Genomic DNA, 57,671 nt, shown 5'->3' with positions numbered 1-57,671 from the left:
AGAATCAAAAAGATTTATCGGTTAGTCTAACCGAAGATTCAGCTAAATTGGACGAAGTGGTTGTTAGGGCTTTTGGTACCCAAAAGAAAGCAAATCTTACAGGTTCTATTTCCACAGTTAAAATGGGGGATGCAGTCAACAGGCCAATCACAAATGCTACACAGGCTTTAGCCGGTAAAGCGGCCGGGGTTGTGGTTACACAAAACTCAGGACAACCAGGAGCTGATCAAGCTGCTATTCGAATCAGGGGGATTGGAACCCTTGGAAACAATAATCCTTTGGTGATTATTGATGGTTTAACAGGGCGCCTTAGCGATGTCAATGCTGCGGATATTGAAACTATGACTGTTTTGAAAGATGCTGCCTCGGCTGCCATATATGGTTCCAGGGCTGCTAATGGCGTGATATTGGTTACTACCAAGGCCGGAAAAAAAGGGGAATTTAAAGTAAGCTATGATGGGTATACCGGTATTCAAGCGGGTACTCGTAAAAAGGATTACGTGACTAATTCGGTTCAATTTATGGAATTGTTTAATTTGGCAAGATTTAATGAATCTCCAACCGCTGCACCGACATATTCAGCGGCCAATATCGATAAATTCAGAAATGGAACGGATCCTTATTTGTATCCCAATACGGACTGGCAAGATGAATTGTATCGTCAGGCTCAAATTTCGAGTCACAATCTAAGTGTGAGAGGTGGAGGAGATAAAACGACCTATTCCTTTTCAGTGGGACATATTAATCAAGAAGGAATCCTATTGGGTACCGACACTAAGAATTACTCAGCCCGATTAAATTTGGATACCAAGGTCTCTGATAAATTCAATTATTCTTTGAAAATTTCCGGAAGGCACGATGATACCAACCAACCTGTTACTGGCTCTGGGACGGTTATAGGTTGGATAGACCGAGCTTCGCCTATGCAAAGCCCGCGTTTGGCAGATGGAAGTTATGGTTCTGCATGGATAGGTTTTCAAGATACTACGCAGCCCCTTGCAGGTGCTTTGGAGGGGAAAAACAGAACCGAATATGATAAACTGATAGCAAATTTGTCCGGAGAATACGAACTTCTTAAAGGCTTGAAATTAAAAAGTACCTTAGGAATAGAAACGGAGCATAATTTAAGAAGCGTTTTTAGGCCTCAAATTAAACTTGTTAGACCTACGAATGGTACTGTTTCTCTTTTAAATGTGGGAGGTCTCCCTTTGTCTGCTTCCAGGAGTTATGGTACAAGACGAGACATTACCTTTTTATCAACATTAAATTATAAAAAGACTTTTGGAGAGCGTCATAATTTTGATCTACTGGGAGGTTTTAGTCAAGAGACGCGCAAGTTTAAAACTGTAGGTGCGACTAAGGATGGACTTCCAAGTAATGCACTCCAAGAAATAGACGCAGCCTCTTTAAATCCTCAGTCTTTTGGATCATCTGTAAATTTCGGACTACAATCTTATTTCGGGAGATTGAATTATGACTTCGATAGCAGGTACCTTTTTGAAGCCAATCTGAGATACGATGGGTCATCTAATTTTGGTGAAGGCCATAAATGGGGAACTTTCCCTTCCGTCTCAGCGGGATGGAATATCTCTAATGAAGCATTTATGAAGAATGTAACTTTTATAGACAACCTAAAATTAAGGGCATCTTGGGGGGAATTAGGAAATCAAGAAATAACACCGAACCAATATAGTTCTATTTATAATCTAGGACAACAATACTCCTACGGTGGTGTTTTGGCTGGTGGTGCTGCCCAAACCAATTTGTCAAATCCTGTTGTCACTTGGGAAACTTCTGCCCAAACTGATTTTGGATTGGATCTAAGCATCTTGGATGGAAAACTGGACTTGGTGGCCGATTATTATAAAAAAACGACTACGGGTATTTTACGTCCAACCGTTATTTCTGGAGTTATTGGCGGTTTGTCAGCTCCTTTGGTAAATTTGGCATCCGTGGAAAACAAGGGGTTTGAATTTTTATTGAACCACAAAAACAACATTGGCGACTTTAAGTACAGTGCCAGTGTGAACTTTACCACCAATGATAATAAAGTTACCAAAATTGCGGCTCCGCAATATGATGAGTATAGCAGGTTAGCTGAAGGCAGCTCCATTAATGAGTTTTATGTGATTAAAATGGCGGGTATTTTTCAAAATGCTGCGGAGGTAACTGCTCATGGAGCTCAACCTACCGCAAAACCGGGAGATATTAAATTTGAAGATTTGAACAAAGATGGTGTAATTGATAATTCAGACAAGCAGGCTATGGGACAATCCATACCAAAATACACCTATGGTTTTGATTTGTCCGCTTCATACAAAGGATTTGATTTTTCCATGCTTTGGATAGGGGTTGAGGGCGAAAAGGCAATCACCGAACACGAACAAAAGCCGTTTTTTAACGGTGCGGGAATATCAAAATTTTGGGTAGAGAATTCTTGGACTCCGGAAAAACCAAATAACAGTTATCCAAGATTGGTTAGATCGAGTAATTATGTTAATAATGCTTGGAGGCCTTCATCATTTCTACTTCAAGATGCTTCTTTTCTTAGAATGAAAAACATCCAATTGGGCTATTCCTTACCCGATGCATTCTTGGAAAAAATACATATTAACAAATTTAGAATCTATATCAATGCAACTAACCCATTAACTTTTACGAAGTATAGAGGATTAGATCCTGAGAAAGACCGTTTTGGAGGCAGGGGAGCTTATTCTAATGTGCAAGTGTATTCTTTGGGTTTTAATATTTCTTTATAAACGGAACAGAAAAAAATAAAAAAATACAATATGAAAACATATGTAAAATTAATCTTGGGGACATTTTTCGTCCTTACCTCTTGTGACAATGAGGTTTTGGAAGTGGCTTCCACTACACAAATTTCTTCGGAAACGTTTTGGAAAACTGAAGCTGATGTTCGTTTAGCTGTAAACGGGGAATATAGCGCATTAGCTAATGTGGAAGAAAATTACATCTATTATGATGTACTTTCGGATAATGCGTATGGGAACTATCCATGGGAAGGGTATAAAGCCATTGCTGATGGAACACATAGTCCAAGAAGTGGCGGCGCTATTGATTGGATGTGGGCTAATTGTTTTAGTGGTATTGGTAGAGCTAACGTGGTTCTTGATAATTATGAAAAAGTTGGAAACCTTAGTGATGCCTTCAAAAAATCGGTTAGAGGGGAATCGTTGTTTTTAAGAGCCTATTTTTATTTCAGATTAACAGAATTCTACGGAGGGGTGCCTATAATTTTAGAAAGCCCGAAATTAGCGCATGCTGAAATACCAAGGGATACTAAGGAAAATGTGGTAAACCAGATACTCAAAGATTTGGATGAGGCAGCAACTTTATTGCCATCAACCCAGCCTGAAACAGGAAAAGCAACCAAGGGAGCTGTCAAAGCTTTAAAAGCCAGAGTATTATTATACAATCAGAAATGGTCCGAAGCTGCGGCTACGGCTCAAGAAGTTATGAGCATGGGGTATTCTTTGTTTCCAAATTATAGGGATTTATTCCGTGAAGCAAATGAAAATAATAATGAGGTTATTTTTGATGTGCAATTCAAATCACCGGAAAAAGGGAATTATTTTGGACTGTACCTCGCAAGTTATACCCTTGGAGGCTGGTCTTCTATTGTGCCACTAAAGAACTTGGTAGATGATTATGAAATGACCGATGGTAAGTCTATAAGTCAATCTCCTTTGTATAATGCAAGTACTCCATACAATAACAGGGATCCAAGGTTAAAACAAACTATTTCTGTTCCGGGGGCCACGATCAATGGAATTGCTAATCATGTGGGGGAATTTGGCGGATTTATGTTCAAAAAATACACAGAATATGATGAAACTGGTGTATTAGGTGCACCATCTGATGCAGTTGCAGCCGGGATTAATGCAATCATATTTAGATATGCTGAAATATTATTGACTTATGCAGAAGCAAAAAATGAAGTATCCGGTCCAGATCAATCCGTTTATGATGCCATTAATCTGGTTAGAACGAGAGCAACTGTAAACATGCCACCAGTTACCCCTGGATTGTCCAAAGATCAAATGCGTCAGGTCATTAGACATGAACGCAGGATTGAGCTTACCCTTGAAGGAACAAGATATTCCGATATAAGACGTTGGAATACTGCTGAGGGAATTTTAAATGGACTTGCTGATCCGGGAGGAATAAGAGTTTTTGTAAGTAAAGATTATCTATGGCCTATTCCGGGGGGAGAATTTGACATTGCAGGGACTAAATTGGTTCAAAACCCAGGATACGGTAATTAAATATTTGAGTTAGTTTGTTAAAATGAAGGTAATAAACTACCCCTGAAAATCTTGGGGTAGTTTATTTAATTTCCATTTGAAGAGACAATAATTGAAACAAAAAATAAATTAAAATAAATAGATATGGAAACTGCATTTTGGAAGAATGATGATGAACTTTTTGAGATTGTCCGTGAGGAGCTTTATACCGCAGTGGTAGGCGATATTATGGATAAGTTGGGATTGTTACACCAATTCTTATCACCAAAAATACAACCTTTAAGAGACGATATGTTTGTAATTGGGCGTGCTATGACTGTCTTGGAAGCCGATGTGGTTTCGGATTCCAGCAGCAATAACCCTGTTTTAAACAGACCCTTTGGGCTAATGCTCGAAGCTTTGGATGATTTGAAAAAAAATGAGGTATATGTTTGTACGGGTTCTTCTCCATCGTATGCTTTATGGGGTGAATTAATGGCTACCAGGGCCCAGATATTGGGTGCGGCAGGTGCTGTTGTTGATGGATATTCGAGAGATACCAAAGGAATATTGGAATTGAATTTCCCTTCCTTTTCTTATGGACGTTACGCCCAAGATCAAGCCCCACGTGGAAAAGTGATTGACTTTCGTGTGCCAATAGAGATGAATGGGGTGCGCATTAATCCAGGAGACATTATTATAGGAGATATTGATGGAGTATGTGTGGTACCAAAAGAATCTGAAGTAGAAGTGTTTCGCCTTGCAATAGAAAAAGCAAGAGGCGAGAAAATGGTGCAGAAAAAAATACAGGAAGGAATGAGCACTGTTGATGCTTTTGCCAAATTTGGTATTATGTAAGATAAAAAAGGTTTAGTTTTATATACTCTCTAATTTGTATGACATGGATTTATACAGGAATTCTTTTGTCTTTCTTGATAATAAAAATTTTAAATCGTAAATAAAGTGAAGAAAATAATAGTAATAACAATTTTCAGTTGGTTCATTTCTTTTTGTCAAGCAAGTGCGCAAACAAAAAACATAATGGGCTTTGATGTGCCTGTAATTACCCCATTTGCATCAACAATTTCAGGAGTTGCTTCTCCAAGGATTTCTTTAAATGGCAGTTGGGGATTCGATATTAAAGAACAATCTCAAAAAGGGAAGAATATTCAGGTACCAGGGGAGTGGGAAATGCAAGGCTATACAGTAAACGAAGGTCAAACAGCTATATATTCCAAACGTCTTGATATTCCCGCCGATTGGAAAGGAAAACAGATTAAAATTCGTTTTGATGGTGTAAGTTCACACGGTTTAGTAAAACTAAACGGAAAAAAATTAGGGGAACACGAAGGCAGTTTTGTTCCTTTTGAAGTGGATCTTACGAGTGCTTTAAATTATAAAAATGATATATTGGAAGTAGAAGTTCAAGCTTTGACTGTAAGCGATCGTTTGGCTTGCACTTCCCAATATGCCTGTCATACGGTAGGTGGATTGTTAAGAAAAGTGACACTATTTGCAGTTGTTCCCGTACATGTTACGGCTGCGACAATTAATACAATTTTTGATGAAGAATATAAAAATGCATCGCTTGTTATTGGAAGTTCTATTTTAAATAATTCGGCTGTTTCGGGAAATGCACAGTTGCAGTTTACCCTTTTTGATGCAAATGGAAAAATTGTGGCAAAAAAATCTTCAGCACTTGCAAAAGGAATCAATATAAACGGTACCAATGATGTTGAAACGACTTTGGCAATCAAAACACCAAAACATTGGAATCCGGAGCATCCTTATTTATACAAGTTACAAACCGATTTGTTGATCGACGGAATCAAACAACAAACAAATGAACAAAGAGTTGGCTTTCGCCAAATCCTTATCAACGGCAACCAGGTTTTTGTAAATGGTAAACCTATAAAATTACATGGAGTAAACCGCCATTCAGTTCATCCTTTAACAGGACGAAGCATTTCTCCTGAATTGGATAGAAAAGATGCGGAATTGTTTAGGGCAGCCAATTGTAATTATATCCGTACCTCACATTATCCTCCGTCCGAAGAGTTTTTGAATGCGGCGGATGAGTTGGGATTGTTTGTGGAAAGCGAAGCTTCATTAACATGGATCCAGCATCATGCATCTCCTATCTGGAAATTGTGGAATTATACCGATGAAAAATTCCTTCCTTTCATGGTTCGTGCCAACATGGATAATGTATTGGCGGGACGTAATCATCCTTCCATAATCATTTGGTCATTGGGGAATGAATCAAGATGGAGCCCGCTGTGGGAAAAAGTAAATGTGGTGGTAAAACAAATGGATAAATCAAGACCAACCAGTTTTCACGATCAGTGTTGGGGAGGTTTCAATAACGCCGGCAGTAAAGCTGATATTGCCAATTACCATTATCCTGGTATCGATGGGCCAAAAGCAACGGACACAATGTCCCGTCCCACATTGTTTGGGGAGTATTCGCATCTAACGACCTATAATCGTAGGGAATTGTTGTCGGATCCAGGGGTTCGCAGTGCCTACAATGCACCGCTTGTACAGTTTTATGATTCTATTTATCATCACAAAGGGAATTTAGGAGGCGCGATATGGAGTGGTATCGATGATACTTTTCACATGCCGGACGGAAGAATTGTAGGGTATGGCCCTTGGGGTCCGCTGGATGCTTGGAGAAGACCAAAACCGGAATATTATGGTGTGAAAAAAGCCTATTCTCCAGTTCGAATTACTAATGTAAACTGGTCAACATTGCATAAAGGATATGTTGAATTGACTATAGAAAACCGTTATGATTTTACGTCTCTTAAAGAGGTAACCATCGAAGTAAAAATAAACGGTGTTTCAAAATCAGTTTCGTCAGATATACCTGCCCGTGGCAAGGGAATTTTAAGAATTCCTGCAGCCAAAAATGTTAAGGAATTGTATGTTTCGTTTACAGATCCGCGTGGTTTTATGGCGGATGAAGAGAAATATGAAAACACGACTATTACAGAAGAGCAAGATAAAAAAGTAGTGGTTTCTTTTTCCGAAAATGAATCGGCTATAACGGTAAAGCAGGGTGATGTGAGTTATTTAATCAATAAAATAACGGGTGTCATTACCAATGTAACAAAGAACAACCAGACCGTATTGACACAAGGTCCTGTATTTTGTCTGGTACCGATGAATAGTGAAGATGGCGGAAAACCCAATGTAGCGGGTGAAACGTATCAGAATAATATTTATCCTGTAAAAAATTATCCGCTGTACACTTTGTTTGCAAAAGATCTCGCAATCAAACAAACTGACGAAGGGGTTCGAGTGGATATGAAAACGACTTATACCAATGCCAAAGGAAAGCAATCTTATTTATTTACAACCGATGGAAAATTGGTGACGGAATATGAGGTAGAATGCGGAGATTATGATGTGAGCCCATATCAGTATGGTTTATTGATGCAGTTGCCAAAACAATTTGAGCAGTTAAGCTGGAAAAGAAAAGGGGAATTCACTATCTATCCTGAAAATGACATCGCAAGAAACGAAGGAACGACTATGCTAAATGCAAAACATGTAAATGGGGTAGAAGAGCCTGGAGTTGTCCCTAATGGCGATTGGAAGGATGATGCCAATGATTTAGGAAGCAATGATTTCCGTTCGACAAAAAGATATATCAAATCGGCAGTATTGCAGGATAAAATGGGGAACAATGTCAAAGTATTGTCTAATGGTTCCCAAGCTTCCAGAAGCTGGTTGCAAGACGAACACATACAATGGCTGATTGCAGATTACAGCAATACAGGTTCTGAACCTTTTTACGGTTCACCGCATACCGATGGCCGAATAAAAACGAAAAACAAAACGTTAAAGGGAAAATTGACACTTACAATTAAATAAACGGATGAAAAAGATTTTTGCAATTTTAATTTTTGCAGTCACGGCTTCTGCCGTAAATGCACAGCAATTTATTGCCGAAGCACAACCTGCTCTTCAGCATGGTCTTCATTTTAAGTCACTCCCAACAACATGGGATGAAGGGATTCCTCTTGGAAATGGAATGGTAGGTGCCTTGGTATGGCAAAAAGGAAATAATTTGCGCATGTCATTAGATCGTGCTGATTTATGGGATATGCGACCGATGAAAGGTATTCATCGTAAGGAGTTTAGTTATAAATGGGTAGAGGAACAGGTAAAAAAGAAAGAGTACGGCATTGTACAAGAATATTTTGATTCCCCCTATGATAATGAATCCGCTCCGAGTAAAATACCGGGAGGTTCTTTGGAATTTGAGATTCAAAATTGGGGAGCAGTGTCCTCTGTAAACCTTTCCCTTAAAGATGCTTTGTGTGAAGTGAAATGGGAAAATGGAACATTTTTGAAAACCTTTGTACATGCTAATCAACCCGTTGGATGGTTTCGTTTTGAGAATCTTAAAAATGAATTTGTCCCTCATTTAATTGCACCTAGGTATCAGGGCGAAGTAAAAGTATCTGGTGATCCGGTAGGAGGTGATGACTTAGCACGCTTGGGTTATAAGCAGGGTAAAGTTACCGAACAAGGAAACACAATTACATATGAACAAGAGGGATGGGGAGGATTTAAGTATCAGATAAGTTTAATCTGGAGAAAAATAGACAATTCTACTATAGAGGGAGTATGGAGTGTTACTTCTCAATACCCGAAGAAAAAAATAAATCCAATTGCGGGCAGTATTGTCAAAAAAACCATATTAAGGGGATATAATACTGATTTAAGCAGTCATATTTCATGGTGGAAAAAGTTCTGGAATCAGTCGGCTATTCAGATACCTGACAGCTTACTGGAAAAACAATGGTATCTGGAGCAATACAAGTTTGGGTCAGCAGCCCGAAGAGGTGCTCCGCCTATTTCTTTACAGGCGGTTTGGACGGCTGATAATGGTCGCTTGCCGCCATGGAAAGGTGACTATCACCATGATCTGAACACGCAATTGAGTTACTGGCCTTCTTACAGCGGCAACCATATGGAAGAGGCGATGGGATATATTGATCATCTGGAGGAAAATAAAGCCAATTATAAACGCTATACCAAAATGTATTTCGGAACAGATGGTCTGGCAGTACCTGGAGTAACTACCTTGGATGGCACTGAAATGGGGGGCTGGATTCAATATTCACTTTCCCCTACAGTATCTGCCTGGTTAGGACATCATTATTATCTGCACTGGCGTTACAGTATGGATCGTAAATTCTTGAAGCAAAAAGCCTATCCATGGATTAAAGATGTAGCTAAGCATTTGGAACAGATCACTGTAAAAGATGAGAAAGGCTTTCGAAAATTGCCGATTAGTTCCAGCCCGGAGATCAATGATAATGACATTTCTGCCTGGTTTAATCAAAATACCAATTATGACTTGGCGCTGATGAATTTTACTTTCAAAGCAGCAACGGAATTGGCTGAGGAGTTGGGGCTAAAACAGGAAGCGATTCACTGGAAACAAATACTAAATGAATTTCCCGATTATGCTCTTACTGCAAATAGCGAAATGATGTTTTCACCAACATTGCCTTATAAGGAATCACACCGACATTTTTCCCATCTGATGGCAATACATCCTTTAAGCCTCGTTAAGTGGGAAGATGGGGAAAAAGCCCAATCCGTTATCAAAAACACGATTAGCTTGTTAGAGAAGGTTGGACCGGATTACTGGTGTGGCTATTCTTATTCATGGCTGGGAAATATAAAAGCAAGGGCTAAAGATGGAGTAGGTGCGGCTAAAGATCTGGAAATTTTTGCCAAAGCTTTTTGTCTTAAGAATAGCTTTCATGTCAATGGAGATCAGACCAAATCAGGGTATTCAAAATTTCAATACCGTCCGTTTACACTTGAAGGTAATTTCGCATTTGCGGCCGGTTTACAGGAAATGTTACTACAAAGTTATGCGGGTTTTATAGAGGTCATGCCTGCCGTTCCTGCAGCTTGGAAGGATATTTCTTTTGATAAACTCCGTGCCGAGGGTGCTTTTCTTGTCAGTGCGAAAAAGAAAGACGGTTTAGTAGATGAAGTGAAAATTATTGCGGAGCAAGGGGGGAAAACCAAACTAAAAATGCCTTTTAAAACGTGGTTTGCCAATTCAAAATATCAGGCCGAAGCTATACAGGTTTCAGATGGCTTTATTGAATTGAATTTTAAAAAGGGCGGGTGGATTGTATTAAAGAATGGGTATGAATAAAAGGTGATAGACCATGAGTGAAGAATCCTATTTTATGGAACCAAAGGACAGCCTTATTTATATACGTTGAAAACAGAATTAATTACAGCCGGAAAAATAGTTCAAAAAATAGTAAAGGAACGACAGTTATAAAATTAATTCAAAAAAAATAAATACATATTATGAAAATTACAGATGTAAAAGTGTGGATGGTAGAAGGTGTCAAATACAACTGGACACTATTGAAAATTTATACCGATACTGGGCATACCGGTGTGGGAGAAGCGACCAACTGGCCAGGAAGTCCAATCGTTTATAACGCAGCAAAGCATGTGGGTGAAAGAATCATTGGACTTGATCCAATGAAGACCGATTTTATCTGGACAAAATTATACCGTGATCTCAATTGGATAGGCCCCTATGGCGCCAGTTTGTGTGCCATTAGCGGAATTGACATGGCTTTACTTGATTTAAAAGGAAAAGTATTAGGCACTCCATGTTATGAATTATTGGGCGGTGCTTTTAGAAAAGATATCTTATTGTATGCCAACTATTGGTTTACCGGAGGTGGACATAATGCCGAAGATTATGCAATGCAAGCCAAAAAGGTTAAAGAGGCAGGATTCACGGGTTTAAAGTTTGACCCTTTTGCGCATACCAATTATTTGTATGGGGAAGATTTGTCTTCAAACCTTACGCTTACCGCGGCGCAACAGGATTTAGCTTTTAATGTTAGTAAAGCGGTTCGTGATGCCGTAGGGCCAGATTTTGATATTATGATCGAAACGCATGCCATGTTGAATTATCGTGTGGCCGTAAAAATGGCACAACGGTTATCGGAATTGGATATTACTTGGTATGAAGAGCCTGCCGGTCCTGAAAGTGCTGATACATTAAGGGCGATGCGTGAACGTATCCCTTCCAATGTTTCTATTTGTGTTGGAGAAAGACACTACACCAGACACGGAATCCGTCCGGTATTGGAAAAAAATATTTGTGATATTATGATGCCGGATATTACCCGTTGCGGAGGTCCATCAGAAATGAAAAGAATGGCTACCATGATGGAGGCATACAATGTTTTATTGGCGCCACATAACCCTAATGGACCCTTGTCAACTTTGGCATCTGCCCATGTATGTGCGTCTGTTCCTAACTTTTTCCGTCAGGAATTTATGTTCAATGATGTGCCTTGGAGAGATACCGTGATTACCCATCCTATAAAAGATATGATTCACAACGGTCATCTGCAATTAAGTGACAGACCCGGTCTTGGAGTAGATTTAGTGGAAGAAGAAATGGAAAAACATCCAGGGATATTAATTCCTAGACCGGGTTTTTATGTGTAAATTTCTTAGGAAGATAATTAATGATTAAATAAAGATAATATTAGATTAATGTGTAAAATGAAGTAATTATATCTTTATGTTTATAAAAGTGTAAAAATTTAGTAAAAAATATAAGAAAATAATTTATCTGTCCAAGACTGAAAAAGTAATTTTAAATAGCATTTTTATTATTGAGGGGGTGTATTTAAAAAGTAGTTATCAACCGACTTAAATCAAACATTTTATGCCAATTAAATCAATACAGCGACGTGATTTTTTAAAACAAACCAGTATTCTTACCGCTGGGTTGCTAGCTTCCCGTATGCAGGTTATCGCAGGTCCTTTTGCACCGGGTGAATCGGGCAATGGAAACATTCCGCTGGATAAAAAATTAGATCCTGAATGGATAAAATCATTATACAAACGAGGAACGGTTACCACTTATCTCAAAAGCAAAAATGAGTTGCAATACATCGGCATGCCTGTGGGTGGTATCAACTGTGGTACTGTTTATTTACGAGGCGATGGCAGGTTATGGCTCTGGGATATCTTCAACAAAAACCAGGAGGGCATTGAACCAAAGGAGGTAGAAATGCAATGGACAGGTAGTGCAAAAATTCGTCCACGTGATGGATCGGCCTATGTGGCACCGGCCAAAGATATTTATCCGTTGGAACAGGGCTTTGCTGTAAAAATAGAATACGCCGGTAAAAGCATTATAAAAAAACTGGCACAAGAAGATTGGGATGAGATCGCTTTTGAAGCCACTTATCCATTAGCCACCATCCGATACATTGATAAGGATCTTCCAGTAGAAATTTCACTGCAGGTATATTCTCCTTTCATTGCGTTGGATGAAGATAATTCCGGTTTACCCGCTACTGTTTTTTCATTTCATATCAACAATAAATCAACAACACCAGTAAAAGTATCGGTGATAGGTTGGCTGGAAAATAAGACGGCTATTTATTCTGCCAAAAAAGAAGAGCAGGAGCGTTTTACTAAAACCCTGTCTGCAAAAGGGTTTCATGCAGTGGAAGGGGGGGTACGTAATAAAAATAATTTTGCAACGGATATTCAACAACAGCCGGATTATGGAACCATGTGCATTGCATCATTGAATAATGCAGCGAAACTGAATACAACTTTATCATGGCCATTATCGGAAAATTCCTTTGATCATTTTGCCAATAATGAAGCGGTAAAAGCAACAGATGAAAAATTGATTGGTGCAGTCATCAATCAGCACCAACTGTTGCCCGGCAAAAATGTTTCTTCCCATTTTGTTATCAGTTGGTACTTCCCGAATCTGAAATTGAAGGGTATCGAAGGTGAAGGACGTTATTATCAAAATAAATTTAAATCGGCTGGTGAGGTATCCAGTTATATTCAACAGAATTTTAAAAAGCTGTCATCACAGAGCAGGTTGTGGAAAGAGACTTGGTATGATTCTACTTTGCCCTGGTGGTTTTTGGAAAGAACATTTTTGAATATTTCCACTCTCGCCACAACTACGTCCCATCGTTTTGATTCTGGTAGATTTTATGGATGGGAAGGAGTAGGCTGTTGCCCAGGAACCTGTACTCACGTGTGGCAATATGCCCAGGCGGTTGGCAGAATTTTTCCTGCATTAGAAAGAGATACGCGTGAAAGAGTTGATCTGGGACTGGGTTTTGTAGAAGAGAATGGGATGATATGGTTTAGGGCTGAAGCAGCAAAAAGCCCTGCTATTGACGGACAAGCCGGAACAATTTTACGCATCTATCGGGAACACCAGATGAGTGGTGACGATACATTCCTTAAAAACAATTGGGAGAAAATTAAAAAAGCAATTCAGTTTGTCATCAACCAGGATAAAAATAAAGACGGAATGGAAGACACACCAATGGAAAATACGTTGGATGCGGTGTGGGATGGAGAGATTGCCTGGATCGTAGGCTTGTGCATTGCCGCTGTAAAAGCTGGTGAAATGATGGCGAATGAAATGAATGATGTTTCTTTTGCTTTGGTATGTAAAGAGTATGTGGAGAAGGGAAGAAAAAACATGGAAGAAAAATTATTTAACGGCGAATATTTTATCCATCGTCCAGATGCAGAGAAAGGAAGGAAAAATAGTGGGTCATACAACACTTGTCATATTGACCAGGTGTATGGACAAAGTTGGGCTTTTCAGGCAGGATTAGGAAGAATATTGGATGGAGAAAAAACAAAAATGGCCTTACAATCTTTGTGGAAATATAATTTCACACCTGATGTAGGTTCTTATATTAAAGAGCATACAGGTGGTCGTCCCTATGCATTGGCGGGAGAAGGTGGTATGATTATGAACACTAATCCAAAAAATGAAGACAAACCTTACGGTGAAGGGGTGACGTGGCAGCTAGGATATTTCCATGAATGCATGAGTGGTTTTGAGCATCAGGTAGCAAGTCACTTGATGGCTGAGGATATGACCGATGAATCATTGGTTTTAACAAGAGTGATTCATGACCGCTATCATGCATACAAACGAAATCCGTTTAATGAAATTGAATGCAGTGATCACTATGCCCGTGCAATGGCAAGCCATGGTACATTTATTACGGCTTGTGGCTTTGAATATCATGGACCAAAGAGTTTTATCCGGTTTGCACCTAAGTGGAATAAGGAAAATTTTAAAGCACCGTTTGTTACGGCAAAAGGCTGGGGATCTTATTCGCAGAAAATTCAAAGTGGTAAACAAGCGCATCGTTTTGAAGTTAAGTATGGCGCACTGCGTTTACAAAAAATAAGTCTGCAAAAAATAGGAGAACTGCCGATAAAAAAAGTTATTGCAGTTATCGGTACACAAAAGATACAATTGAAATACCAGAAAAATGGAAATGATATCCTGCTGGATCTCATTAAACCGTTGACTATTCAAACCAATGAAACACTGATCATCACTATTCAATAATATTATGCTACTTAAAAAAAATATACTTTTATTGATCGCTGTAATGGCTTTGCTGTCTTGTAAGCAATCATTAGATACTGCAAAGCAGACTGATACTGCAAGCAAAGATTGGAAAACAGAATTTGATCAAACACTACCCTTGCTGGGTCATCGTAACTGGATTATTATAGCTGATAAAGCTTATCCACAACAGAATGCCGCAGGCATGGAAGTGATTAACACGAACGAAAATCTTTTGACTGTTTTAAAATATGTGTTGTATCAGGTGAATACGTCTACACATGTAAAACCTATTATTTACCGGGATAAGGAATTGCAATTTATTACTGAAGAGCAAGCAAAAGGTATAGGGGCATTCCGGACTGAATCAGAAAAAATGTTAAATATTGGACAGGCGGCGTTAGGAGTCCAGACCCAAACTATCCTTCATGATTCTGTTTTTACAAAATTAGATGAAGCGTCAAAATTGTTTAAGATATTGGTGTTAAAAACAAATGAAACAATTCCTTATACTTCTGTTTTCCTACAACTTGATTGTTCGTATTGGAATGGAGAGAAGGAAAAACAATTGAGAGAAAAGATGAAGCAGTGAGTAGTAATGTGAAAATGTGAGAAATCCCGAAGTAAGTTCGGGGCAAGTTATGAAAATAAAATGCCTATCAATCCATATTGACCACTAAACAGAACAACATGACCGTAACAAATAATAAAGTAGTAAGCATCCATTATCGTGCAACTGATAATGATGATAACATAGTTGATGACAATGAAGAATTTGCTCCATTGGAATACCTGCATGGATATAACAATATTCTTGCAGGTTTGGAAAAAGCATTGGAAGGCTTGGAGGTTGGACAAGAAACGCAGGTGACACTTGCACCGGCAGACGCTTATGGTGAATATGATGCAGGAAAGTTGACAGAAGTAAACCGTGCTGTTTTTTCTGCTGATGCAGATGAGTTACAGCCCGGTGTTATTGTTGAATCCTCCGACGGAATGGAATTGCTGGTAAAAGATGTAAATGAGACAACCATTACATTGGATGGCAATCATCCTCTGGCAGGGGCAACACTTCATTTTACAATAAAAATAGTTTTCATCCGCGAAGCAACGGCGGATGAATTACAACATAAACATCCAATCTCACAGCAAAATGAAAGTTGTGAGCCTGGCTGTTGTTGTTAATCTAAAATTTGACTTTACACTAAAAAACGAAATATGTTTCAGATTGATCTTACAGGAAAAACAGTGTTGATAACTGGCGTTACAAATGGCATCGGAGCCAGTATCGCAAAAATGTTTGCCAAAGCCGGAGCAAATGTATCTGGTTGCGCTACATCGGCAGATGGTAGTGAATTTATAAAAGCGACTGTTGAAAATTCAGTAAAAGGGATGTACATGCAATGCGATGTAACCAAAGAAGAAAGTTTACGAAAGTTTGTTCAAAATACAATTGAAACATTTGGAAGAATTGATGTGCTTATTTCCAATGCCGGTGCGAATGTATTTGAAGGGGCAGCTAATTGCGATGAAGAACATTGGCAACAAAATATGGAGCTGAATCTTGCTTCGCACTGGCGGTTGTCAAAGTTATGTAAACCATATTTAGAAAAGAACAATGGAGTTATCATCGTCATGACATCCAATCATGCGTATTCGAGCATTCCCGGATGTTTCCCTTATAATGTTACCAAAACTGCATTGACAGGATTGGTTCGCAGTTTGGCCATAGAGTGGGGACCAACAATTAGAACCGTTGGTATTGCTCCTGGTTTTATTGATACGCCTGGCAATCAAAACTGGTTTGATTCCTTTCCGGATGCCGCAAAAGAGCGACAAAGGACCATTGATTTGCATCCTGTAAAAAAGATTGGGTCGCCGGAAGAAGTGGGAGCTTGGTGTGTGTTTTTGGCAAGTGAATATGCCTCGTTTGCCAGTGGTGTAACTTATTTATTGGATGGAGGGCGTAGTGCGTTAATGCAGGATGAATAAGAAAGGATTGATACAAACATGGAAAGCATTGCCTTTATGCAAAACCGAATTACTTCTTGGGGAAGGGGCACATTGGTACTCCGCTTGGAAGAAATTTTTGTATGTGGATATAGAAGGAAAAAAAGTGGGATGCATTGATCCTATTACTAAAATTACAGAAGAAATGAATATTGGCGAAAGAGTAGGAACTGTTGTGCCGGCAGATAATGGTACTCTTGTTCTTGCATTGGAAAGTTCAATAGCGTCATTAAATTTTGACACGGGAGAACTGAAAGAATTGATTCAAATCGAAGTTGATAAACCAAATAATCGTTCTAACGATGGTAAATGTGATTCGCTTGGAAGACTTTGGATAGGAACAATGCACGAAGAGGCAAAAGGTGCTGAAGGGGTCCTGTATTGTTTTGATGGAAAAAGTTTGATAGAAAAAATACCTAACCGAAAAGTGTCGAATGGTATTTGCTGGAGTAAGGATAATAAAACAATGTATTACATAGATTCTTTTGATTATAATATCAAAAGGTATGACTTCGATTTGATTAACGGTACCATCTCAAATGAGAGCGTTGTTGTTGGGGTGACAGAACCTGGTTTCACACCGGATGGAATGGCTATCGATGAAGAAGGAATGTTATGGGTAGCTATGTGGGGGGGCAGCTGTATTAATAGATACAATCCCTTTTCTGGTGAATTAGTGGGAAAAGTGGAAGTTGATGCTCCCCATGTTACCTCTTGCGCTTTTGGAGGAAATAGGATGCAACAATTATTTATCACAACAGCCAGAGTCGGACTGGATCAAGCGCAATTACTGCAATATCCGGATAGTGGCTCTTTATTCCTTGTTGATGTGGGAATCAGGGGAATGGAAGTGCACCAATTTGGACCCCAATAGTAACAAAAAACAATCAATTTAGGATGAAGGAAATGATTTTATTCGGGGAATATTTATTAAGGTTAACTCCACCAGGGAGCAAAAAAATTTTGCAGGCTGAAAATTTGGAGATGCATTGGGCGGGTTCCGAAGCTAATATTGCTGTTTCATTGTCCTTATTTGGAGAAAGAGTACGTTATATAACCGCTTTGCCGCCAAATACAATTGCGCAAGCAGGGATTACACAACTTCACCGTTATGGCGTACCTACTACAGTTATTGAAAAAGAAAATAGCCGTGTCGGGATTTATTATTACGAAAGTGGTGTCGGAGCCAGACCTGGCAGGGTAATTTATGATAGGGATTATTCGGCTTTCAGTATGTTGAAAGAAGGAGAGGTCGACTGGAAAGAAGTTTTTGCTACGGCTGATTGGTTTCATTGGAGCGGTATTAGTCCTGCTTTAAACGAAAATCTGGTAGCAGTTTGTTTAGGTGCTTTGGAAGTTGCAAAACAAAATGGTGTGATGATTTCGGCCGATTTTAATTATCGAAGTACCTTATGGCAATATGGAAAACCCAGCAGTGAAATAATGCCAAAATTGCTCAGCTATTGCGACGTGGTTCTTGCTGACGTTGATTCCGCAAAATTGTATTTCAACATCAATCCTGACGAGAATAATTTGGTAGAAAGTACTTGTGCTTTATTGAAGGAAAAGTTGCCAAATGTTACGTATATAGCCATGACAATGCGTAGTCAAAAGAGTGCATCTTCAAACGGCTATATGGGTTATCTGTGGCATAACAATGAAATAGTTTCCTCCTCGGAATATAGTATAGACAGTATCGCTGAGCGTATTGGAGCAGGCGACGCTTTCATGGCCGGACTGATTTATGGTTTACACCAAAATCAACCCTTGCAACAAGTGATAGAATATGCAACAGCTTGTGGAGTGATGAAGCACAGTATAGTTGGGGATATGAATGTTGCTTCAAAAGAAGAAGTAGAAATGATTATAAAGCAAAAAGGCAGCGGAAGAATTATCCGTTAATCTTTTTGAGAATTAAAATAAAATTAAATATGGCAGTTTTAAAACCATTGGAAATCCAGAAGTACATTTTAAAGGAAAAATTTATTCCCTTGTACACTCATACAGATGTAGAAGTGTGCAAAAATGTAATGCGTATATGTTATGAAAACGGAATAAAAGTGTTTGAGTTTACCAATAGGAACGCAAACTCTTTCGAAATTTTTATTGAATTAAAGGAATATCGTGATGCAGAACTTCCTGAAATGAAGATTGGAATTGGAACCATTAAAAATGCAGACCAAGCGAAACGATTCATAGAAGCTGGAGCCGATTTTCTTATTTCACCGGTTGTTTTGGAAGAAATCCAAGAAGTTTGTAAAAAGGAAAATATATTGTGGATTCCTGGTTGTGCTACACCGTCGGAGGTTTGTTTGGCAGAAAACTGGGGTTTGTCATTGGTCAAAATATTTCCTGCAAAGCAATTGGGAGGGCCTTCTTATATAGAGGCGATAAGAGCGGTATTTCCGGAAATGCAGTTTATGGCAACCGGAGGAGTTGAAGCCAGTAGAGAAGAGGTACAAAAATGGTATAATGCCGGTGTATCATCGGTTGGTTTAGGATCTCAATTATTTCCTAAAGAAATGATACGAGAGAAAGCATATGAAAAAATGAGTGAACATTTATCGGTTCTGGTGAGTGAGTTTGATTTACTAAAAAGAAGTGCTGCAGACGTCTAGTTAAGTGGATTAAAATAGAATACAAAGACAAGTATTCTTTGAGAAAAAATAATAATAAAAAGAACGATTGTTATGAAATTGGAATTAATTGATTACCTCATTATTGGCATATATTTTATTTTTGTAATTGGGATTGGCTTTCTGCTGAAACGGAAAGTAAAAACGGGAAATGATTTTTTAATGAGTAACCGTAATATTCCGTTATGGATTACCAGTCTCGCTTTTATTTCTGCCAATTTGGGTGCGCAGGAAGTATTGGGTATGGCTGCAAATGGTGCAAAGTATGGATTGTATACGGCCCATTTTTATTGGTTGGGAGCTGCATTGGCAATGATTTTTTTAGGTATTTTCATGATGCCGTTTTATTATGGAAGCAAGGCACGCAGTGTGCCGGAATACCTAAAACTTCGTTTCGATGAAAAGACCAGAACCTTCAATGCGCTCACATTTGCGGTAATGACTGTTTTTTCATCAGGTGTTTCTTTGTATGCTTTAGCCATGCTGATGGAAGTGGTGTTAGGATGGAATTTTGATTTGTCAATTTGGGTTGCTGCAACTGTGGTGTTCATTTATATTTTCTTGGGAGGACTGACTAGCGCCGTCTATAATGAGGTATTGCAATTCTTTTTGATTGTATTGGGAATAGCACCTTTGGTTTTTATAGGTTTGGATAAAGTAGGAGGATGGGAAGGAATTGTTCAAAATGTCGACGATGTGAAACTTCATGTTTGGAAAGGATTGGATAGTCCCACCAATAATCCAATGGGGGTGGATGCCTTTAGTATGGTCTTTGGTCTTGGATTTGTCTTGGCTTTTGGATATTGGTGTACCGATTTTTTGGTGGTACAAAGGGCCATGATCAGTAAAAACCTAAGCGATGCTCAAAGAACACCCATCATTGCTGCCATTCCCAAAATATTGATGCCAGCAATTGTTATTCTTCCTGGGATAATAATCCTTGCTTTGCAAAGTAAATTTACTGGTTTTGATCTTCCAACTAATCCAAATGGAGATCCAAATTATAATATGGTATTGCCTATTTTGTTGCAAAAACTGTATCCAAACGGAATATTAGGAGTGGGAATTACCGCTTTAATTGCTTCGTTTATGAGTGGAATGGCAGGAAATGTCACCGCTTTTAATACCGTATGGACATTTGATATTTACCAATCGCATATAAAGAAAAACGGCTCGGAGAAGCATTATTATTATATAGGAAAAGCCGCTACTGTAGCCGGAATATTAATTTCGATCATGACCGCTTATGTTGCCCGTGGTTTTAACAATATAATGGACTTGTTGCAACTGGTATTCAGTTTTGTAAATGCCCCGCTTTTTGCCACTTTCTTTTTAGGGATGTTTTGGAAACGTACTACCGGTCATGGTGCCTTTTGGGGATTACTTGCCGGTACAGGTACTGCAGCACTTACGCATGGTTTGACTGTAGCCGAGGGTAAGGGAGGTTGGATAACCAATATGCATGAATATTATTCCGGTACTGGCCAAGCTTTCAATATTGCATGGATTTCATTTATAGCCTGTTTTGTAGTTACCATATTAATTAGTCTTGTGACTCAACCCAAGCCAGAAGAGGAATTGGTTGGTTTGGTTTATAGTCTTACTCCAAAACAAAAGGATTCCAGTAAAGTTTGGTACAAAAACCCGCTTTGGCTGGGTGTAATAGTGTTAGTGGTTACTCTTGTATTTAATATAATCTTCTTCTAAAAGTATTTACTATGAACAAATTATTTGATTTACGTTTTGTTATCGGGCTTTTCTTCCTGATTATAGGGTTATTATTGTTAGGTTACGCTTTCCTTTCGGATGCTACAGAATACAAAATGAAAGTCAATCTTTATTGTGGATTGTTATTTTCTTCATTTGGATTGGTTATGTTTATGTTGAAGCAGAAAAATAAAGAAGACGCATAGTATAGATTTAAAGAGGCAATTTTTATTTTAAGATTATCTTTTTTATACAAGACATTTTTTAACAAATGATAAAATTAAACTTGTTCTCCCTGAACACGCGTTAAGTCTAATTTAAAATTTGCTGACAGCTTTGATAAAGTAAGGAGAATCATTCCACCTGATCTTGCGATAGGCAAAATTTTGCTGCAGTGGTTCAGGTAAAGAATTCCAAATTGCTTCGTTCATTTTCTCCAAGAGTAATTTTTTTGAAAAGGTATCCGAAACTACTAAACTGATCTCTCTGATTGGTTTAGGATCTTTAAAATGCTTAAATAGCCCAGTTTCAATTTCGTTAATCATTGAAAGTTCTGGTATTATAGCAAATCCCAATTGTGCGCGAACCAGATTCTTTAAGGTTTCGATTGAACTAATGTCGTAGCTAAACTGTTTTTTAATTTTTTTTAGATTCTTTAATTGGCAAATATCCAGCAATTGCGCATTGTAGCAATATTCATTTTGCAATAGTAATAAATTGGACTTATCACATTCCTGTAATTCATAATGAGTGTCTGCTGCCATCGGATGGTCTGGATTCAGGTAGGCTACAAAGGGTTCTTTGAATACAGGATATTCAATCAGATTAGGATTTCCGGTAGGTGTTGACATTATTGCAACATCCAGTGAGCCGGTCTGAATATCCTTCATGAGCTGTCCCGTGTTAGCTTCCTTAATGATATAATGCATCTTTGGAGTTGCTTGTTTCATTGCTTTAATAAATAGCGGAATCAGATATGGTGATAATGTTGAAAGTATTCCAAGTTTCAGTTCGCCTTCGAGCATATTTTTTTCATTTATCACAAAATCCCGGATTTCATCTACTTCACGGAGGATTTTTTTTGCTCGATTTATAATTTCCATGCCGAGAATTGTGGGTGTTAAAGGCACTTTATTTCTGTCAAAAATTTTTATTCCGATTTCTTCTTCAAGATTTTTAAGCTGTATAGTCAATCCCGGCTGTGTCACCATGCATACTTCGGCAGCCCTTGCGAAGTGGCGCTCTTCATCCAATGCTGTGATATATTTTAATTGTTGTATAGTCAAGATTATAATTTTTATTTATAAAGATATAAAATTATTAATTTGATTTATGAATGTTAGCGATATAAATTTGTCCTATCAAATAGGGAATGAAGGTTTGAATTCAGGAATACCGGAAAACATCAAAAGCAAAAAGCTGTCCGATATCATAACTGTTAATGCACCACATTAGTATCAAACAATAATAGCTCTATACAATTACTAACAATTAAAATTTAAAAAATGAAAGCAGTTTCTTTAAAAGATCAAATGAATCGTTTCTTTATGTTTGCAGTACTACTCTTCAGTTTCTTATTTGCATCGACAATTACAAACGCACAAACTGCAAATGCAGCAGTTAAAAACGTAGTTCTTGTGCATGGTGCTTTTGCTGATGGTTCTGGGTGGAAAGCACTTTATGAAATATTAAGCAAGAAAGGGTATCATGTAACGATTGTGCAAAATCCGCTCACCTCTCTTGAGGATGATGTTACCGCAACAAAGGTAGCATTAGACAAACAGGATGGTCCAACAATCCTAGTCGGCCATTCGTATGGTGGTGCTGTTATAACAGAAGCAGGTAATCATCCCAATGTTGTAGCGCTAGTCTATGTTGCAGCTTTTCAGCCTGACAATGGCGAATCAGCACTGCAATGGGTGCAAACTGTACCACCCGCTCCTGAAAACGGTATATTGCCTCCAGATGCTAAAGGCATTGTTTATTATGATCAAGCCAAATACCATGCTGGTGTATGCGCCGATCTCCCTAAAGACGTAGCAGAATTTATGTATGCATCACAAGGAGCTTTTTACGGCAGAGCATTTGCAACACCGATTACAAATGCAGCATGGAGAAATAAGCCTACTTATGCAATCGTAGCAACAGACGATAAATGTATTGCACCAGAAATCCAACGCAATATGTACAAACGTTCTCATACAAAAGTTACTGAAGTAAAAGGCAGCCATGTAATTTATATGTCACAGCCAAATGCAGTCGCTAATGTAATTATTACAGCAGCAAAAGATATGCATTCCAAAAAGTAATATATTTTTAAACAAGAGTGTGATTGTCAGTAAATTGTGAATAATCAACTAAGAGTTTTTTGCGAAAATATGATTGTTTTTTATTAATTTTATTCACAGTTCAAAAAAAAGTTTATAACATTAAAAATAGTATAATTATGAAAAAAGATTTGACTATTATTTTGGTACACGGTGCTTGGGGAGACGGTTCTCATTGGCAACATGTAATCCCTGCTTTAGTAAAAGAAGGTTACAAAGTTCGTAGCGTTCAAAATCCTTTGACCTCGTTGCAAGACGACATTACCAAAACAGAAGATTTGATTGATGCACAAGACGGCAAAGTTTTGTTAGTTGGACACTCGTATGGTGGCGCGGTAATTTCAGGTGCTGGAAATCATGACAAAGTAGTAGGGCTGGTGTACATTGCTGCATTTGCACCTGATGCAGGAGATAGTTTAGGCGCCCTTTTAGGACGAAGAGCTTCTCCAGGAGGAGCCAGTATTTATCCTGACTCTAAAGGTTTTTTATGGATTAAATATGATGAATATCACAAAAATTTCTGTCAAGACTTAAATGAAGAAGATACCTTGGTAATGTCTTTAGCACAAAGACCCATACACGGACAATGCTTTGGCGATGTAGCAGGTGAACCAGCGTGGAAAACAAAACCAAGTTGGTATCAAATTTCTAATCAAGACAATATGATTCCTGCGGAAACAGAGAAAGAAATGGCAGAAAGAATGAACCCTAAAAAAATCATTCGACTCGATGCCGGACACGCTTCTTTGGCCTCTCATCCGAAAGAAGTAACGGCACTTATTTTGGAAGCAGCAGCAACTTTTTTATAAATTGAAAAATTTACTACCGCTAGCGGTTTGTCGTTGGCGGTAGTATAATGCTTTTCAAACTATTTCTACTGATGACAATAAATTTTTAATAGTAGAGCAATTACTCAAATCATTAATTGACCATTCCGAGCCTATCCCCAATAATTGCTCGGAATGGAGTTCAATTGAACAATTAGAAAATGATTTATTATCGGTTTGTAGCAATTAAAATCATTACCATTTCAAATGTATTAGAACCTTTGCATTTCAAAACAATCAGCTAAAAGTTTCAAATCTTCTAGTAAAAGGTTCGAATTTTGTACCATAAGGTTCACTTAAAACGATACTAGAAATAGTATCGTTTTTTTGTTTTTATATTTCCTGAAATCCCTTTAATTATTCTATTTTTATAAAAAATAGTGTTTATGACTTTCTACTTCAAACCATTTGTACTTCTTTGTTCTGTTTTTTGTATTGTTTCCTGTAAATCGCAAACCATCATTTCTGACGCTCAAGAAAAAAAAAGTCCAATTATCAGTGATACTACATTTGTAAATTTAAAAGAGTATAGTCAGGATTTTATCTACGATATGAAGTATGCAACGCCTGATAATTTCCTGAAGGCAAAAGTGTATGATTGTGCCGAATGTTTTTTACGTTTAAAAACTGTTACTGCACTTGTTGAAGCTAATAAGAAGTTTATAAAAAAGGGCTACAAAATCAAAATTTTTGACTGTTACCGCCCTTTGGATATTCAGAAAAAAATGTGGAAAATTGTATCTAACCCGGAATATGTAGCTGATCCTGCCAAAGGTTCTATCCACAATAGAGGAGGAGCAGTAGACATTACTCTGGTTGATAGCAATGGGAAAGAATTGGATATGGGGACTTCTTTTGATTTTTTTGGAATCGAAGCCAGTCACAATTACCCTAATGTTTCGAAAGTAGTAAAAGAAAACAGAATAGTATTGAAAACAATTATGATAAGTAGTGGTTTCAATTCTTTTGATTCAGAATGGTGGCATTACAATTTGAAGACAGGTTTGAATGATAAAGTTTCTAATGTTAAGTGGGATTGTAAATAGCGACTTATTCAATACATTTTAAGTTATCGATAAAGTAGGTTTCCGGATTGTAGATTTCATTCGTTAATTCTGATTTAAACTCTTTTTTGAAGATATAATCTTCCGTATCCGTCAAATATTTAATGCGCATCATAGAAACCGGGGAGTTTTTTAATTCTTCAAAGCTATCTTTCGTAAACATAAAAATCCCTGAATTAATTCTATTGTCAAATCCTTTATCATCGCGTATCAGGGTGCCACAGTTTTCTTGATTGATATGTATCAACGTGATTATTTTTCCATTGTTTAATTGTAAAAACAATTTAGAATTTTCATCAAAACAATTCGCTTTCAAAAAGTCTTTACTTTTTTGAAGGAATTGTACACTTAATGTTGGTAAGCCATCCGTTAATGCCAAAGAATAAAAAATATAACTGGAATTTCCGGCAAAATTTTTCTCACTAATCATGTATTCTTTTGTCGATTTGTAAGTACCTAAAGAATCGGTAACATTTGTGCTGTAATCACATGGTTTTTGAGCAAATATATGCAGACTGAAGAACAATAAAGTTAGGGTAATAACGTATTTCATTTTTATGATATTTTGGTGCAAATTAAAACAATTTTATGATTATTTTCATCAGTTGTAAAAAAACAATATACATTTCCTCCGTCTTTTATTTTCCATTTTTTTCGAATGCTTTCTACGCTATCCGGAAAATTTCGGGTGGTGATATTCGCTTGAGTCTTTTCTAAATAACTTTTCATTTCCGTTTTGTTGTAAGGAAATGTATTTTGAATTTCAAAAACGCGCCCTGGAAAGGATATTAAAGTAGTTGATGTATATAAATGGGAATGTTTGTGTAGTTTATTTAGATTATAAAACGAGCCCACTTTATCAAATCCACCAGATTTCATGATAGCACTATTGGGTTCGTATAAATACTTTTGTGGTAGATTAAAGTTCGAAAATTTAGAATCCTCGCCCAAAATAAATTCAAATGTTTCCATTTTATCCTTTAAAATATTAACGGTTTTAATATTTATATTTCCAGAATACCCTTTGTGTAATTCCCATAATAGTTCTTTTACTTCGTTCTCTAAGGCTACAATATGAATCGTATTCACGTGTCTTAATTCGGATAAACCCGCTGAAATATCAAGAAGAGGTGCTGTTTTTATTAAAACAGCATTTGAATTGGTGAAATAAAAATCAAGATTTTCAGGAACATTTGGCAAACAATCGTTAAGCATAAATACTTTTCCTTTGGCATCATTTCGTCTGGAAGGATCAATGTAAATCCAGTCCCATTTTGAATTTAAAGAGGACAAAGTTGCCAAACTGTCTCCAGCATAACAGGTGATATTGGAAATATTTAATTGTTTGAAATTGTGCTGTACGAGATTTGATAGCTCTGGATTGATTTCACAATGTGCAACCGTTTTTATTTTTTTTGCAAAATAATAATCATCAACTCCAAAACCTCCCGTTAAATCGATTAGAGATTCGCCAGATACAATTGAAGCTTTGTAGGCTGCTGTTTTTTCGGATGAAGTTTGTTCTATTGAAATTTTATTTGGATAAATAATGTTTTTGGTCGAAAACCAATTCGGCAATTTGTCTTTAGCTTTTGTTTTAGCTTCTATTTGGTTCAAAATAGAAATCCAATCCACATCTTGAAAGGGATTTTTTTGAAGTGCTAACTTCGAAATGCTTTTGCCAATATTATCATTGATAAACGCCTGTATTTCGGCATTTAGAATCCTTAAATCCAAAATTAAATATCTTTAGTTAATAGTTGAATAATTTTGTTTTCAGGAAAGAATTCTTTTCCTATCACTTTTATTATGGTGTATAAAGGTACTGCCACAATCATTCCTAATATTCCAAAAAGGAAACCTGCAATTAAGATTACAAGAAATATTTCTAAAGGATGTGAGCTTACACTCTTTGAAAAAATAATAGGTTGAGATAAATTATTATCGATTACTTGAACGATCCAAAAACCGATTAGCACATAAATAGTTGAAGGTAAAATTTCAGATTGAAAATCACTTCCTAAATTACTCAACATAGTTAAAATTGCGGCTAAAAAAGAGGCTATCAGTGGGCCAATGTATGGAATGATGTTTAGTACAGCGCATAAAAAAGCAATAACAAGAGCATTTGGAACACCAAAAATGATTAAAACTATAAGGTATAAAAGGAATACAATAAATAATTGAAGCAGCAGTCCAATGAAATATCTGGATAACAAGTGGTTTATTTTTTCTAATGAATTCAAAATTTGGTCTTCATGGCTGTCTGGAATTAATTTTTTTGCTCCGATGATAAACATTAATCGATCTTTTAAAAAGAAAAAAGTGATAAATAAAACGGAACCTAATCCCATTCCAAAACTACTGATGGTGCCTAGAATTGCATTTAAAAAATTGGGGATACTATTGAAATTTATTTTAGAAGTGATGTTGGCCTCCTTTAGCAATTTTGAGGAATCAATCTGATGACTTTCTAAAAATAAGGTAAGTTGATTTATTAATTGAATTATATTTTTTTCAATCTCTGATGTATTAAGAAGCGATAAATTTTGTCCTTGTGATGAAATTAAAGGGATAAACATCATTATGAATCCAAATATGATCAATATGAAAATAAATAAAGTCGTAATAGTTGCAAAGAGATGATTGAATTTTAATCTTTTTTTGAAAAAGTCTAAAATAGGGTTTCCAATCAATGTAAGTATAAAAGATACAACAAGATAAATCAGTACGGATTGTATTTGGTAGAAAAAGAATAAGATTAAGCTAACAAAAACTAGTGTTAACAATGCTCTAAGAATGCCATTTGAAATGGTTTTGGATGTAATCATGTCTTTACTTTAGATTGTAAATATAAAAAAAACTCGCTAACCAGTAGCGAGTTTTGAATTCTAAAAACTGAAAAATTATATTCCGAAACCTGCTCTTGCTCCGCCGGAAACAAATAAAGCTGACATTCTTGTTTTTTGACCATTAGTGAACATATACATTCCTCTATCATCCGTATAATCCATGTAGTTCATTGTCATTTCTGCATGAGTTGGTAAGCACGTGCTTATATATGGATATGTAGGAGCTCCATAATTTGCAGTTTTGTGGATAGGCGTATCATTGACCAAATCGTTTCCACAAGAAGCATCACCCCAAATGTGTCGAAGGTTCATCCAGTGACCTACTTCGTGAGATGCAGTTCTTCCTAAATTATAAGGGTAACTTCCAGAACTTGATAAACCAAAATAGAAAGAATCAATTACAACTCCATCAGTTGCTAATGAACCACCGGGAAACTGTGCATAACCTAAAATCCCGTTTCCTATTTTACAAGCCCAGATATTTAGGGTTGTGGTTGGTGAAGTTGGATTTATACCTCCTTTTTTTGAATTTTTCATGGCATCTCTAGTTCCCCAAGATGTTTTAGTTGTAGATTTTCTAACAATATTTGTTAACTCAAAAGTGATATCAACATTTGCTGCTACACCAGCAAACTCAGCAGGAATGCTTCCGAAATCAGAGTTTGTAGCAGTGAAATCTTTATTTAAGACATCAATTTGTGATTGTATTTGAGCATCAGAGATATTTTCAGCGGCAGTTCTGTATAATACATTAACGACAACCGGAATTACAACTTTACCATTTACTAAACGGTTTGTTAATATTGCTTTTTGTGTAAAAGCTTCAATTTGATCCATTCGTAGCGCTAAAGTAGGATCAGCTTTTAATTGCGCCTCAAGTACTTCCTGCGATGCGCAACCACGTTGAACAATTGCGTCTGTAGATGGGACGGTTGGGGTCTCTTCATTTTGACATGAAAAAAGCATTAGAAATGCGGCTGCAGATAAAATAATTTTTTTCATAATTGTGGTTTTTTTTAAATTGTAAATGGTTGTTAATCAGACTAATAATCAATAAATTTACAATTAATTTTTTATTAATTTATTAATGTTTAAAAATAAATTTGTATCATCGCAATGGTATGGCAGAAGGAGGGAGTTTTTTGTAAAAGAAAAATTTACTGGCGATTATTCAAAAAAAAACTCGCTAACCAGTAGCGAGTTTTAAATTCTAAAATCTAGAAAATTATATTCCGAAACCTGCTCTTGCTCCACCGGAAACAAAAAGTGCAGTCATTCTTGATTTTTGACCATTAGTGAACATATACATGGCTCTGTTCACGGTGTAATCCATATAGTTCATTGTCATTTCTACCGGAGTTCCAGGGCAGGTACTGTAATGAGGATAAGCAGGAACACCTTGATTTGCGGCATTGTGTGTTGGAGTGTCAGAAACCAAATCATCTCCACAAGTGGCATCACCCCAAATATGGCGTAAATTCATCCAGTGCCCTATTTCATGAGTTGCAATTCGTCCTAAATCATACGGAAAATTTACAGATCCAGATAATCCAACATTTTTTGAATCAAGCACAACTCCATCAGTAGCATCTAATCCTCCCGGAAATTGAGCATAACCTAAGATTCCACCACCAATTGTACATACCCATAAATTAAGTTTTGTAGTTGGTGAAGTAGGATCTAAACCTCCACGTTTTGTTTTTTTCATTGTATCTGTAGTTCCCCAAGTTGTTTTTGTAGTAGATTTTCTGTTGATACCTTCTAATACAAAAGTAATGTCAATATTGGCTGCCACTCCTGCGAATAATTCAGGGATGCTGTTAAAATCAGTGTTGGTTGCAGTGAAATCTTTGTTTAAGATATCAATTTGCGATTGTATTTGAGCATCAGAAATGTTTTCAGCGGCAGTTTTGTATAATACATTTACTATTACTGGAATTACAACTTTACCATTCACTAAGCGGCTTGTCAGCTTCGCTTTTTGTGTAAAAGCTTCAATCTGGTTCATTCTTAAAGCCAATGTAGGATCTGCTTTCATTTGTGCTTCAAGCACATCATGGGAAGCACATATGCGATTTTCAAAATTATTAGACGATAATGCTTTAGTGTCAGATGAATCAATACCATCATTCTGACAGGAGAAAAGCGTTAGAAATACTGTTGCAGTTAAAATAATTTTTTTCATAATAATAGTTTTGGTTATAAAAATTAAGGTTTTGATTATTTATATACTCTCGATTGGATTCGTTTTCTTATTGCTGTACTATTAAATGTCTGTATAGTATAGATTAAAATAAAACACATGGATTAAATAAACATAGATATAAGAAAATGGATTTAGCTTTATTAATGATTGGAGGTCATTTTTTCTAATAGCCTTTTTCGAAGACAATGATAAAAAAAAACTCGCTAACCAGTAGCGAGTTTTAAAATCTAAAAAAAAAATTATATTCCGAAACCTGATCTTGCTCCACCTGTAACAAATAAAGCATCCATTCTTGATTTTTGACCGTTAGAGAACATGTACATTCCTCTATCATCTGTGTAATCCATGTAGTTCATTGTCATTTCTACTGGAGTTCCAGTACAAGTGCTGTAATGAGGGTAAGCTGGAACACCATAGTTAGCAGTATCGTGTGTAGGCGTGTCAGAAACCATATCACTACCACAAGAAGCATCACCCCAAATGTGACGTAAGTTCATCCAGTGACCTACTTCGTGAGTAGCAGTTCTTCCTAAATTGTAAACACCAGAAACTGTTCCAGTACGTCCAAAAGCATTGTTGTCGATTACAACTCCATCAGTTGCAGAAGAACCACCAGGAAATTGTGCGTACCCAAGGATACCACCACCCATATTACAAGACCACATGTTTAATACTGTTGTAGGCGTTGTAGGAGCAATTCCTTTAGTTCCACTTTTCATAGCGTCATTTGTTGACCAAGAAATTGTTTTTGTAGATTTTCTAACTACATTTTCTAATACAAATGTAATTCCAACATTTGCAGCAACTCCGGAGAATAAAGCAGGAGTGCTACTAAAATCAGCGTTAGTTGCATTGAAATCTTCGTTCAACACATCAATTTGTGATTGTATTTGAGCCAGTGAGATATTCTCAGCAGCAGTTCTGTACAATACATTTACTACCACTGGAATTTCAACTTTACCGTTTACTAAACGTCCAGTTAACATTGCTTTTTCAGTAAAAGCTTCAATTTTACTCATTCTTAACGCTAATGTTGGATCAGCTTTCATTTGTGCAGCTAGAACTTCTTGAGAAGCACAACCGCGTTGAGATACAGCACTAGTTTCTGGAGCTGTTTCTGTTACTTCATTTTGACATGAGATAAGCATCAAAAGTGCTGTAGCAGATAAAAGAATTTTTTTCATAATAAATTTGTTATAAATTAATGGTTTTGGTTAATTATAGCGCAATTCTATAACAATTTTTTGAAAAAAAAAAGTTTATTTTAAAAAAATACCCAAAAAAAAATCATTCTGCCAATTTTACTGCTTTTAGCTGATTTCAGGGCTTTTTAATTTGCAGTACTTTCATACAAGTTTTTTTTGTAAAATTTGAACGCTGAAAATGGTAGTTATAATTAAATTATTTATGATATATTTTATCATTAAGTAAAAAAATGTCATAAATGTGTATATAATCAGTATTCTCGATTTTTATTATGAATAATCTTTTTAGAAGTTATTTTCATCAATTCTGAAGGATAGTTGGTGTAGTTTTTTTTAAAATTAAATCATTTAATAAATGATTTGCCCTGAGAATAGCAAAGAATTTATCCTTCCCGATTTTCATCAAATGGAGTTTGTCTGACAAAAGATAATGCTGTTTTCGAGCACCTATTTGGACATATTACTAAATAAAAAAGAGAGCCAATTTTGGCTCTCTCCCTTTCATTTAAATAAAGAAAATTATATTCCGAAACCTGCTCTTGCTCCACCTGAAACAAAAATAGCAGCCATTCTTGATTTTTGACCGTTAGAGAACATGTACATTCCTCTATCATCAGTGTAGTCCATGTAGTTCATAGTCATTTCTACTGGAGTTCCAGTACAAGTGCTGTAATGTGGATACGCTGGAACACCATAGTTAGCAGTGTTGTGTGTAGGTGTATCAGAAACTAAATCACTTCCGCAAGTTGCATCACCCCAAATGTGACGTAAGTTCATCCAGTGACCTACCTCGTGAGTAGCAGTTCTTCCTAAGTTATAAGGATAAGCACCACTTCCGGATAATCCGAAATATTTTGAATCAATTACAACTCCATCAGTCGCTGTTGATCCACCAGGAAATTGTGCGTAACCAAGGATCCCGCCACCTATAGTACAAGCCCACATGTTAAGTGTTGTTGTTGGTGAAGTAGGATCTAAACCTCCTTGTTTTGTTTTTTTCATAGCGTCTCTTGTACCCCAAGATGTTTTAGTAGTAGATTTTCTGTTTACTGTTTCTAAAACGAAAGTGATACCAACATTTGCAGCAACTCCAGAGAATAGAGCAGGAGTACTATTAAAATCAGAGTTAGTTGCATTAAAATCATCGTTCAATACATCAATTTGGGATTGAATTTGAGCATCAGAAATGTTTTCAGCAGCAGTTTTGTACAATACATTTACTACTACAGGAATTTCAATTTTCCCATTCACTAAACGACCAGTTAGCATTGCTTTTTGAGTAAACGCTTCAATTTCGTTCATTCTTAAAGCTAATGTTGGGTCAGCTTTTAGTTGTGCTTCAAGAACTTCTTGAGATGCACAACCGCGTTGTGCTAAAGCACTGGTTTCCGGTGTTGTTTCTGTTGTGTCATTTTGACAAGAGAAAAGCATCAATAATGCTACGGCAGATAAAAGAATTTTTTTCATAATAATTTTGTTAAAGATTAATAGATTTGGTTAATTATTTAACAATTTTATAACATTTTTTTTGCAAAAAAAATTTTATTGAAAAAAAATCCACCAAAAGAAAAACATTCTATCGATTTTACTGCTTTTAGCTGATTTTGAGGTTTTTAATTTGCAGTACTTTCATACAGGTTTTTTTGTGAAATTGGAGTGCTGAAAATTATAATGAAGTTATTTAAGATATATTTTGTCATTAAATAAAACAATATCGTAAATGTGTGTGGAATTAATGTTTTTGATTTTTGTTGAAAATAAACTTTTTCAAGTTATTCTTCCTTATTTTTAATGACTGTAGGTGTACTATCTATTTCTTTGAGTTTTTTTTGTTTGTCAGAGTTCGGATTTTTTTTTAAAATTATTTCGCTTAAAAAATATCTTTAAATGAAAACGGCCTATTCAAATCTAAAATTGAATAGGCCGTTTTAAAATGGAATTTGGAAAAATAGAATTCTTAATTATTAAAAATATAATTAAGAATATTAGCACCCATTTTTAATGCTTTCTCCCGAACGTCAATGGGATCGTTATTGACTTCCGGATCTTCCCAGCCGTCACCTAAATCGCATTCGTACGTGTAAAGCAGTACTAATTTGTTTTCTATAAATATTCCGAAGGCTTGTGGTCGTTTTCCATCATGCTCATGTATTTTTGGCAATCCGTTTGGGAACGAATATGGTTTTTGAAAAATGGCATGATTGGCAGGAATTTCGACCAAGTTATTATTTGGGAATATTTTTTTTATTTCTTTTCTTATATATTGATCCATACCGTAGTTGTCATCAATGTGAAGAAATCCTCCAGCGAGTAAATAATTTTTAATATTGACTGTGTCAGCATCATTAAAGGCAACATTTCCATGCCCTGTCATGTGAACATAAGGATACGAAAACAAATCGGGGCTGCTGGGTTCAACAGTGGATGGTTTTGTTTTTATTTTGGTATTGATATTGGCATTACAATATTTTATCAAGTTGGGTAAAGAAGTAGGATTTGCATACCAATCCCCTCCACCGCTATATTTTACCAAAGCAATTTCTTGTGAAAATGTTGGTATTGAAAATAATAACAGTAGATAAAATAGTTGTTTCATAATGATATAAATCAGTTCTTATTCTCCTTCATTAACGAAAATCACGCTATGACAGGCTACAATTGCTGCAGTTTCAGTTCTTAATCTAGTATTGCCTAATGAAACTGGAATAAAGTTATTTTCAAGAGCTAAAGCAATTTCTTTTTCGGAAAAATCACCTTCTGGTCCTATGAGTAATGTTACATTTTCATTGGGTTTCAAAACTGATTTCAGTGTTCTTTTATCTGTTTCTTCGCAATGTGCAATCAGTTTTAACCCTTCTCTTTCAAGTTTAATAAATTCTTTGAAGGTCACGGCATCATTCAATTTGGGTAAATACAATTCATTAGATTGCTTCATGGCAGCCAACAAAATTTTATCAAATCGTTCAGTATTGATAACTTTTCGCTCAGAATGATCACAGATAATAGGCGTGATTTCGTGTATGCCTATTTCGGTTGCTTTCTCCAGAAACCATTCGTAACGATCATTCATTTTAGTGGGTGCTACCGCCAAATGCAAATGAAATTTTGAAGCCGCTGCTTTTTCAAATGAAAGGATTTTAACGGTGCATTTGCTATCCGAAGCTAATGTAATTTCAGTTTTGAATAGAAAACCTAAGCCATTGGTTACAAATAATATATCGGTATCTTTCTTGCGTAGTACTTTAATAATATGTTTGCTTTCTTCTTTGTCAAAAGAAAAAGTTTCAGTAGATTCAGTAATATTTGGATTGTAAAATAATTGCATAATTTATAATTGTATTCTTGCTTTAGAAACGACAGAAGAAGTCTCAAATTTTTGCGATAAAAACTTTTGATAACCTACAATTCCAATCATTGCAGCATTATCGGTAGTGTATTCAAATTTAGGAATAAAGGTTTTCCAACCGTATTTATTCTCTGTTTCTTTTAATGTATTTCGGATCCCAGAATTTGCAGAAACTCCTCCGCCAATTGCTATTTGTTTTATTCCGGTTTCCTTTACTGCCAATTTTAATTTGTCCATTAAAATTTCAATAATTGTATGTTGAATGGAAGCGCAAATGTCATTGAGGTTTTCGTCAACGAAATTTGGATTTTCTAATTTTTTCTTTTGAATAAAATATAAAATAGCCGTTTTTAAACCCGAAAAACTGAAATCCAATCCTGGAACTTTTGGTTTTGTAAATGCAAAGGCTTTCGGATTTCCTAATTGTGCATATTTGTCAATTAAAGGACCGCCGGGATAGGGAAGTCCCAGTATTTTTGCACTTTTATCAAATGCTTCACCTACTGCATCATCAGTAGTTTCCCCAATAACAGTCATGTCAAAATAGTCGTCTACTTTTATAATTTGAGTATGTCCGCCGCTTATGGTCAAAGCCAAAAAAGGGAAAGTAGGTTTTTCATATCCTTCTTCATCTATAAAATGTGCCAAAACGTGTGCTTGCATATGGTTCACGGCAATCAAAGGAATTTGCAAGGCCAAAGCAATTGATTTTGCAAATGAACTTCCTACTAAAAGTGACCCCATAAGTCCTGGACCTTGTGTAAATGCAATTGCCGATAGCTGTTCTTTTTGTATATTTGCATTACGAAGCGCGGCATCGATTACCGGAACTATGTTTTGTTGGTGTGCACGGGAAGCCAGTTCAGGAACCACGCCACCATACTGATTATGTATAAGCTGATTTGCAACAACATTTGACAACACTTTATCGTTTTGTAAAATGGAAGCAGCGGTATCGTCACAGGAACTTTCGATGGCAAGAATAAAAACCTCGGGATTTTGCATAAAAAGGCACAAATTTTGAATTACATTTGACAAGTCGATTATAAAAATCGTTTTGTAGCAGCCAAAATTAAAGAATTTTTATTTAAGGTGCTTCCGTTTCCAAAGGCAAAATGAAATATTAGAAAATTTAAATAGTATATAGGTATCAAAAAAATAAAAAAAATAGTATTTCGTTCTCTCCTTGGACTAATCCTACTTTTGCTGGTGCTTGGTATTGCTCTTACCATGCCATTTGTTCAAACGAAAATTGCGCAATATTTTACAAATAGCATCAATAAAGATTTTGGAACCAGTATTAACATTGATGAAGTTGCCATTTCAGTTTTTGGAGGGGTAAAATTTAAAAAAGTATTGATTCGGGATCATCATAAAGATACTTTAATTTATTCCAATAGAATTTCAACCACTATTTTAGAAGGTAAAAAAATGCTCGATGGAGATTTAATCTTTGATGATTTAGATTTACATGGGTTACTTTTTAATTTGAGAACGTACAAAAACGAAAAACAATCGAATCTCGATAAATTTATTGCAGCTTTTGAAACAGGAAAACCATCAAGCAAGAAATTTTTATTAAAAGCAAATAAGTTGAAAATTTATGATGGTCATTTTATTTTGACAGATGACAATCGTGACAATCCAAAAGACTTGGATTTTACTAAACTTAACGCCTCAGTAACTGATTTTAAAATATATGGTCCGGATGTAACCACTATGATTAATAAAATGTCATTTTTGGATTTTCGTGGTTTGTATGTTAAAAATTTAAGCTCCAAATTCAGTTATTCAAAAAAGAATATAAAACTGGAAAATCTTGATTTGTTGACCAAAGAATCAACGTTGAAAGGGACCGTTTTATTAAAATATAAAATTGAAGATTTTTCTAATTTTACGGATAAAGTCCAATTTGATATAAAATTAGACGCAGCATCACTTGCTTCTAATGATATTCGCTATTTTTATAAAGAATTAGGCAGGAACCAACATTTTTATACCAAAGCAAGCATAAAAGGAACTCTTAATGATTTAAAATTTAAAAACTTAGAATTAGTTGATGACCGTAAGACACGAATTAATGGTGATATCAATTTCAAGAATTTGTTTGCTAGAAAAGGGCAAAAATTTTCGATGTATGCTAAGTTTGATAAGTTAACTTCAAGCTACGATGATTTAATCGTAATACTTCCCAATATTTTAGGAAATAAATTGCCTACTTCTTTAAAAAAACTAGGAAGATTTACCGCTTCAGGAACGTCTAATGTTTCAACAACTGCAGTTGACGCTGACTTTTCGATGATTACCGCATTAGGAAAAGTAACGTCTAACTTAGCAATACAAAATATTGATGTAATCGATAAGGCTTCCTATTTAGGGAATGTAATTTTAGAAAACTTTGATATTGGGACATTATTTGATCAGAAGGAGTTAGGTAGCATAAGTTTGAATATTGATGTAGATGGAAAAGGTTTTAAACGAGAATATCTTAATACCGCAATCAAAGGTGATATCAGTCAAATGGATTATAAAAACTACAATTACACTAATATTGTTGTCAATGGAACCCTTAAAAGCCCTAATTACAAAGGTCAAATAACCGTAAATGACCCTAACTTGAGTATGACTTTTGATGGTTTATTGGATTTAAGTAAAAAAGACAGCCGATACGATTTTCATATCAATGTTGAAAATGCGGATTTAAATAAATTAAAATTAATAAAAGATTCTGTTTCTGTTTTTAAAGGTGATGTTGTAGTTGAGGCTTCTGGAAACAATATAGAAAATTTTCAGGGTAATGTTTACATCAATAAAACGTCTTATCAAAATACTAAGGGAATCTATAATTTTGATGATTTTACTATAATTTCCAGTTTTGACCAAAATAGAATTAGAACCATAACAGTAAACTCTCCTGATATTGTTGAAGGTGAAATTGTAGGTAAATATGAATTCAATCAATTAGAGAATTTAGTAAAGAATTCTTTAGGAAGTCTTTATACGAATTTCAAACCAAGTAAGGTAAAAAAAGGACAGTTTCTTAATTTTAATTTCTCGATTTATAATAAAATCATCGAAATATTTTATCCTGACATTTCAATCGGTTCTAATACTATAATTAAAGGAAATATAAATTCTGATAATCAAGAGTTTAAGCTTAATTTTAATTCACCGCAAATCATAGCTTCCAACAATACATTTGATAATATCAGAATTTCGGTAGACAATAAAAATCCACTGTATAATGCTTACATTGAATTGGACAGTATCAAAACGAAATATTATAAAATTCGTGATTTTAGTGTGATAAATGTGACCATGAAAGATACTTTGTTCTTTCGTTCTGAATTTAAAGGCGGATCAAAAGGAGAAGATTATTTTAATCTGAATTTATATCATACGATCAATGCAGCCAATAATAACGTAGTTGGAATCAGTAAATCGGAAGTTAAATTCAAGGATTATCTTTGGTTCTTGAATGAAAATGAAACGCCAGATAACCAGATTGTTTTTGATAAATCATTTAAAAACTTCAATATTGACAATATAATATTGTCGCATGAAAATCAGTCGATTTCATTAATGGGCGATTTTAAAGGCGCGACTATTAAGGATTTGAAATTAAGTTTTAAAGATGTTGATTTAAATCAAATTACACCCGCCAATAATAAGTTTGTTGCGCATGGAAATATTAATGGCGAGGTAAATTTCAAGCAAAATAATAATGTTTATCAGCCCACATCTTCTATCGTAATTGATAATTTGAATGTAAATAAAACAGATTTAGGCACTTTGAATTTTGAAATTGAGGGAGATGAAAGTCTTAGAAAGTTTGCGATAAATTCTAATTTAGAAAATAAAAATTTTGAATCATTCAATGCCAATGGAAGCTTTGAAATCGTAAACAAAGAAACCATTCTTGATTTAAAACTAAAATTCGAAAAGTTTAACATTGCAACTCTTAACTCGCTTGGCGGGGAAGTTTTGTCGAATATTAGAGGTTCAATATCCGGTAATTCCACTATTGAGGGAAATCTTAAAAAACCAAATATCAATGGACGTTTATTTTTAGATAATGCCGGTATAACTATTCCGTATTTGAATGTTGATTATGCATTGAGCAACAATACAATTATTGATCTTACCGACGAAAAATTCCTGTTTAGGAATAATACGCTTACGGATACAAAATACGGAACTACAGGAAAATTGAACGGAAGTATTGAGCATAAGAATTTTGCAGACTGGAAATTAGATTTAGCCATTAATTCCAAAAGACTTTTAGCGTTAAACACCCAAGACAGTGAAGATGCCGCTTATTACGGAACTGCTTTTATCGATGGTATTGCCACTATAAAAGGACCAACGAATTCTTTGTTTATAAAAGTTGACGCAAAATCTGAAAAAGGAACGGCTGTTAAAATCCCTATTAATAATGCCGAAAGCGTTAGTGATAATGTTTTTCTCCATTTTGTGACCGCTCAAGAAAAATACAATTTAAAAAAAGGTATTACTGATAACACCAGAAATTACAACGGACTGGAATTAGAGTTTGATTTTGATATTACTCCAGATGCCGAAGTAGAAGTGATTTTAGACCGAAATACAGGTCATGGAATGAAAGGAAAAGGTTTTGGATCTTTATTGTTTAAAATAAATACTTTAGGGAAATTTAATATGTGGGGCGATTTCCAGGCGTATGAAGGAACCTATAATTTTAAATATGGAGGACTTATTGATAAGAAATTTGCAGTTAAAAAAGGCGGATCGATTACTTGGGAAGGAAATCCGATGAGAGCGCAATTAAACCTTGAAGCGGTGTATAAAACGATGGCTAATCCTGCAGTATTGTTGGATAACTCCTCTTTTAACACTAAAGTGCCTGTTGAAGTAATTATTGGTATTCGAGGCGATTTGACCAGCCCGGAGCCTGATTTTAATATTGAATTTCCAACAGTAAGTAATGTTTTGAAATCAGAAATTCAATATAAATTAAATGATAAGGATGTGAGACAAACTCAAGCCTTGTATTTATTATCATCCGGTGGATTTTTAAGTACGGAAGGAGTGAGCCAATCTGATCTTTCGGGAAGTTTATTTGAGACAGCTTCCAGTTTATTAGGTGGAATTATACAATCGGATGATGAAAAATTTAAAGTAGGTCTTAATTTTATTGGGGCTGATAGAAGGATAGGAAAAGAAACGGATGGACGATTTGTAGCAACAATTTCATCAAAAATAAATGAAAGGATTACTATTAATGGAAAACTAGGTGTTCCTTTTGGAGGGATTAATGAATCCGCAATTGTAGGAGATGTTGAAGTGCTGTACAGAGTCAACGAAGACGGAACACTTAATTTGCGACTTTTTAATAAAGAAAATGATATTAATTATATAGGTCAAGGAATTGGTTATACGCAAGGTTTAGGGGTTTCTTACGAGGTAGATTTTGATACTTTTAAAGAGTTAGTCAATAAAATTTTTAAAAATCTAAAAATAGACAGGGAAACTGCACCTGCTGCCGAAGATCAGGATTCTGATATGTCTCCAGATTATATTAATTTTTCTAAACCAAAAAAATCCAGCACAAAAAAGGTCAAGAAAAATCAAGAAGGTTTACTTCCTGAGGAAAACTAATCAGTTGGTCTTTTCAAATACAAATACTACGAATTCGGAATAAGAATGCAGTTCTACAGGAATAGCAATTAATAATTCGGACTACCAAGCGCTGCATAAAATCATAATTAATTTTTTAAAGTACACAGAAGAAAACTCTCTTTTTGTGTCTTAGTAACAAATAGTTAGTATATTGTCTTGGTTTATAATCAAAAAAATAAGATAATTGTTAATTATCAAATAAAAATCGAATATTTTTCAATTTTGTTAAATAAAATTCGTTTTATTTTGTTTTTTTAAAAACTTATCAACGAAAACGTTTGAATTTGAAGCGCTTTACTAATTTATTAAAAACACAGCTTTAAAAGTGCTGAATGTTTGCTAATTTTACACTTTAATACTTAAATAATGCCAAAAACAATAAAAAAAGTAGGTGTTCTGACTTCGGGAGGAGACTCGCCAGGAATGAATGCAGCTATTCGATCAGTTGTTCGAACATGTGCTTATCATAATATAGAATGCATAGGAATTTATAGAGGATATCAGGGAATGATTGAAGGTGACTTCAAAGAAATGGGACCTCGTAGTGTAAACAACATTGTAAATAAAGGAGGGACGATTCTTAAATCGGCTCGATCTTTAGAATTTAAAACTTCGGAAGGAAGAAAAAAAGCACACGAACATCTTACTAAAGCAGGAATTGACGCTTTAGTAGTAATAGGAGGTGACGGTACTTTTACGGGAGGTTTATTATTCAATACTGAATTTAATTTTCCTGTAATGGGAATTCCTGGAACTATTGATAACGATATTTTTGGGACTAGTCATACTTTAGGGTACGATACTGCTTTAAATACTGTAGTAGATGTAATTGATAAAATTAGAGACACTGCAAGTTCTCACAACCGTTTATTCTTTGTAGAGGTAATGGGGAGAGATGCCGGGCATATTGCTTTGAATGCTGGTATCGGTGCGGGAGCTGAAGAAATTTTAATTCCTGAAGAAGATTTAGGTCTAGACCGATTATTAGAGTCACTGCAAAAAAGTAAAGCTTCGGGTAAATCATCCAGTATCGTTGTTATTGCTGAAGGAGATAAAATAGGTAAAAATGTCTTCGAATTAAAAGATTATGTTGAAGCCAATTTACCGGAATACGATGTTAGAGTTTCGGTTTTAGGTCACATGCAGCGTGGCGGTTCCCCATCTTGTTTTGACAGGGTTTTAGCCAGCAGATTAGGTGTAAAAGCCGTTGAATCTTTATTGGAAGGGAAATCAAATTATATGGTTGGATTGCAAAATGATAAAGTAACGTTAACGCCTTTAGAACAAGCAATTAAAGGAAAAACAGAAATAGACAGAGAATTACTGAGGGTTTCGGATATCATGTCAACATAGAAAAAAAATGAAGTTTATTGTGAGGAAATTAGACTTTAAATTAAGTTAATCAATAACAAAAAATTTAAAAAAAATGTCGAAAGTAAAATTAGGAATAAACGGTTTTGGAAGAATTGGAAGAATTGTTTTTAGAGAATCTTTTAACAGAGATAATGTAGAGGTAGTGGCAATTAATGATTTATTAGAAGTTGATCATTTAGCTTACTTATTAAAATATGATTCAGTTCACGGTCGTTTTAATGGAACGGTAGAAGTAAAAGAAGGAAAACTTTACGTAAATGACAAACATATCAGAATTACTGCCGAAAGAGAGCCAGCAAATCTAAAATGGGATGAAGTTGGTGTTGATGTTGTTGCAGAATGTACTGGTTTCTTTACAACTATAGAAACTGCAAAAGCGCACATTGCCGGTGGAGCAAAAAAAGTAATTATTTCTGCGCCATCTGCTGATGCGCCAATGTTTGTAATGGGAGTAAATCATGAAACTGCAAAAGCTTCAGATATTGTAGTTTCTAATGCTTCTTGTACAACAAACTGTTTAGCTCCTTTGGCTAAAGTTATTCACGATAATTTTGAAATCGTTGAAGCGTTGATGACTACAGTTCACGCAACTACTTCAACTCAAATGACAACTGATGGTCCTTCTAGAAAAGATTGGAGAGGTGGACGTGCAGCAAACCTAAATATTATTCCATCATCAACAGGTGCAGCAAAAGCGGTTGGAAAAGTTATTCCATCATTGAACGGAAAATTAACAGGTATGTCTATGCGTGTTCCTACAGCTGACGTTTCTGTAGTAGATTTAACTGTAAAAGTGGCCAAAGAAACTTCTTACGAAGAAATTATGGCAGTTTTGAAAAAAGCTTCCGAAACTACAATGAAAGGTATTTTAGGGTATACTGAAGATTTAGTTGTATCTCAGGATTTTATTTCTGATCCTAGAACTTCTATTGTAGATGTTCACGCTGGAATTGGTTTGAATTCTACTTTTTTCAAAATTGTATCTTGGTATGATAATGAATATGGATATTCTAGCAAATTGATTGACTTATCGGTTCATATTGCAGGTTTAAAATAATTAGATATATTTACAAAAAATCCCGTTATATTTTTTTAGCGGGATTTTATTTTTTAATGTATGTTTTAAAATTATCCAAAGCATACTCCAAAAACCAAAAAACCAAAATAAAATGAGATTAATAGTTGATAGTGGTTCTACCAAAGCGGATTGGATTGCGATAGATGATGATGGAAAAGTATTGTTTACCACACAAACATTAGGATTAAACCCAGAAATTCTAGAAAATGACGAAATTATTGAACGTTTAAATGATCGTTTCGATATTTTGCAAAATAAAAAAGAGGCCACTCATTTATTTTTCTATGGTGCAGGTTGTGGAACCGATAGAATGAAAATTGCGCTTTCACAGGTTTTTCAAATCTACTTCCCAAATGCGATTATCGATGTTAGAGAGGATACTTACGCAGCTGTTTACGCAACAACGCCTAAGGGAGAGAAAGCAATTGTTTCTATTTTAGGTACGGGATCAAACTGCAGTTATTTTGATGGAAAGGAATTATATCAAAAAGTACAATCACTTGGATATATTATTATGGATGATTGTAGTGGTAACGTTTTTGGAAAAGAATTAATAAGAAAGTATTATTTTAATAAAATGCCAAAAGAATTGGCTCTTGAATTTGAAAAAGAGTACGATGTGGACCCGGATTTTATTAAAAATAAATTATATAAAGAGTCTAACCCGAATGCTTATTTGGCAACTTTTGCAAAGTTTCTGATCCAACATAAAGAAACGGAGTTTTGTAGAAAAATTATCTTTAAAGGAATGAAATCTTTTGTGAAGAATCAGATAAAACAATTTGATAATTGCAAAGAAGTGCCGGTTCACTTTGTAGGTTCTATAGCTTTTTATTTGAAAGAAGAATTACAAGAAACCTTTGATAAATATGAACTGAATTTAGGCAACGTACTAAGAAGACCAATTGACGGGCTTATCGCGTATCACATCGCTAATAAATAATTTATGGAAATAGCTATTATTGCTCATGATGGTAAAAAAGCAGATTTAGTTCAATTTTTGAATAAAAATAAAATCATTTTACAAGAGGAAAAAATAAAGCTGATTGCAACCGGAACTACTGGAAGTAAAGCCGAAAATTCAGGTTTCAAAGTAAAGAAAATGCTTTCGGGACCTTTAGGAGGCGATGCTCAAATTGCAGCCAGAGTCGCTGAAGGGAAAACTAAAATGGTTTTCTTTTTTAAAGATCCATTATCGAGTCATCCTCATGAAGCTGACATAAACATGCTCATTCGCGTTTGTGATGTACATAATGTGCCATTGGCAACCAATGAAGCAACGGCACAATTATTATTAGATGCTATTGCACAGCAATCATAGAAATTTCAACATTTACATTTTTTGGCAGACAAGCCACTTGAACCGTTTCACGAGCTGGAGCGGTTTTTTCGTTGAAAAAAGAACCGTAAACGGTATTTATTTTTCCAAAATCATTCATGTCCATGATGAATATTGTAGTCTTTACGACGTTATCAAATGTCATTCCGGCAGCTTCCAGAACTGCTTTCATGTTTTGCATTACCTGCTCTGTTTCTACTTCAATGGTATCAATAATCAATTCTCCAGTGGTGGGATTAATTGCAATTTGACCCGAAGTGTATAGCGTATTTCCTTTAAGAACGGCTTGATTATAAGGCCCGATTGGAGCCGGAGCATTTTCTGTAAAAATTATCTTTTTCATGATACAGTTGTGTTTTTATATGGTAATAAGTTTAAGAATTAATTATCTATTGATAGTACTTCGTTTGTCCCATTTGATATCACTAAGAACACCAGATTTTATTCCAATAAAGAAACCCCAATTTGCATTTGTACCAAATGGTGACCAGTTAAAATCCATTCTCCAACTCAATAAATCCCTCTCAAAACGAAGTTGGGTGAAAGTTACTCCATTTTGAACAAAATCATAACCGGTAGATACTCCAGCTTTCCATTTTGGAGTTATGTCAGCATTCGCTGAAATCATAATGGAATTTCCAATGATTTTATTTTCTCTGTTGTTGTTTCCATAAGTTAAGGAATAGGCAAATGTCATGTCCCAAGGTAACTTTGAATTAAAGAATTCTGAGATCTTATCTTCTCCTTCATCTTCTTCCTCGTCTTCAAATTGACTTCTTCGGCTGTCGCCTAAGTCCGTATTTGTTCCAAATAAATCGTCTTCACGACCACCATTTCTTTGACTTTGGGTGTTTTTCTCCTTATCAGTTTTGTCTTTTCCTTTACTTGAAAGAGAATAATTCAAGGTCATATTAGAACTGGTCATTCTAAAAAGACTTCCGCCATTATCAATATTAAACACATTAATTCGGTTTCCGGAATTGTCAATTGCATAAGGGTCTAATGTTGCTCCAAAATTGACATTCATTTTATTATCGAACAGTTGTGTACCGCCGCTAACTCTTATAGGAGAAAAGGCAAGTGAAGTTACACCATCGGCATCCAGATTGTAACTAGTGGAAAGGTTTAAATTATTAAGAAGCATTATTTTTTTAGGTTCCACTTTAGTGCTGTCTTTATCAGTAACTTTTGCCTCAAAAGTATTACTCAAATCAAAGCCTAAAGTATTGGAATTGCTTAATCCTGGTGCTCCAAAAATTCCGCTTTCAAATCTGGTATATTGTTTCATTGTCCCGCTAGCGTCTGAAGCATACGTATCATAGTATTTTTCAAAACTAGGAGTGTAGCCATACGAAACAGATGGTCTCATGACGTGTCTTATCGATTTGATTTTTTTGTCATTGCCAAAATTGAAAGTTCCATAAATAGTTGTTCCTACGCTGGATGAAAAGGAGTAGGTTCTAAAAGCGTCAAATCCATTTATGGTTTTATCAACAACTTTGCTTTGGTCAACATCATAGCTTCTTTCAATTGTTTTGGTATACCATATTTCCTCGTAATTCATAGAGGTAGAAGCACTGAAATATTTGAATAATTTAAAATTGGTGCTTAATGGAATACTGTGTTGAAAACCAACTTTCGCATCTCGAAACATTTGTGGTTTAAAGAATAAGGAATCAGTTGTAACAATATTATTTCTGCCGTTTAAATTGTATTGTAAATTTATGTTTTTGAAAAAACCTTTTTTCATGCCATCTTTACCTATAAAAGGATAAATCCTGTCAACACTCAATTGAAGTGTCGGTAAAGTCATATTGATTACTTCTGTTTGAGTGTTTTGTGAATGTGTGGCTGTTAACGACATTCTAACTTGAGGAACTGTAGTAAATGTTTTTGAATACGATATCGAAGAGCTCAATGTATTATTAAGATTCGATCCAATATTAACCTGATTGATGGATTGCTTAAAATATTTGCTGCTTCCAAGATTCACAGAAGCTGAAAAACTTGAATTAGGATTTGATTTAGAGTCTTTGGAATGAGACCATTGGATGTTATAAATATTTTGTTTTAAATAATCCGGGTACCCTCTTTCGCTGGTGATTAAGTTTTCGAATCTAACGTTTAAGTTTCCTCTATAATTGTATCTTTTGGCATAGCTGGATTCAAAACGTAACCCATAACTCCCATTGGTGTAATAATCTCCCAAAACGGTTAAGTCATAATTATCGCTCAGCGCAAAATAGTACCCTAAATTTTGAAGAGAAAAACCTCTGTCATTGGAGTCATTATAGCTTGGTAAAATCAATCCTGAAATACTGGTTTCTTTACTCATTGGAAAAAAAGCAAACGGTAACGCTATAGGTGTAGGAACATTTGCAATGACCATATTAGTCAATCCGGTTACTACTTTTTTGCCTGGAATAAATTTCACTTTGTTGGTTTGGAAATAATATTCAGGATTGTCAACGTCTTTTGATGTCGTAAAACGAGCCCCTTTTAAAAAATAAACCGAGTCGTTTTCTTTTTTTGTGACAGCTGCTTTAATTTTAAATTCTCCTTGATCGGATCTTGAGTTCCAGATTAAAGCTTTTTTGGTTTTAAAATTAAAACGGATAGAATCAGGTTCAATTACATTTGCGCCCTGTTTGAAATTTGGATATTGTGTGAATGCACCGGTTGAATCTTTGATGCGTCCTGCATACACTTCATTTTTCTCATAATCCATAACGATTATTCCAGATTTTAATTCGATGTCTTGGTAATACAATTCCGCTTTATCATATAATGTGATCAGCTTTTTCTTTTGGTCAATTTTAGCATATTGCTCCGCTTTATATCTTACCTTTCCGTCAAGAAACGCTTTTTTAGGCTTTACACTGTCTTTTTTTATGGAATCAGTTTCTTTTGTAACCGTTAAAATAGGGGTGCTTTTTTTGTTAGTATCTAAAGTGGTACTATCTTTTTGTTTGTTTGCGGATATTCCCGTCTTTTTTTTTGTTATATCTTGAGAATATAATTTACCAGACCCTAATGATAGGAAAATTGATAATAAAACGATATTAAATAAGTTTGTATACAAAGGTTTAAATGCTATTTTTGTAAAATTATGGCTTGTTTTTTGACATGTCAAACTTACATATAATTTTTTGTCAAAAATAGTCAAATAAAAAATTTTATGACGGTAGTGTTTTAATTAAATTAACTTTTGGATTTATGCATATTACATATAAAATAAAAACAATATTAACTTTTATTTTGACGATAATTTCTTTATCGGGCTTTAGTCAAAGCAATATTTTCAAGGTAACTTTAGACGCGGGTCACGGAGCACATGATTTTGGAGCGGTTTATGAAGGGCGTGTGGAAAAAAATATTGCTTTGGCAGTAGTTTTGAAAGTGGGGAAGCTATTAGAGTCTACAAAACAAATGGATGTCAATTATACCCGAAAAACAGATGTATTCATTGATTTAATTGAAAGAGCCAATATTGCCAATAGGTTTAACGCTAATATTTTTGTTTCGATTCATTGTAATGCCAATAGAAATACTGCTGCCGATGGTACTGAGACTTATGTGATGGGTTTGAGTAAAGTTGCTTCAAATCTTGAGGCTGCAAAAAAAGAGAACTCTGTAATTACTTTGGAAAAAGATTACAAACAAAAGTATGAAGGATTTGATCCAAACTCTCCCGAGACTATGATTGGAATGACCTTGATGCAGGAGGAATATTTAGACAATAGTATTTCGCTGGCAAGTAAGGTAGAAGATGCTTTCGCAGATTTAGGAAAAAAAATACGAGGAGGAGGAGTGAAACAAGCCCCTTTTATGGTGCTTCACAAAGCATACATGCCAAGAGTATTGATCGAAATGGGGTTTATCTCAAATTCTATTGAAGGAAATACATTAAATTCAGAAGACGGTCAAAATGAAATTGCCAAAGCTATCGCAGAGGCAATTATCAGTTATAAAAAAGAATATTTTGGTACTGGTGAAACTGAAGCTTTTGAAGAGTCGCCTTCGCAAAAAATTAATGAAAAACCTATAAGAGATACTGTTGCTCCAGCGAAACCAAAAATGACTTCTCAACCTGCAGGAGAATCAACACAAGTAAAAAAAACGGTTGACGATTCTAAAACTTTATTCAAAGTACAACTTTCAGCCAGTAGTAAAAGATTAGAATTAGTACCGAAAAATTTTAACGGACTTAAAAATATTTCTGTAGCCTTTGAAAACAAAGTTTACAAATATATGTATGGAGAAACTGCGGATTATGATGAAGCAAAAAAGCAATTAAACGAGGCAAAAGAAAAAGGATATGATTCCGCATTTTTGATCGCATTTAAAAACGGAGAAAAAATTAACATTCAAGATGTAATTAAATAATAATAGCTTATCCTTTTTATATTAAATTTGTAAAAAAAATACTCATATTTTGAAAATAACCAGAGGAGACAAAACCACAATTTTAGTTCTATTTCTTTTTTTCTGCTTCAATGCTTTTTCTCAATCCAATCAAAAGTTCACTGTTATTTTAGATGCGGGTCACGGAGGTAAAGATCCGGGGAATTCTTATCATGGTTTTGTTGAAAAAGAAATTGCGCTTAAAACGACTTTAAAGTTAGAAAAACACCTCAAAAAAGACAATGATATTCAAGTTGTTCATACCAGAAAAACTGATGTTTTTATAGAATTAAAGGACAGACCCAAAAAAGCGAATAGTATCGATGCTAATTTATTTGTTTCTGTACATTGCAATTCGGTTAAAAATCCAGTTCCTTTTGGTACAGAAACTTTTGTAATGGGTTTAGCAAGAAGTAAAGGTAATTTAGAAATTGCTAAACAAGAAAATTCGGTAATATTACTGGAGAAAGATTACAAGCAAACCTATAAAGGATTTGACCCCAAGAATCCTGAAACTTTGATTGGATTAAAAATTCTGCAAGAAGATTATTTAGATCGAAGTATAAATCTGGCTTCAAAAATTGAAAATAATTTTAAAAATAAATTACATCGAAAATCAAGAGGTATAAAACAAACTCCTTTATGGGTTTTGGATGCCGCTTATATGCCAAGTGTATTGATTGAATTGGGTTTTTTATCCAATAGCGAGGAAGGACTTTATTTAAATTCAGAGGAAGGACAAAATAATATGGCAGAAGCTATTGCATCGGCTATCATTGCTTATAAAAAAGAATATTTTGGAACGCAATCCAATGAAAATTATGAAGAGCTTCCATCCAAAAAAGTAGTCGAAAATGAAAGAAAAGACACTTCAAAGAGTACTAAATCAAAGCGCATTATAGAGAAACAAGAGTCGAAAACACAAAATTCAGATGTGGTTTTTAAAGTTCAATTTGCAGCCGGAAATAAAAACATTAAATTAAATTCTTCGAATTTTAAAGGATTAAAAAATGTTTCGGTAACAACAAGTAATGGATCTTTATATAAGTACGCATATGGCTTAACATCAGACTATAATACCGCAAAACAGGATTTAAAAGTGGTAAAATCCAAAGGATATGCTTCGGCGTATATAATTGCAATCAAAGATGGAAAGAATATTAGTATTCAAGAAGCGCTTAAATAATTACAACAAGTCAAATATTTTATATTAAATTTGTAAAAAATACTTAAATTTTGAAAATAACACGAGAAATTAAAACTGCTATTTTAGTAATTGCATCTATTTTATTATTTATCTGGGGCTACAGTTTTTTGAAAGGAAGAGACCTTTTTACCAATTACAAAACATTTTATGTTGAATATAAAAGTGTAGAAGGTTTAGCCACATCTGCGCCCGTTACGCTAAACGGTTTAGTTATTGGTAAAGTTAGCAGTATTACAATAGATGAAAATACAGGTGTATTATTAGTTGAATTACAATTAAAAACGGATTTCCCAATTTCTAAATCGAGTACAGCTTCTATTTATGAGCCAGGATTTATTGGAGGAAAACAAATTGCAATTATTCCTAATTTTAATGATAAAATACTAGCTGTTGATGGTCAAAAATTAGAAGGCGGAGTGAAATTAGGACTTACAGATAAAGTAGGAGATCAATTAGCACCACTTCAAGAAAAATTTGAAAAACTACTGGGAACTACTGATAAATTGATTTCAGGATTGAATAATGTTTTGGACCAAAAAGGGCAGCAGGATTTAAAAGTTTCTTTAGCGGAATTAAGCAAGACTATTGAACAATTTCACAAAGTTTCTTTAAGTCTTAACACTTTATTAGATGATAATAAAACTCAAATAAATGGTGTTGTTACCAATTTTAATAAAATATCCGGGAATTTTTCTAAAATATCTGATTCATTGAATAAAGCCGATTTAGGAAAAACGGTAAAAAACCTAAATGCAACTTTAGGCAGAGTCGATGGTATTATGAGCGGTTTGGAATCCGGTAAAGGTTCTATGGGTAAATTATTGAACGATGATGCTTTCTACCAAAATATTAAAAGTACAACAAAAGAATTAGAATTATTATTGCAAGACGTAAGACTTTATCCAACCAGATATGTCAATGTTTCTTTGTTCGGAAAGAAAAACAAGCCTTATGTTGCTCCTGTAAAAGATTCTATATCTAATGTAAAAAATTAGCAATTATGAGCTATTTAGACAATATTTTATTTGCCATCCTTTTGGTAATCGGTTTTGGTTATTTTTATACAAACGTTAAAAAAATAATTAGAAATATAAATCTTGGAACCGATGTAAATCGTTCCGATAATCCCAAAGCACGATGGACTAATATGGCCATGATTGCTCTTGGTCAATCTAAAATGGTGAAAAGACCTATTGCTGGAGCATTGCATATTATAGTCTATGTAGGTTTTGTAATTATAAACATAGAATTATTAGAAATTATTATTGATGGACTTTTTGGGACACATCGTGTTTTTGCTTTTTTAGGAACTACGTACGATGTGCTAATTGCTTCATTCGAAATTTTGGCTCTTTTAGTTTTAGTTGCTGTAATCTCTTTTTGGATAAGAAGAAATATCATCAAACTAAAGCGATTTGCTAATCCTGATTTGACCGGAGCACCTAAAAACGATGCTAATTATATCTTGTATTTTGAGGTAGTTCTAATGACATTGTTTTTATTAATGAATGCTTCTGATTTGCATTTACAGAATGTACCTGGAGGTTTTTCACATTTTATTAAAGCAGGTTCGTTTCCAATCAGTCAATTTATTGAACCATTATTTAATGGAATGTCTAATGAATTAGTGATGCTTCTTTCCGAAATATTCTGGTGGTTGCATATTACTGGGATTTTGATTTTCATGAACTATCTTTATTTTTCTAAACATTTACACATTCTGTTAGCATTTCCAAATACGTATTTTGCGAATTTAAATCCTCAAGGACAATTTGATAATTTAGAATCCGTTACCAAGGAAGTAAAACTGATGATGGATCCTAATGCTGATCCCTTTGCGGCAGCACCAGTGGATGAAAATGCAGTTCCAAGTAAATTTGGAGCAAGTGACGTTCAGGATTTAAATTGGGTTCAGTTATTGAATGCTTATACGTGTACGGAATGTGGTCGTTGTACTTCATCTTGTCCTGCGAATATAACAGGTAAAAAGTTGTCTCCACGTAAAATCATGATGGATACAAGAGATCGAATGGAAGAAGTAGGAAGAAATATTGATGCCAATAAAGGTATTTTTATTCCGGACAACAAAACATTATTAAACGATTATATTACACCGGAAGAACTTTGGGCATGTACATCATGTAATGCTTGTGTTGAGGAATGTCCTGTAAATATTAGTCCGCTTTCAATTATCATGGATATGAGACGTTATTTAGTAATGGAACAAAGTGCTGCACCAATGCCAATTAATGCAATGATGACTAATATAGAAAATAACGGTGCGCCTTGGCAATACAATCAGCAAGATCGATTGAATTGGAAAAACGAATAGTCGTTAAATCGTCTAACTGGTTATTTATTTACTGAATAACCGATTTACAAATTAAGAATTTGTGATTAACCAAATAAGCAAATAACCGAATCAACAAAATAGTATGTCAGAGAATTTAATAGTGCCAACTATGGCCGAAATGTTAGCTCAAGGGAAACAACCAGAAGTTTTATTTTGGGTAGGTTGTGCAGGAAGTTTTGACGATAGAGCAAAGAAAATAACAAAGGCATTTGTTCGAATTTTGAATCGTGCCAATGTTTCTTTTGCTGTTTTAGGTACTGAAGAAAGTTGTACTGGAGATCCTGCAAAAAGAGCCGGTAATGAGTTTTTGTTTCAAATGCAAGCCATGATGAATATTGAGGTTTTGAATGCATACGAAGCAAAAAAAATTGTTACAGCTTGTCCGCATTGTTTCAATACCTTAAAAAACGAATATCCGGAATTAGGCGGAAAATATGAAGTCGTTCACCATACAGAATTTTTGAAATCATTATTAGATGATGGAAGATTGACCATTGAAGGAGGACAATTTAAAGGAAAACGAATTACTTTTCATGACCCTTGCTATTTAGGAAGAGCCAATAATGTGTATGAAGCACCAAGAGATTTAATTCTTAAATTGGATGCCGAGTTAGTAGAAATGAAGCGTTCTAAAGCTAACGGTTTATGTTGTGGTGCCGGTGGTGCCCAAATGTTTAAAGATGCTGAGCCTGGAAATAAGGAAATCAACGTTGAAAGAACCGAAGATGCATTAGAAACAAAACCAGAGATAATTGCTGCGGGTTGTCCTTTTTGTAACACCATGATGACTGATGGTATTAAAAACAAAGAAAAGGAAGGCGAAGTAAAAGTTATGGATATTGCGGAATTGATTGCCAATGCGCAGGATCTTTAGTGTTCAGTGTTCAGTTTTTTAGTAATCAGTAGTGCTTTTTAACTTATTACACCTAAACTTCACAAATCTGCAATCTAAAATCACAAATCTAAAATCTAAAATCGCATGTACGTTCCATTTGAAAATTTACCCGAAGAATCTAAAATCTGGATTTATCAATCAAACAGAAAATTTTCGGATGCCGAATTTTCTGAAATAGAAACTGCCTTGCAATCCTTTCTTGAAGGTTGGGCTGCACATGGTACCAGTTTAGAATCATCGTATCAATTAAAATATAACCGATTTATCATTATTGCTGTAAATCAGGATGTACAAGCAGCTACGGGTTGTTCTATTGATTCTTCTGTAGAATTTATTCAAAGTTTAGAACAAAAGTATACGGTTGATTTATTGGATAAAATGAATGTGACTTTCAAATTAGGAGAGCATATTGCGCATAAGCCTTTGATTGATTTCAAGAAAATGGTAAAAGATAAAGCGGTTACTGAAAATACAATAGTTTTCAATAATTTAGTCAATAATATAGAAGAGTACAATGAATCTTGGGAAGTTCCAGCCATCGATAGTTGGCATAGTCGCTTTTTTTAAACAAAACAGTACCATGAGAAAAATAGGCGTCAAAATTGTTTTATTTTATGTCTTACTTTTCTTTGTAGCTTCAAGTTGTATTGGGACAAAAATTAATAAGAATAAAGTAATTTTAACTAACGGTCCGTCCAAATCAAAAAATTTGGACAGTATAGCTTTAAGTAATACTCCTAGACTTTTTGAATTATCTCCCGAAGGAAATAAATGGGTTGATAGTGTTTACAATGCAATGACTTTAGAGGAAAAATTTGGGCAATTATTTATGGTTGCCGCTTATTCTAATAAAGATACTGTACACTTCAACGTCATTGATAAACTGATACAGGACAACAAAATTGGAGGATTAATTTTCTTTCAAGGAGGTCCGGTTCGTCAAGTTAAATTAACCAATCGTTTTCAATCGAAGTCCAAAATCCCTTTGTTTATTGGTAGTGATGCTGAATGGGGATTGAGTATGCGACTTGATTCTACGTATCGCTATCCTTGGAATATGACACTTGGAGCCATCCAGGACATGAAATTGTTGGAGAAGGTTGGTGCTCAAATGGGGGAACAAAGCAAACGATTGGGGTTGCAATTTAACTTTGCCCCGGTTCTCGATATCAATACAAATCCCAGAAATCCCATTATAGGTTTTCGCTCTTTTGGTGAAGATAAATTTAAAGTTTCAGAGCGGGCCATTGCTTTAATGAAAGGCGTTCAGAGCCAAGGAATCTTTTCTACCGGAAAGCATTTCCCCGGTCATGGTGATACCGAAACGGATTCTCATAAAGGATTACCAACCATTAATTTTTCTAAAGAAAGATTAGAGCTAGTAGAGTTTTATCCCTATAGAAAAATGTTTCATGAAGGACTTTCGTCTGTTATGGTGGCGCATTTAAACGTTCCCAGTTTAGAATCAAGACCTAATTATCCTTCCTCTATTTCCTATAATGTGGTAACCAATATTCTTCAAAAAGAATTGGGATTCAAAGGACTTATTTTTACCGATGCTTTGAATATGAAAGGAGTGAGCAACTTCATGATACCCAGCGAAATCAATTTTGAAGCTTTTATGGCTGGAAACGATGTACTGTTATTTCCTGAAAATGTTTCTACAGCTATTGAGAAATTTAAGCTTGCTTATTCTCTTAATTTATTTACAGACGAAAGATTGGCTTTTTCTGTAAAGAAAATATTGAAATTCAAATATAAAGCGGGTTTAAACTCTTATAAACCTATTGTATCGGATAATTTATATGACGATTTAAATTCATCTAAAAATGATGCTTTACAGTATGAGTTGTATGAAAATGCAGTTACAGTTCTAAAAAATACGGCTGCTGTTTTACCAATAAAAAATTTGGACAAACAAAAAATAGCTTATGTAAAAATAGGAGATGACAGCAATGATGCTTTTGTTTCAACTTTGAAAAAATACACCGAGGTAACTGTAATTGCAGATACAAATCTGGACAGTTTACAAGTAAAATTACAACCGTTTACAACTGTAATCATTGGATATCACAAATCGGATGTTGCTTTCAAAAATGACGATTTAAAATCAAATGAATTATTTAAGATCAATTTTTTAGCCAAAAATAATAATGTAATTCTGAATGTTTTTGCCAAACCCTATTCGTTATTACCCATTACAAATTTTGATGATATCGAAGGATTGGTTGTTTCCTATCAAAACAGCGCTATTGCACAAGTTGTTTCTGCAGAACTAATTTTTGGAGCGATTGAAGCCAAAGGAAAATTACCGGTTTCTATAAATTCAAGTTTTAAAGTAAATGATGGATTACCAACCGAAAAGTTAAATCGCTTGGGATTCACAACTCCTGAAAATGTAGGAATGAATGCTGCAATTTTGTCGAAAATTGATGCTATCGCCAATAAAGCGATTAATGGTAAAATGACACCCGGAATTCAGGTTTTGGTAGCTAGAAAAGGAAAAGTAGTTTATCAAAAATCATTTGGACATCATACCTATGATAAAACTATAAAAGTTGAAAATTCAGATATCTATGACGTTGCCTCGTTGACAAAAATTCTGGCTACGTTGCCCAATGTAATGCTGCAATACAATCAGCAAAAAATAAATTTGGAAACAACGTTAGGAACAATGTCTCCCATTTTTAAAGATTCGAATAAGGCGAATATTAATTTTAAGGATTTATTGTCTCATTATGCAGGACTTGCAGCAGGAATTCCATTTTATAAAGCGACAGTGGACAAATCGAAATTTCCTTCTGAAAAATATTTCAGAAAAATTTCGGAAGAGCAGTTTTCTAAACGATTGACAGACAGCCTTTTTATAAGGAACGATTTTAGCGACACAATTATGAAAATGATTGTTAAGAGTAAAGTTTCATTGAAAAAAGAATACAAGTACAGTGATCTTACTTTTATGATTTTGAAGGATTATTTAGAAAAAACAACGGGTAAAACATTGGATGTTTTAATTCAAGAGAATTTCTATCGCTCACTCGGAATGAATAATTCCAGTTTCAATCCATTGACTAAATTTGATAAAAACAGAATTCCTCCAACAGAAACAGATACGTATTTCCGTCATCAGCTTTTGCAAGGGGATGTCAACGATTTGTCAGCTGCTTTAGAAGGCGGAGTTTCGGGTCATGCCGGTGTTTTTTCGAATGCTATGGATGTGGCTAAAATGATGGAGCTTTATTTGCAAAAAGGAAGTTATGGCAATCAACAGTATTTTTCTGAAAAAACATTTGAAGATTTCAATACGTGTTATTTTTGTGCTGCAGGAAATAGGAGAGGGGTAGGTTTTGATAAACCACAATTGGGTACTGAAGGACCTACATGCGGTTGTGCTTCCATGACAAGTTTTGGCCATACCGGTTATACCGGAACTATGGCTTGGGCCGATCCCGAAACGCAAATTGTCTATGTATTTTTATCCAATAGAACTTTTCCAGTTGCAGGTGAAAATAGATTATCTAAAGAAAACATTCGGGAAGATATCCAGAAGGTAATTTATGAAGCGATTGTACACTAGCCTAATTTTAGTTATATAATTAGTACTTAGCCCAAATGAAATTAGCAAACAATTTCATTTGGGCTATTGCTATTAAAAGCACTTTTGTGAGTTTTATTTGAAGTACTTAGTTTCAAATTTCACCCTGTATTATAGTATATTTGAGCTAAAAATAGCTTGATGAAAAATAAGAATACCGTTTTTACAAAAGTCAATTTAATTGTATTGCTTTTTTGCATGACGTTTGTAAATGCTCAAAATATGGATATAAATATGCTACGCGATATTAATGTAGATAGAAATAAGAACTTAGATCCTACTTTTAAATTAGTGACGAATAGTGCGGTTCCATTTAGTGTTGCAACTCCCATTATAATGTATTCTGTTGGTTTAATAAAGAAAGATAGTGCCATCAAGAAACAGGCAATTTTTATAGGAGAAACATTTTTAGTCAATGCATTTATTACCACTGCATTGAAACATACTATGAAAAGGGACAGACCATTTGAAACCTATCCCGATATTGATCAAGCAACATCGGCAGTGGAGAGTTCATTTCCTTCCGGACATACTTCTTTAGCTTTTGCAACAGCAACATCACTGAGCATAGCATATCCCAAATGGTATGTAATTGCACCATCTTTTGTATGGGCAGGAACAGTAGGATATTCACGAATGCATTTAGGGGTTCATTATTCAAGTGATGTATTTGCAGGAGCAATTATAGGAAGCGGCTCGGCTTATCTCAGCTATAAAGTGAATAAATGGATTAATAAAAAAAGGTCTGGAAAGGACAAATAGCGCATGAAACAATGCAATTATCTTTTATAGTATTTAACTTAAATTTCCATAAAAGACATTCCTATTTTTCTTAAATTCGTTTCACTAAAATACATTCATGAAAATTGCAATAGTTTGTTAACCTACCTTTGGAGGGAAGTGGCG

General features: G+C 35.0%; 44 protein-coding genes and 1 pseudogene (2 of these 45 cut by a window edge). 32 read left to right on the top strand and 13 right to left on the bottom strand.

Annotation, left to right across the window (positions count from 1 at the left end; translation table 11 throughout):
* From ACNQGX_RS08805 to ACNQGX_RS08735, 15 genes are all read left to right on the top strand, one after another.
* Window positions 1-2,759: the 3' portion of a SusC/RagA family TonB-linked outer membrane protein gene (locus tag ACNQGX_RS08805; protein WP_417975529.1), read on the top strand. 262 nt of this gene lie to the left of the window's left edge; the window shows 2,759 of its 3,021 coding nt (coding positions 263-3,021); its start codon lies off the left edge, out of view; it ends in the stop codon at window positions 2,757-2,759.
* A 30-nt stretch (window positions 2,760-2,789) separates the two neighbouring features.
* Complete coding sequence (locus ACNQGX_RS08800) at window positions 2,790-4,286, top strand: RagB/SusD family nutrient uptake outer membrane protein (RefSeq protein WP_417975528.1); 1,497 nt, start codon at window positions 2,790-2,792, stop codon at window positions 4,284-4,286.
* 123 nt (window positions 4,287-4,409) lie between these two features.
* On the top strand, window positions 4,410-5,102 hold the full coding sequence (locus ACNQGX_RS08795; RefSeq protein WP_417975527.1) for an RraA family protein: 693 nt from the start codon (window positions 4,410-4,412) through the stop codon (window positions 5,100-5,102).
* Between the two features lie 105 nt (window positions 5,103-5,207).
* The gene (locus tag ACNQGX_RS08790; RefSeq protein WP_417975526.1) at window positions 5,208-8,126 is read left to right on the top strand and encodes a glycoside hydrolase family 2 TIM barrel-domain containing protein; all 2,919 of its coding nucleotides are present in this window, start codon (window positions 5,208-5,210) and stop codon (window positions 8,124-8,126) included.
* Between the two features lie 4 nt (window positions 8,127-8,130).
* On the top strand, window positions 8,131-10,440 hold the full coding sequence (locus ACNQGX_RS08785) for a glycosyl hydrolase family 95 catalytic domain-containing protein (protein ID WP_417975525.1): 2,310 nt from the start codon (window positions 8,131-8,133) through the stop codon (window positions 10,438-10,440).
* Window positions 10,441-10,601: 161 nt separating this feature from the next.
* A complete protein-coding gene (locus ACNQGX_RS08780; protein WP_417975524.1) occupies window positions 10,602-11,768 on the top strand; it encodes a mandelate racemase/muconate lactonizing enzyme family protein in 1,167 nt (388 codons plus the stop codon).
* Between the two features lie 223 nt (window positions 11,769-11,991).
* Window positions 11,992-14,682 carry a GH116 family glycosyl-hydrolase gene (locus ACNQGX_RS08775; RefSeq protein ID WP_417975523.1) on the top strand — a complete coding sequence of 897 codons (2,691 nt, stop codon included), beginning with the start codon at window positions 11,992-11,994 and terminating at the stop codon, window positions 14,680-14,682.
* A 4-nt stretch (window positions 14,683-14,686) separates the two neighbouring features.
* Window positions 14,687-15,274 carry a hypothetical protein gene (locus ACNQGX_RS08770; RefSeq protein WP_417975522.1) on the top strand — a complete coding sequence of 196 codons (588 nt, stop codon included), beginning with the start codon at window positions 14,687-14,689 and terminating at the stop codon, window positions 15,272-15,274.
* Between the two features lie 98 nt (window positions 15,275-15,372).
* Window positions 15,373-15,867, top strand: a complete 495-nt coding sequence (locus ACNQGX_RS08765) for an FKBP-type peptidyl-prolyl cis-trans isomerase (RefSeq protein ID WP_417975521.1) — start codon at window positions 15,373-15,375, stop codon at window positions 15,865-15,867.
* Between the two features lie 33 nt (window positions 15,868-15,900).
* On the top strand, window positions 15,901-16,674 hold the full coding sequence (locus tag ACNQGX_RS08760; protein WP_417975520.1) for an SDR family NAD(P)-dependent oxidoreductase: 774 nt from the start codon (window positions 15,901-15,903) through the stop codon (window positions 16,672-16,674).
* Window positions 16,667-17,566: an SMP-30/gluconolactonase/LRE family protein gene (locus tag ACNQGX_RS08755; RefSeq protein WP_417975519.1), complete on the top strand. Its 900-nt coding sequence runs from the start codon at window positions 16,667-16,669 to the stop codon at window positions 17,564-17,566. Before ACNQGX_RS08760 ends, ACNQGX_RS08755 begins: the two co-directional genes overlap by 8 nt.
* Before the next feature lie 23 nt (window positions 17,567-17,589).
* Window positions 17,590-18,594: a PfkB family carbohydrate kinase gene (locus tag ACNQGX_RS08750; RefSeq protein ID WP_417975518.1), complete on the top strand. Its 1,005-nt coding sequence runs from the start codon at window positions 17,590-17,592 to the stop codon at window positions 18,592-18,594.
* Window positions 18,595-18,623: 29 nt separating this feature from the next.
* Window positions 18,624-19,310: a beta/alpha barrel domain-containing protein gene (locus tag ACNQGX_RS08745; protein WP_417975517.1), complete on the top strand. Its 687-nt coding sequence runs from the start codon at window positions 18,624-18,626 to the stop codon at window positions 19,308-19,310.
* A gap of 72 nt (window positions 19,311-19,382) precedes the next feature.
* The gene (locus ACNQGX_RS08740) at window positions 19,383-21,035 is read left to right on the top strand and encodes a sodium:solute symporter family protein (RefSeq protein WP_417975516.1); all 1,653 of its coding nucleotides are present in this window, start codon (window positions 19,383-19,385) and stop codon (window positions 21,033-21,035) included.
* 11 nt (window positions 21,036-21,046) lie between these two features.
* Entirely contained in the window at window positions 21,047-21,241 is a 195-nt protein-coding gene (locus tag ACNQGX_RS08735) for a hypothetical protein (RefSeq protein WP_417975515.1), read from the top strand.
* A 111-nt stretch (window positions 21,242-21,352) separates the two neighbouring features.
* Here ACNQGX_RS08735 and ACNQGX_RS08730 read toward each other — a convergent pair whose 3' ends face one another.
* The gene (locus tag ACNQGX_RS08730; RefSeq protein ID WP_417975514.1) at window positions 21,353-22,321 is read right to left on the bottom strand and encodes a hydrogen peroxide-inducible genes activator; all 969 of its coding nucleotides are present in this window, start codon (window positions 22,319-22,321) and stop codon (window positions 21,353-21,355) included.
* 219 nt (window positions 22,322-22,540) lie between these two features.
* On the opposite strand from ACNQGX_RS08730, the gene ACNQGX_RS08725 reads away from it, so the two are divergent.
* The 3 genes from ACNQGX_RS08725 (at window position 22,541) to ACNQGX_RS08715 (ending at window position 25,235) form a co-directional block, all read left to right on the top strand.
* The gene (locus tag ACNQGX_RS08725; RefSeq protein WP_417975513.1) at window positions 22,541-23,344 is read left to right on the top strand and encodes an alpha/beta hydrolase; all 804 of its coding nucleotides are present in this window, start codon (window positions 22,541-22,543) and stop codon (window positions 23,342-23,344) included.
* Window positions 23,345-23,481: 137 nt separating this feature from the next.
* Window positions 23,482-24,171 (top strand): alpha/beta hydrolase, encoded by a 690-nt coding sequence (locus ACNQGX_RS08720; protein WP_417975512.1) that lies wholly within the window; start codon window positions 23,482-23,484, stop codon window positions 24,169-24,171.
* A gap of 404 nt (window positions 24,172-24,575) precedes the next feature.
* Window positions 24,576-25,235: a M15 family metallopeptidase gene (locus ACNQGX_RS08715; RefSeq protein WP_417975511.1), complete on the top strand. Its 660-nt coding sequence runs from the start codon at window positions 24,576-24,578 to the stop codon at window positions 25,233-25,235.
* Between the two features lie 4 nt (window positions 25,236-25,239).
* On the opposite strand, the gene ACNQGX_RS08710 is transcribed toward ACNQGX_RS08715, so the two are convergent.
* The 10 genes from ACNQGX_RS08710 to tsaD form a co-directional block, all read right to left on the bottom strand.
* Window positions 25,240-25,806: a hypothetical protein gene (locus tag ACNQGX_RS08710; RefSeq protein WP_417975510.1), complete on the bottom strand. Its 567-nt coding sequence runs from the start codon at window positions 25,804-25,806 to the stop codon at window positions 25,240-25,242.
* Between the two features lie 2 nt (window positions 25,807-25,808).
* Window positions 25,809-26,990 (bottom strand): class I SAM-dependent methyltransferase, encoded by a 1,182-nt coding sequence (locus ACNQGX_RS08705; protein ID WP_417975509.1) that lies wholly within the window; start codon window positions 26,988-26,990, stop codon window positions 25,809-25,811.
* 2 nt (window positions 26,991-26,992) lie between these two features.
* On the bottom strand, window positions 26,993-28,084 hold the full coding sequence (locus tag ACNQGX_RS08700) for an AI-2E family transporter (protein ID WP_131915893.1): 1,092 nt from the start codon (window positions 28,082-28,084) through the stop codon (window positions 26,993-26,995).
* A gap of 75 nt (window positions 28,085-28,159) precedes the next feature.
* The gene (locus ACNQGX_RS08695) at window positions 28,160-29,107 is read right to left on the bottom strand and encodes a zinc metalloprotease (protein ID WP_417975508.1); all 948 of its coding nucleotides are present in this window, start codon (window positions 29,105-29,107) and stop codon (window positions 28,160-28,162) included.
* Window positions 29,108-29,330: 223 nt separating this feature from the next.
* Window positions 29,331-30,290: a zinc metalloprotease gene (locus tag ACNQGX_RS08690; protein WP_417975507.1), complete on the bottom strand. Its 960-nt coding sequence runs from the start codon at window positions 30,288-30,290 to the stop codon at window positions 29,331-29,333.
* Between the two features lie 260 nt (window positions 30,291-30,550).
* Window positions 30,551-31,495, bottom strand: a complete 945-nt coding sequence (locus ACNQGX_RS08685) for a zinc metalloprotease (protein ID WP_417975506.1) — start codon at window positions 31,493-31,495, stop codon at window positions 30,551-30,553.
* 540 nt (window positions 31,496-32,035) lie between these two features.
* A complete protein-coding gene (locus ACNQGX_RS08680) occupies window positions 32,036-32,983 on the bottom strand; it encodes a zinc metalloprotease (protein ID WP_417975505.1) in 948 nt (315 codons plus the stop codon).
* 490 nt (window positions 32,984-33,473) lie between these two features.
* On the bottom strand, window positions 33,474-34,112 hold the full coding sequence (locus ACNQGX_RS08675) for a DUF4159 domain-containing protein (RefSeq protein ID WP_417975504.1): 639 nt from the start codon (window positions 34,110-34,112) through the stop codon (window positions 33,474-33,476).
* 18 nt (window positions 34,113-34,130) lie between these two features.
* A complete protein-coding gene (locus ACNQGX_RS08670) occupies window positions 34,131-34,841 on the bottom strand; it encodes a 16S rRNA (uracil(1498)-N(3))-methyltransferase (protein ID WP_417975503.1) in 711 nt (236 codons plus the stop codon).
* 3 nt (window positions 34,842-34,844) lie between these two features.
* The gene (gene tsaD, locus ACNQGX_RS08665) at window positions 34,845-35,867 is read right to left on the bottom strand and encodes a tRNA (adenosine(37)-N6)-threonylcarbamoyltransferase complex transferase subunit TsaD (RefSeq protein WP_131915900.1); all 1,023 of its coding nucleotides are present in this window, start codon (window positions 35,865-35,867) and stop codon (window positions 34,845-34,847) included.
* Window positions 35,868-36,092: 225 nt separating this feature from the next.
* Here tsaD and ACNQGX_RS08660 point away from each other — a divergent pair, with 225 nt between their 5' ends.
* The 5 genes from ACNQGX_RS08660 (at window position 36,093) to ACNQGX_RS08640 (ending at window position 44,293) form a co-directional block, all read left to right on the top strand.
* Window positions 36,093-40,499, top strand: a complete 4,407-nt coding sequence (locus ACNQGX_RS08660; RefSeq protein ID WP_417975502.1) for a translocation/assembly module TamB domain-containing protein — start codon at window positions 36,093-36,095, stop codon at window positions 40,497-40,499.
* Between the two features lie 387 nt (window positions 40,500-40,886).
* A complete protein-coding gene (pfkA, locus tag ACNQGX_RS08655) occupies window positions 40,887-41,873 on the top strand; it encodes a 6-phosphofructokinase (protein WP_131915902.1) in 987 nt (328 codons plus the stop codon).
* A gap of 73 nt (window positions 41,874-41,946) precedes the next feature.
* Window positions 41,947-42,951 (top strand): type I glyceraldehyde-3-phosphate dehydrogenase, encoded by a 1,005-nt coding sequence (gene gap, locus ACNQGX_RS08650; RefSeq protein ID WP_417975501.1) that lies wholly within the window; start codon window positions 41,947-41,949, stop codon window positions 42,949-42,951.
* 112 nt (window positions 42,952-43,063) lie between these two features.
* Entirely contained in the window at window positions 43,064-43,915 is an 852-nt protein-coding gene (locus ACNQGX_RS08645; RefSeq protein WP_417975500.1) for an N-acetylglucosamine kinase, read from the top strand.
* 3 nt (window positions 43,916-43,918) lie between these two features.
* On the top strand, window positions 43,919-44,293 hold the full coding sequence (locus tag ACNQGX_RS08640) for a methylglyoxal synthase (protein ID WP_417975499.1): 375 nt from the start codon (window positions 43,919-43,921) through the stop codon (window positions 44,291-44,293).
* Here the strand turns inward: ACNQGX_RS08640 and ACNQGX_RS08635 are convergent.
* Window positions 44,274-44,654, bottom strand: a complete 381-nt coding sequence (locus ACNQGX_RS08635; RefSeq protein WP_417975498.1) for a RidA family protein — start codon at window positions 44,652-44,654, stop codon at window positions 44,274-44,276. The two genes, ACNQGX_RS08640 and ACNQGX_RS08635, sit on opposite strands and share 20 nt — an antisense overlap.
* Window positions 44,655-44,696: 42 nt before the next feature.
* Window positions 44,697-47,444, bottom strand: coding sequence for a putative LPS assembly protein LptD (locus ACNQGX_RS08630; RefSeq protein ID WP_417975581.1), 2,748 nt, complete (start codon window positions 47,442-47,444; stop codon window positions 44,697-44,699).
* 83 nt (window positions 47,445-47,527) lie between these two features.
* Between ACNQGX_RS08630 and ACNQGX_RS08625 the strand changes: the two genes are divergently transcribed.
* The 9 genes and pseudogenes from ACNQGX_RS08625 to ACNQGX_RS08585 form a co-directional block, all read left to right on the top strand.
* A complete protein-coding gene (locus tag ACNQGX_RS08625) occupies window positions 47,528-48,697 on the top strand; it encodes an N-acetylmuramoyl-L-alanine amidase family protein (protein WP_417975497.1) in 1,170 nt (389 codons plus the stop codon).
* A 49-nt stretch (window positions 48,698-48,746) separates the two neighbouring features.
* Entirely contained in the window at window positions 48,747-49,901 is a 1,155-nt protein-coding gene (locus ACNQGX_RS08620) for an N-acetylmuramoyl-L-alanine amidase family protein (RefSeq protein ID WP_417975496.1), read from the top strand.
* Between the two features lie 50 nt (window positions 49,902-49,951).
* Complete coding sequence (locus ACNQGX_RS08615) at window positions 49,952-50,917, top strand: MlaD family protein (RefSeq protein ID WP_417975495.1); 966 nt, start codon at window positions 49,952-49,954, stop codon at window positions 50,915-50,917.
* Between the two features lie 5 nt (window positions 50,918-50,922).
* Window positions 50,923-52,254, top strand: a complete 1,332-nt coding sequence (locus tag ACNQGX_RS08610; RefSeq protein WP_417975494.1) for a 4Fe-4S dicluster domain-containing protein — start codon at window positions 50,923-50,925, stop codon at window positions 52,252-52,254.
* Window positions 52,255-52,357: 103 nt separating this feature from the next.
* The gene (locus tag ACNQGX_RS08605) at window positions 52,358-53,149 is read left to right on the top strand and encodes a (Fe-S)-binding protein (RefSeq protein ID WP_091206088.1); all 792 of its coding nucleotides are present in this window, start codon (window positions 52,358-52,360) and stop codon (window positions 53,147-53,149) included.
* Between the two features lie 105 nt (window positions 53,150-53,254).
* On the top strand, window positions 53,255-53,737 hold the full coding sequence (locus ACNQGX_RS08600; RefSeq protein WP_131915911.1) for an ABC transporter ATPase: 483 nt from the start codon (window positions 53,255-53,257) through the stop codon (window positions 53,735-53,737).
* Between the two features lie 13 nt (window positions 53,738-53,750).
* A complete protein-coding gene (locus ACNQGX_RS08595; protein WP_417975493.1) occupies window positions 53,751-56,747 on the top strand; it encodes a glycoside hydrolase family 3 N-terminal domain-containing protein in 2,997 nt (998 codons plus the stop codon).
* A 159-nt stretch (window positions 56,748-56,906) separates the two neighbouring features.
* The gene (locus ACNQGX_RS08590; protein WP_417975492.1) at window positions 56,907-57,527 is read left to right on the top strand and encodes a phosphatase PAP2 family protein; all 621 of its coding nucleotides are present in this window, start codon (window positions 56,907-56,909) and stop codon (window positions 57,525-57,527) included.
* Window positions 57,528-57,624: 97 nt separating this feature from the next.
* Window positions 57,625-57,671, top strand: a pseudogene (locus tag ACNQGX_RS08585) (N-acetyl-alpha-D-glucosaminyl L-malate synthase BshA); its annotated part runs 94 nt beyond the window's last position; the annotation flags it as partial.

This window comes from Flavobacterium glycogeni (assembly GCF_048286775.1).
Lineage (GTDB): Bacteria > Bacteroidota > Bacteroidia > Flavobacteriales > Flavobacteriaceae > Flavobacterium.
This window is presented reverse-complemented; position numbering and strand designations above follow the sequence as displayed.

Coding starts and splice junctions, on each gene's coding strand:
- ACNQGX_RS08800 (WP_417975528.1), top strand. CDS start 2,790: ATGAAAACATATGTAAAATTAATCTTGGGGACATTTTTCGTCCTTACC.
- ACNQGX_RS08795 (WP_417975527.1), top strand. CDS start 4,410: ATGGAAACTGCATTTTGGAAGAATGATGATGAACTTTTTGAGATTGTC.
- ACNQGX_RS08785 (WP_417975525.1), top strand. CDS start 8,131: ATGAAAAAGATTTTTGCAATTTTAATTTTTGCAGTCACGGCTTCTGCC.
- ACNQGX_RS08780 (WP_417975524.1), top strand. CDS start 10,602: ATGAAAATTACAGATGTAAAAGTGTGGATGGTAGAAGGTGTCAAATAC.
- ACNQGX_RS08775 (WP_417975523.1), top strand. CDS start 11,992: ATGCCAATTAAATCAATACAGCGACGTGATTTTTTAAAACAAACCAGT.
- ACNQGX_RS08770 (WP_417975522.1), top strand. CDS start 14,687: ATGCTACTTAAAAAAAATATACTTTTATTGATCGCTGTAATGGCTTTG.
- ACNQGX_RS08765 (WP_417975521.1), top strand. CDS start 15,373: ATGACCGTAACAAATAATAAAGTAGTAAGCATCCATTATCGTGCAACT.
- ACNQGX_RS08760 (WP_417975520.1), top strand. CDS start 15,901: ATGTTTCAGATTGATCTTACAGGAAAAACAGTGTTGATAACTGGCGTT.
- ACNQGX_RS08755 (WP_417975519.1), top strand. CDS start 16,667: ATGAATAAGAAAGGATTGATACAAACATGGAAAGCATTGCCTTTATGC.
- ACNQGX_RS08750 (WP_417975518.1), top strand. CDS start 17,590: ATGAAGGAAATGATTTTATTCGGGGAATATTTATTAAGGTTAACTCCA.
- ACNQGX_RS08745 (WP_417975517.1), top strand. CDS start 18,624: ATGGCAGTTTTAAAACCATTGGAAATCCAGAAGTACATTTTAAAGGAA.
- ACNQGX_RS08740 (WP_417975516.1), top strand. CDS start 19,383: ATGAAATTGGAATTAATTGATTACCTCATTATTGGCATATATTTTATT.
- ACNQGX_RS08735 (WP_417975515.1), top strand. CDS start 21,047: ATGAACAAATTATTTGATTTACGTTTTGTTATCGGGCTTTTCTTCCTG.
- ACNQGX_RS08725 (WP_417975513.1), top strand. CDS start 22,541: ATGAAAGCAGTTTCTTTAAAAGATCAAATGAATCGTTTCTTTATGTTT.
- ACNQGX_RS08720 (WP_417975512.1), top strand. CDS start 23,482: ATGAAAAAAGATTTGACTATTATTTTGGTACACGGTGCTTGGGGAGAC.
- ACNQGX_RS08715 (WP_417975511.1), top strand. CDS start 24,576: ATGACTTTCTACTTCAAACCATTTGTACTTCTTTGTTCTGTTTTTTGT.
- ACNQGX_RS08710 (WP_417975510.1), bottom strand. CDS start 25,806: ATGAAATACGTTATTACCCTAACTTTATTGTTCTTCAGTCTGCATATA.
- ACNQGX_RS08700 (WP_131915893.1), bottom strand. CDS start 28,084: ATGATTACATCCAAAACCATTTCAAATGGCATTCTTAGAGCATTGTTA.
- ACNQGX_RS08695 (WP_417975508.1), bottom strand. CDS start 29,107: ATGAAAAAAATTATTTTATCTGCAGCCGCATTTCTAATGCTTTTTTCA.
- ACNQGX_RS08690 (WP_417975507.1), bottom strand. CDS start 30,290: ATGAAAAAAATTATTTTAACTGCAACAGTATTTCTAACGCTTTTCTCC.
- ACNQGX_RS08685 (WP_417975506.1), bottom strand. CDS start 31,495: ATGAAAAAAATTCTTTTATCTGCTACAGCACTTTTGATGCTTATCTCA.
- ACNQGX_RS08680 (WP_417975505.1), bottom strand. CDS start 32,983: ATGAAAAAAATTCTTTTATCTGCCGTAGCATTATTGATGCTTTTCTCT.
- ACNQGX_RS08675 (WP_417975504.1), bottom strand. CDS start 34,112: ATGAAACAACTATTTTATCTACTGTTATTATTTTCAATACCAACATTT.
- ACNQGX_RS08670 (WP_417975503.1), bottom strand. CDS start 34,841: ATGCAATTATTTTACAATCCAAATATTACTGAATCTACTGAAACTTTT.
- tsaD (WP_131915900.1), bottom strand. CDS start 35,867: ATGCAAAATCCCGAGGTTTTTATTCTTGCCATCGAAAGTTCCTGTGAC.
- ACNQGX_RS08660 (WP_417975502.1), top strand. CDS start 36,093: ATGCCATTTGTTCAAACGAAAATTGCGCAATATTTTACAAATAGCATC.
- pfkA (WP_131915902.1), top strand. CDS start 40,887: ATGCCAAAAACAATAAAAAAAGTAGGTGTTCTGACTTCGGGAGGAGAC.
- gap (WP_417975501.1), top strand. CDS start 41,947: ATGTCGAAAGTAAAATTAGGAATAAACGGTTTTGGAAGAATTGGAAGA.
- ACNQGX_RS08645 (WP_417975500.1), top strand. CDS start 43,064: ATGAGATTAATAGTTGATAGTGGTTCTACCAAAGCGGATTGGATTGCG.
- ACNQGX_RS08640 (WP_417975499.1), top strand. CDS start 43,919: ATGGAAATAGCTATTATTGCTCATGATGGTAAAAAAGCAGATTTAGTT.
- ACNQGX_RS08635 (WP_417975498.1), bottom strand. CDS start 44,654: ATGAAAAAGATAATTTTTACAGAAAATGCTCCGGCTCCAATCGGGCCT.
- ACNQGX_RS08625 (WP_417975497.1), top strand. CDS start 47,528: ATGCATATTACATATAAAATAAAAACAATATTAACTTTTATTTTGACG.
- ACNQGX_RS08610 (WP_417975494.1), top strand. CDS start 50,923: ATGAGCTATTTAGACAATATTTTATTTGCCATCCTTTTGGTAATCGGT.
- ACNQGX_RS08605 (WP_091206088.1), top strand. CDS start 52,358: ATGTCAGAGAATTTAATAGTGCCAACTATGGCCGAAATGTTAGCTCAA.
- ACNQGX_RS08600 (WP_131915911.1), top strand. CDS start 53,255: ATGTACGTTCCATTTGAAAATTTACCCGAAGAATCTAAAATCTGGATT.
- ACNQGX_RS08595 (WP_417975493.1), top strand. CDS start 53,751: ATGAGAAAAATAGGCGTCAAAATTGTTTTATTTTATGTCTTACTTTTC.
- ACNQGX_RS08590 (WP_417975492.1), top strand. CDS start 56,907: ATGAAAAATAAGAATACCGTTTTTACAAAAGTCAATTTAATTGTATTG.